Source organism: Roseobacter sp. YIN89 (assembly GCF_057219365.1).
In genome coordinates this window covers 173,015-230,685 of record NZ_JBXVVD010000003.1, presented here as the reverse complement: position 1 = coordinate 230,685, position 57,671 = coordinate 173,015, and the positions used below count along the sequence as shown (strand labels likewise).

Sequence of the window (57,671 nt, the reverse complement as noted above, 5' to 3'; positions counted from 1 at the left end):
CAAGCTCACGTCACCGATGGCACGTACGGTCATGGTCTCAGTCAATCCGGTATTGTGGATGTGGAAGAACGTGTCCGATCCCAGGTGCTCGGCCACACCGACCGTGCCCGTCCACATACCGCCGCTTTCGACCACGTCGATGTGCTCAGGCCGAATGCCGATTGTGGTTGCGTCATGCTTTGCCGCCTCTTCCCCTTCGATGAAGTTCATCTTGGGGGAACCGATAAAGCCAGCCACGAATTTGTTGCGTGGTGTCCGGTAGAGTTCAAGCGGAGAGCCTACCTGCTCAATGACGCCGGCCTGCAAGACAACGATCTTGTCCGCCATGGTCATCGCTTCGACCTGATCGTGGGTCACATAGATCATCGTGGTGTCGAGCTTCTTGTGCAGCTCCGAAATCTCCATCCGCATTCCAACGCGCAGAGCCGCATCAAGGTTCGACAGTGGTTCGTCGAACAAGAAGGCTGCCGGTTCGCGTACAATGGCACGGCCAATGGCAACCCGCTGGCGCTGACCACCCGAGAGCTGGCCCGGCCGGCGGTCGATGTAGTCGGCTAGGTTCAATACGCTTGCGGCTGCTTCAACACGTTTGTCGATCTCGGCCTGATCCATCTTGGCCATTCTCAACGGAAAGGCGATGTTCTTACGCACCGACATATGCGGATAAAGCGCGTAAGACTGGAATACCATTGCGAGACCGCGTTTTGCAGGCACCAGATCGGTGGCGTCTTTGCCGTCGATCTCGATGTGGCCGGTGGTGATGTCTTCCAGTCCAGCGATCAGGCGCAAGAGGGTGGACTTACCGCAGCCCGAAGGCCCAACAAAGACCGTAAATTCGCCGTCGTGAATAGTCAGGTCCAAAGGTGGAATGACCTGCGTTTCGCCAAAAGACTTCGTTACCTGTTTGAGTTCAATCTGTCCCATAGTTCAGGTTCCTTATTTCACCGCGCCGAAAGTGAGGCCGCGGACAAGTTGTTTCTGGCTGAACCAGCCAAGGATGAGGATCGGTGCAATTGCCATGGTGGAGGCCGCACTGAGTTTCGCGAAAAACAGACCTTCTGGACTGGAGTAACTTGCAATGAAGGCTGTCAGGGGTGCGGCGTTGACCGCAGTGAGGTTTAGCGTCCAGAAGGCTTCGTTCCATGCGAGGATGAAGTTCAGGAGCATGGTCGATGCGATGCCGGGAATGGCCATCGGTGTGAGGATATAGAGCACCTCTTCCTTCAGGGTTGCCCCGTCCATCCGTGCCGCCTCAAGTATTTCAACAGGAATTTCGCGGAAGTACGTGTAGAGCATCCAGACGATGATCGGCAGATTGATCAGCATCATGACGATGACCAGACCGGCGCGGCTGTCGAGAAGCCCCAGCTGAATGAACAGCAGGTAGATTGGGTAGAGCACACCGACAGCGGGCAGCATCTTGGTGGACAACATCCAAAGCAGGATGTCCTTGGTCCGCTTGGAGGGCACAAAGGCCATGGACCAGGCAGCCGGAACGGCGACGATCAGGCCGAGGATCGTTGAGCCCCCAGCGATCAGGATCGAGTTCCAAAGGAAGCGCGCGTAGTTGGAGCGCTCCATCACGACGCCGTAGTTCTCTAGTGTCCAGTCAAAATTTAGGAACAACGGCGGGGCGGCGATCGCCTGCGCCTCGGTCTTGAAGGAGGTCAGGATGGTCCAGAGGATCGGAAAGAAGATGAGCAAACCAATCGCCCAGGCGACGCCTGTATTGAACAGCTTGCGGCGGGGTGTAACAGAACGTGCCATAATCAGTTATCCAGGTTCTTGCCGACGATCCGCATCAGGAAGATCGCGACGATGTTTGCAAGGATGATGGCGTAGACACCACCGGCGGAGCCGAGGCCGATATTTTGACTTTCCAAGACCCGCTGGAAGATCAGGTACGACAAGGTTCTGGTGCCGAATGCGCCGCCTGTTGTTACGAAGATCTCGGCGAAGATGGCCAAAAGGAAAATCGTCTGGATCAGGATCACGATCGTGATCGCGCGGCTGAGGTGCGGCAGAATAATGAACCAGAACCGCTTAAGCGTTGGGGCGCCGTCCATTTCAGCTGCCTCTAACTGTTCACTATCAAGTGACTGGATAGCAGTCAGCAGGATCAGCGTGGCAAAGGGCAGCCATTGCCAGCTTACGATCATGATGATCGCGGGCATGGCAGCATCCGATAGCCAACTGATGGGTTCGGCTCCGAAAAAGCGCCACAGGTGTGCAAAAAGTCCGTTCACGGGATCCATGAACATGTTTTTCCATACCAGCGCGGAAACAGTCGGCATCACGAAGAAGGGCGCGATAACAAGGATACGCACAACCCCCTGCCCGAACATCGGCTTGTCGAGCAGAAGCGCCAGCAGAACACCAAGCACCACGGTTATCACCAGAACACTCAGAACGATGGTCAGCGTTGTCAGGACCGCCGGCCAGAATGCGCTTGAAGTAACAAAACGAACGTAGTTATCAAAACCGGTCCAGCCCTGATCACCGCCGCGCAGCGGCAGATAAGTCCTGAACGAGAACCAAAGGGTCATGATCAGGGGCACTAACATCCAGCCCAGAAGCAAGATCACTGCTGGGGCCATCATCAGTCGAGCGGCTGATCGGGAAGCTTTCGTCGCCATTGGATGCATCTCCTCCGTTGACAGACCGCCATAATTGAGCGCTGTCAGGTTGCGACACCTAGAATGAATTGAAACTTTTTGGGGGTCAAAGGGCGGCGAGCGGGCCGCCCTTTGAGATAATCAGGAGGCGCGGCTTATTTGTAGCCTGCTGCTTCCATGGTTTCGTTGGCAATTGCCTGTGCTTTCTCGAGCGCTTCATCGACGGACTGCTGTCCGGCGTAAGCGGCAGAGAATTCCTGGCTTACCTCGGTTGCCATACCCGCAAACTCGGGGATCGCGACAAACTGGATGCCAACGTAGGGAACCGGCTTGACCGTCGGGTTGGTCGGGTCGGCTGCGTTAATGGAGTCCAGCGTCATCTTGGCAAAGGGCACTTCCTGATACTCTGGTGTCGCGTAAAGAGATGTGCGAGCGCCCGGAGGAACGTTAGCCCAGCCTTCGTTGGCAGCAACGGTCTCGATGTAGGATTTGCCTGTTGCCCATTCGATGAATTGCTTGGCTTCGGCTTCCTGCTGAGTACCGGCAGGAATGGCCAGAGCCCATGCCCAGAGCCAGTTAGCACGCTTTTCAACGCCTTCGGCATTCGGCGCAAGAGCAAAGCCTACGCTGTCTGCAACGGTAGAGTCGTCACCCGTGACAAACGATGCCGCAACCGTGGCGTCAATCCACATACCGCACTTACCTTGGTTGAACAGCGACAGGTTTTCGTTGAACCCGTTTGTCGCGTAGCCCTCGGGGCCGTAGTCGTTCATCAGGCTGACATAGAAGTCGAGCGCAGCTTTCCATTCTGGCTGGTCAAACTGAGGGTTCCAGTTTTCATCGAACCAGCGTGCACCGAAGGAGTTGCCTGTAACGGTGATGAAAGCACCACCTTCACCCCAACCGGCCTTGCCGCGCAGGCAAATGCCGTTGATGTCATTTTCCGGATCGTCCATGGCGGCCGCTGCTTCACGGATGAATTGCCATGTCGGGGCATCGGGCATTTCCAGACCGGCTTTTTCCATCAGGTCCGTGCGATACATGACCATGGAGCTTTCACCGTAAAACGGTGCGGCATAGAGTGTGCCGTCGTGGGACAGACCACCGCGCATCGCGGGCAGGATGTCATCCACGTCATATTCGGCAGACAGATCGTCCAGCGGCACAAGCCAGCCGTTCGCACCCCAGATCGGCGTTTCGTACATGCCGATTGTCATGATGTCGAACTGACCGCCTTTTGTAGTGATGTCCGTTGTGACGCGCTGACGCAAAACGTTTTCTTCGAGTGTGACCCACTCAACGGCAATGCCGGTGTCTTCGGTGAACTGGTCTGTGTAACCCTGCATGCGGATCATGTCGCCGTTGTTCACAGTGGCAATGGTGATTGTCGCAGAATGGCCGTCGGCGAATACTGCGGTGCCCGCAGTGACAGCGATTGCGCTCACCGCACAAAGTGCAGCTTTCTTAAACATCCCGGTTCCTCCCTTAGATTTGGATGTGGTGACAGCAAGCTAGGAAATCAGTAACGCGCAGTCAACTAAAATTTTACGCGCGTAAAGAATTTTGATTTCAGGCGGAATCACGCAGGACAAGCTTGCCCTCAATTCGGGTGCTTTTCCAAGGCTCTACGTGCCCATCAAGCGCCGCGAACAACCGGTCCGCCGCAGTTTTCGATACTGCATCATAGTCATGAGAGATCGTCGTCAGCGGAGGACAGGTGTAACGCGATTGCGGATGACCATCCTGACCGGCCACGCGAATCGAGGCAGAATCGTTTCGTCCAACGCTGATGCCCCGTTCATAACATGCCGTCAAAAGCCCGATGGCCAGACGGTCGTTACTGCACAGGATCGTGTTGGTATTGAACAGCCCGCGCGAGAGCGCATCATGTCCACCAACGCGCCCGATCTCTTCAAAGTCCCACCCTTCGCCGTCTACAGACACAACCTGTGGCGTGTGTCCGAATTCGTTCATCGCATCAATGTAGCTTTGACGCCGCCGATGTGCGTTCGGGTTGGCCGGGGTTTTCATCTCGAAAAAGCATGGGGGCTCACCCGTGCGGCACAGGTAGTCGGTGATGTGCGTCGTAAACTGTCGATTGTCCGACCCAACGAAGGAAAGGCCAAATTCCTCAACGCTGCTGTCAAATATCAGCGTCGGGACATCGTCGCAAAACCCTTTGAGCACCTCCCGGCTAGACGCGCGCCCCAAAGGCGCAATCAAAACGCCGGCAGGCTTGATCAAGCGCAGGTTTTCCAGAACCTCTACCTCGTGCTCGGGACTGCCATGCGCACTAAAAAGGGTCGGACGGTACCCTGCGTCGATGCAACGTTGTTCAAGATTGCGGGCAATTTCGGCAAAGTACGGGTCCACCAGAAGTGGCACGACAATACCCACATTCTTTGTCAATTTTCGGTTTTGGTTCACCGCATAAATATTCGGGCGATAGTCATGTTCTTTCAGCGCCTCCTCGATGCGCGCGCGGGTCTTGGGACGGACGCTTTCGGGGTCGTTGAAGTATTTTGATACGGTTGGCCGTGAGATACCGCTCAGCGCGGCAAACTCTTCCATATTCCTGATGCGCGCACCTTTCACGCCACGCCTCCCGCGGTAGATTACATACTTATTTTAAAAGTTATCGCGCGGAAAGAATCAACTTTTATCTGTGCGAAGATGTAAAATTTCTGCGGAATAAACCTCGGCGTGCTTCGATCAGTATCGCTGCAGAAGCAGGCAGCACCAATAGGTTGTATACGGAGCACTACGCTTGCAGGGAGGGCAATCAGCGCATTAACCGCGCGCCTCGACCGCTATGATCTAGACACCCTCTGCACAGCTACTTACGCTACACGTCAAAGATCCAACAAGAGGTGTCACCCATGTCGAAGATTTTAACGTCAGCCGTTGCAGCACTTGCGCTGACAGCGTCTCTCGCCCAGGCGGGCGGGCACTGTGCCTCGGGCAAAACACTGACCGAAGGCAAGCTCACAATCGCCACAGGCAACCCTGCGTATTACCCGTGGGTGTTGAATGACGCTCCCGAGAGCGGTGAAGGATTTGAAGCCGCCGTCGCCTTTGCTGTGGCAGAAGAAATGGGGTTTGCCGCTGAAGACGTGGTTTGGGTCCGCTCGTCTTTTGACGAGGCTATCCAGCCGGGCGCAAAGAACTTCGATATGAACATGCAGCAATATTCAATCACCGCCGAGCGCGATCAGGTCGTAGACTTCTCCGCGCCCTACTATACGGCGCCGATGGCGGTGCTGGTCAGCCCGGGCGCAGTCGATACCGCGCCGACGCTTGAGGCTCTGAAAGGGCTTAAATGGGGAGCGGTCGGGTCAACGACAGCAGTGCCGAAGCTGACCAATACAATCCAGCCGGATGCAGACCCGCTGCTTTATGGCGACAACGCTGACGTCAATGCAGCGATGAGCGCCAACCAGATCGACGCCGCGCTTTTTGATTTGCCCACCGCGCTGTTTCTCAGCGCCGTTATGATCGAAGGTTCGAAAGTCATCGGCCAGTTCGCGCCGGATGCAAGCGACAATCCGGATCAGTTCGGCATGCTAATGGAAGAAGGAAACCCGCTGAAAGCCTGTGTTGACGAAGCGCTCGCCGCGCTGACCGAAAGCGGGGCGTTGGCCGATATCGAAGCGACGTGGCTGCAGGACACGACCGGCGTTCCACTGATCAAATAATATGTCCAAAAGCAAAGCGGCGGGTCTGACCCGCCGCGAAATCTATGAGGCACGGCAACGGCGTCGATCTGTAACCGTCGCAACGGTCAGCACCGTATTGGCGCTTGTCGCCGTTGTTACACTTGTTCCCCTGACACCGGGGTGGTCAAAGGTCAAAAAGAGCTTTTTCAATTGGGATACACTGGTAAAGACCTTTCCCGATCTGCTCGATGCCTTTCTCATTAATGTAATGATCTTTGCATGGTGCGCCCCCGCAATTGCGGTTCTGGGGTTGCTCATCGCGCTCGCAAGAGACGCAAAGTCGCCCGCGCTCTTTCCTCTCCGGATTTTCGGTGCCGCCTTTACCGACATCTTTCGCGGTGTGCCGGTTATTCTGACGGTATATCTGATCGGCTTTGGCATCCCCGGCCTTGGCCTGCCGAGACCGTGGAACTCGCCTTACATTTGGGGTTCACTCGCACTTGTTCTGACCTATTCCGCTTACGTGGCCGAAATATTCAGGTCCGGCATAGACAGCGTGCACCACAGCCAGCGCTCCGCTGCCTTGTCCTTAGGTTTGACCGAGCAGCAGGTCATGCGCGATGTAGTTTTGCCTCAGGCTGTCCGCAACGTCGTTCCGGCACAAATGAACATGTTGATCGCCCTGCAGAAAGACGTCTCTCTGCTCAGCTTTATCGGGCCGGTAGAAATTTTCCGACAGGCAGGCGTTTTTAAGTCGCTTCTGGCCAACTTCACCCCCTATGTGGGGGCCGCGATCATCTTTCTGGCCGTAACAATCCCGGCGACACGATACGCAGACTATCTGATGGCCCGGCAAATGCGGGAGAGGCGCTGATGGCCAAGCTGGAACTGCGAGGCGTCGTAAAACGCTTTGGCCAAAATACCGTCTGCGACGGTATAGATCTGGATGTGGAAGCCGGCCAGATGGTGTGTTTGATCGGGTCATCCGGAGCAGGAAAATCCACGCTTTTGCGCTGCGTCAACCTTCTGGAGCCCATTGAAGACGGAGAGATATTCCTCGACGGCGACGACATCGCGGTTCCTGGGCTGGACCCGCAATTGGTGCGCTCGCGCATTGGCATGGTGTTTCAAAGCTACAACCTGTTTCCCCATATGACGGCCTTGGAGAATGCGATGTTGGCGCCGCGGCGAGTGCGCGGCGCGTCGCGCGCGGAAATTCAGCCGGAGGTCGAGGCCCTGTTTGAGCGGTTCGCGCTCGCTGACCGCATGGGAAACTACCCCGACCAGCTATCTGGCGGGCAACAACAGCGCGTCGCGATCGTTCGTGCCTTGGCTATGAGGCCAGAGGTGATGCTTTTTGACGAAATTACCTCTGCGCTGGACCCTCAACTGGTCGGTGACGTTCTGAACGTTTTACTGATGCTCAAGAACGAAGGCATGACGATGGTGCTTGCAACGCACGAAATGGGCTTTGCCCGCGAAGCGGCGGACAAAGTCTGTTTTTTAAAGGACGGGCGCATCTTGGAGGAAGGTCCGCCCGCCAAACTGTTCGACACGCCCGAAAGGGAAGAAACCCGCGCCTTTCTGGCACGCGCTCTCAAGTAACCGCGCCTCGGACATCACTCGGCGCGCAAACCGTCAGCATCAAAAAAGCTCAGCTTATCGGGATTGAAAGAAAGGCCGACAGTGTCGTCGGGCTTGACCGTCGTATCACCGTCTGTGCGCAGCATAAGCTGTCCAAGTGGCCCGCAGTCTACCACGACAAAACAGTCAGCGCCGAGATACTCGACCACTTCGACACAGCCCGTGGCCTGCCCCTGCCCTGCTTGGGCAAGCGTGATATGCTCTGGTCGGATACCGAGCGAAACTGCAGGGGTCGACGCGTGATAGGCACCGCGACCGCCCCCTTCCAGATTGTATTCTCCACCGCTTGTTGAACACGGAATAATATTCATTTTCGGGCTGCCGATGAACTGCGCCACAAAAAGGTTTGCCGGCTTTTCGTACAGTTCCTTCGGCGTACCAACTTGAGCTATCTTACCGAACTCGAGCACCACAATGCGGTCAGCAAGCGTCATGGCCTCGACCTGATCGTGGGTCACATAAATCATGGTCGATTTGAGACGGTGGTGCAGCTTAGCAATTTCAAGCCGCATCTCCACGCGAAGGGCAGCGTCCAGATTTGACAGAGGCTCGTCAAACAGAAAAGCCGTGGGGTCGCGCACAATACAACGCCCGATGGCGACACGCTGCCTTTGCCCGCCAGAAAGATCTTTTGGCCGCCGATCAAGGTAGCTGTCCAGTTTGAGCACATCGGCAGCCGCATTTACTTTCTCGGTGATTTCGGCTTTCGAAGCCCCCGCCGTTTTCAACGAGAAACCCATATTGTCGCGCACCGACATGTGCGGATAAAGCGCATAGGACTGGAATACCATCGCCAGTCCGCGTTTCGAAGGAGGCTCTGCGGTCACATCCTGTCCGTTGATATCGAGCGTGCCCCGGCTGATGTCTTCGAGCCCCCCGATCATGCGCAGCAGAGTTGACTTGCCGCACCCGGAAGGCCCCACGAAGACAACGAACTCACCGTCATTAATCTCAAGGTCAATGCCTTTGATGACCTGAGCTTCACCGTACCATTTTTCAACTGCGTTGAGTTTGATCGCGCCCATTACGCCTCTCCCGCTGAAGGCGACGCCCAGGTAAGCCAGACGGCCGCCGTCCATGTAAATGTGCTTCCGCCCGCCGGCGCGCCGGAAAGCGGATCGTAATATTCCGCAAAGCCCTGCTCTGACATCAAAAGCCGCGTCCGCTCCTTGAGTATGCGGGCTTCCTCGAGATGCCCCATGTCAGCCAAGCCCATGCCAATCAGGGTGTTCAGCATTCCCCACGTTGGGCCCCGCCAGTAGCGGCGAGAATCAAACCACTCGCTGCCAACCTTCTGGCTTGGAACCGGATAGGGACAAGCGTCAAAGGCCGCGTGCAATTCGCGCATCATCACGTCGCTTTCGACCCCCGCGTACCAGCACAGGAAGGACGCACTGGATACAGAGCCGGTATGCGAACCCAAAGTGAGGTTCACCCCGTCAAAAACGCCGTCCTCGTTGCGCAGGCTTTGCGCACCCTTTTCGATCTCTGCAGCCCATGCGTCGATTTCGGCGCGATCCTCGCCAAGCGTCTTGGCAATCGCGGCGAGGTCGCGGTGCGCACGCAGCAGAACGAAGGTCATAAGCGGGTCCGCAACGCGGAACGGCGCATTCTCCGCCATTTTTGCATCATCCCATCCGAGCCTGCGGCCGCGTTGCACCAACCAAATATAGCGGTCGTAATCTTCCTTGGTTGGGCGCATTGAGCTGTCTACATGGGTCGTGTCGCGCCGGGTGTATTCCCCAACACCAACCGGATTGATGGATTGCATTGCGCTGTCCCAATCCGGCGCATTGTCCCGCCCCCCTTCCCACGGGTGGGTAATGAAAATCGCGCCACCTTCATTGCGCCACTTCATGAACCAACGGTGCCATTCTTTGAGCTTGGGGAAAATTGCCGCCAGACGTGCCTTGCCGGTGGCCGGATCTGCATCATAGACCGCACGCGCGAATGTTGCCGCAACCGGTGGCTGCGATATCCCGGAAGACGCAACAGGACCAATCCCGTCGGTCCCCCAGACATCCGGTCCCGGAAAATACCCCGGATCTGGTTCGTGAAACAGGATATGAGGCACCATGCCGTTCGGCCACTGGCCGGAAAACAGTGTTTCCAGTTCCTGCCATGCTCGCGGGATATCAAAGTTGGTGAACCCCCATGCAGCAAAGGCGCTGTCCCAGTTCCACTGGTATGGGTAAAGCCCCGCCGTCGGTAGCGTATAACCGCCCCGGTCATTGCCTCTCAGAATGTCGCGTGCCCGATCATCGAGTGCTGTAGTCGTCATTTCAGTCATCCTTTCACCGAGCCTGCAGTCAGGCCCTTGGTCATGAACCGCTCCAGTCCCAGAAACAGTGCGAGGATTGGCACCGTGGCCACCACGGCGCCTGCCATCAGGTGCTGGCGCGGTATTTCTGAAGAGTTCAACGAGGCAATGCCGCGTGTGAGCGTGAATTTGGAGGGATCGTCCAGCAACATGAACGCGAGCAGGAATTCATTCCACGCGATCATGAAGACATAAAGACTAACCGAGGCGATCGCTGGCAGCGCAAGGGGCAGCGTAATTTTCCAGATTACTGCAAGCCGGCTCAGCCCATCCATTAACCCGGCTTCTTCCACCTCGTGCGGCAGTCCACGGAAGTACCCTTGCAGCATGTACAACGCCACAGGAATCGTCGTGACAGGGTAGATAAGCAGGATACCTACGATCGTATTGCGCAGGCCGGTCATTGAAAAGGCAATGTAGATGGGCAGCGCCAAAACGATCACCGGCACCATATAGATCATCAGGATCGAACGGGAGAACACCGCCTGCCCCTTGAACCGAAGGCGAGCGACCGCATAAGCGCCCGGAATGGAGAAGGCGAGCGTAATGAAAACCGTGAGCACCGATATGAGCAGCGAGTTGAACATATAGGTGCCAAAGTTAAAGTCCTGAAACAGTTCAAGATAGGACCGGAACAGCCCCCACCCCTGACTCAGGTCGACTGAGAAATCCAAGGGGTTCGCCACCAGTTGCTGCTGGTTTTTCAGGCTGGTCATCACCATCACGTAGAATGGGATGGCGACAATCGCGGTGAAGAACACATAGCCAAAGCCCGTCAGAAACCGGATGACAGCTTCTTCGAATTCATGCCGGCTCAGCGGGCCTGCGTGAGTGTCTTTAAGCATCGCGTAGATGGGCCAAAGCGTGCCAACCCCGGCCAGTATCGCAGCAATGACAATTGCGCCAGTTCCAACTTCTCCGGTCAGGATCGGACCGAAACCGGCAAAAAGCATAACAAGAAAGGCGACACATCCCATCCCAAGCGCCGCAATAAGAGAGGGTAAATACAAACAGGCAAGTCCGAAGAGAATGCCAATACCGAGGCTCCACAGAAGTGAGGGGCGGAACGCTTCCCCAGTTGCAAGGCTCATAGCCACGGCCACCGTAACGCAGGCGACGAATGTCCACAGCGCGCCCAATAAAGGTGCCGTGATGTATCCAAACCGCAGAAAGCTCATAGCCCTTCCTCCTTGCTCATAAATTTGAAGAAGAAGATCGAAAACGACAGCAGGCATAGGAAGATCACAACAGCGACCGCTGCACCTGCACCGATATTCGACACGGCAAATGCCTGCTCGTAGACATTCACTGTCAGCGTACGTGTGCCTGCGTTACCGCCGGTGAGCAGGAAAATGTCGTCGAACTTGTTAAACGTCCAGATAAATCGCAGCAAGAACAACACGCTGAGAATACCCAGAAGCTGCGGCAGGCTGAGATACCAGAACTGCTGGAACGGCGATGCGCCGTCCATGTCTGCGGCCTCGTACATGTCAGTATCGATCGACTGCATCCGTGCAAGGATGAACAGGAATGACAAAGGGAAATACCGCCAGATCTCGAACACCGTCACCATGATCAGCGCGAGCGGGCGTTCCCCGAAAAAGTTAATGCTTTCGTTTGTGACCCCCATCTGCACTAACAGCGCGTTAGCCGACCCCGAAAACGGGTCAAACAGGATAAGCCACGAAAAGGCTACGGCAATGATCGGCGCGACGTAAGGAAAGAGGTAAAGACCCCGCAAGATCCCCTGCCCGCGAAACGACTTGTTGAGCAATAATGCGGCAAACAGGCCCACGAGAAGCGCCCCGACAGTGCCGAACACTGTGTAGAACATGGTAACACCAAATACGCCCCAGAATTCGTCGCCGTCAAAGACACGCGCGAAATTTTCCGTGGTGAAGGTCATGTTGGTCAGGACACTTTCACCTTTACCCCGCACTGCCGGCTCAGACCCTTCGACAGCATCTTCCGTCGCATCATCGTCAGGGGCCGAGACCGGAATGCGCAGCCGCTCGTTGAACCCGCCCTCTAGCGTGCCAAATTCGCAGGTGAGGTCCTGTCCTTCGAGGCGGCACGCCTCCGGCAGATCGCCTGTAACCGATACGTTGGGCGGCAAGGTGTCGGTAAATCCGACACCCGTCAGTTCCACATCCTGCGACGAGTTTCGCACGCGATACTCAACCCGCATTTCATCGCCGGATCCGCGCAGGCTTTCGCGCACCACAGCCACAGGCGGACGCAGTTCAGCCAAACCTATCGGTTTGAAGCTTATCCAGAAAATTGCAAGGAGCGGCAGCACCACGACCAATGCGACACTGATCAAAGTGGGTGCCAGCAAGCCCCAGGCAAGGCGCGCTTCGCGCCGCGCCAGCGGCGTAGTACCGATGGGGGGAAGACTTTGCATGATGATGTCCGTTGTCTGGTTGGCCGCCCCGAAAAACCGAGCGGGGCGGCCGGTAAAAGGGTCGGGCCTTTATTGCAGGCCGGACAGCTCTTTGTTCATTTCGGCGATTGCGCCGGCAGCATCGAGTTCACCATCGATGTACTGACGCACAACGCGGTTGATCACCTGACTGTTGATCATCTTGGACGCGAGGCCAAGTTGACCTTCGGCGACGCCCCAACGCTGAGCAACGTCAAGACCACCAACGATCTCGTCGATCATTGACGCTTCGTAAAGATCACCCAGCGGTGCCTTGCGGTCTACACCTACAGGAAGTGTGGCCCACAACTCTTTGAACTTGTTGGGTTCGTCCGATGTGCCCGCCCGTACCGGGAACTTGCCCTCAGGAGCGATCGACAGCGTCGCACCGTATCCGTCATCAACCGAGAACTTAACAAATTCCATGGCCGCGTCGGTATCCGCATCCGACGTGATACCAAAGTAGCGAATGTCACCCCAAGCTGCGCCATCTGGATTTGAAGGCCCTGCAAAGTTCGTCACAACACCCGTTTTGGACGCCAGTTCCGATGATGTTGGATCGTCGGTGATCGTTGGTGGCGCACTGTCGCGCAGTCCCGCCAGTTCATCGAGAATAAAGGGCGACCAGATGATCATTGCCGCATTACCAGAGAAATACAACGTGCGGGACTGGTCCCAGTACAGATCACCAGGAGGGGATGCTTCGGCGATGGCTTTGTAGAACTCAAGCACTTCGGTGGTTTTTGCAACGTCCAGTTCTTGGAAACCGTCCGCGCCAACAGGTGACACGCCATTGGCAAGGAACACATGCTCGAGAACTTGGCTCATAAAGTTCTCGTCCACTTTTGTAGCCGCAACAAACCCGTACATTTCCGGCGGGTTATGCAGTTTTTCTACAGCAGCAAGCACGTTGGCATAAGTTGTCGGGGCTTCGAGACCATTCGCATCGAACAAATCCTTGCGATAGACCAGCATCTGGGTCCAACCATCCACCGGAACTGACGCGGTGTCGCCGTCATAAGCGGCCATAGCCAGAGCGCCCGGCGCGAATGTACCAGCGCCCAGTTCATCGATGACTTCAGTCGCAGCTTCGGTATCGAGGATACCAGCCTCGGCCCAAGGCAGGGCGTACTGCAGCGTATGGTAGATGACGTCTGGCAGATCACCCGCCGCGAAAGCGGCTGTCGCACGAGTGCCCAAATCGCTCTCAGTAACAGGGATTACTTCCACCGCCGTTCCGGTCATTTTTTCGAATTCAGCCGCCATTGCTTCTTGCTTTGCAAGACGTTCCGGCTGCTCCTCCGTTGTCCAGAAACGGATCGTATCCGCCGATACCGCCAACGCGGATAGCGCAAGCGCGACGGCCGATCCTGTCATTAACTTGGTCATCTGTGACATAGTTTGTCTCTCCCTTTACAGACTTGGTTCTTGATAGTTCCCAGGCGCAGGTCCGTGAGACCCGCCGCTCCTGAAGGTGGCACGCACCAAAGCACGCAACTCCTCTGGCGCCGCACCGCGACACCGTTCGATTAGCATCTGAGCAAGCTTTTCGCCCGCTGCCCTGATGTCCACAGAAAACGTAGACAAGGGCGGGTCGAGCAAGTTGCCCTCTGGAATGCCGTCATATGAAATTACAGAAAGGTCTCGCCCGACCCGCAATGAACGGGCGCGCGCCGCATCGAATACACCAAGAGCAGCCCCATCTACAGCACAGACAATCGCGGTCGGCGGATGTGCCAAATCAAGCAACCCGCCTGCGACCTCAGCGCCGTCTGAACGGGCCACGGCTGGCGTTGAGATCAATTCGGGGTCATGTGGCAGGTTTGAAGCCGCCAAACCCTGATGGTATCCTTCAAGCCGCAACTTTGCGTATGTGTAGTCCGGAGCACCGGGAACAAAGGCAATTCTTTTGTGCCCCAGCGCCGCGCATTTTTGCACCGCTTCACACATGGCTGTCTCACCTTCGATATCAAACCACGCGCAACCCGCGTCGTCCAACGTCCGGCCATAAAGCACAAAGGGAATATCCCTACCGCGCAGATATTTCGCGCGCGGGTCGTCCAACTTTGTCCGTGGCAGAATAAATCCATCTGCCTTTTGCTCTTCTGTCAGTCTTTCCAACAAAGCGAGCGTATCTGCCTCGCTTGACGAGGTCGCGACGGTCAGCGTCCAGTGCTCGATCGATGCGGCAACAGACAGGCCTGCGAGAAACTCGGCCACAAAGGGGCGGTGCCCGTCATGCTCGTTCATTTCCAAAACAAGCCCGATTGAGCGGACCCTGCCTGTGCGGATGGCCTGCGCGTGGCTCAGCGGCCTGTAACCAAGCTGATCCGCCGCATAGCGCACGCGGTTCCGCGTGGATTCCGAGATGTCGGGATACCCGTTTAGTGCACGGCTAACGGTACCTTTTGCCAACCCCAAATGATCCGCCAGATCGACGATACGCACGCGCTTTGGCACACGATTCATTTCTGCTGAAAACTTGCGCTCTACGCCCATCGCGAATCGTCCTCCCACGGTCAAAATCGCCTCCGAAACCGGTTTCGGCAAGCGTTTCGTTGCCAAAATTACCGTTTCTGCTCAATTATGCGGTTGCTGGTGTGGTGAGTGTTTGCCCAAAAAATACCCTGAACTGCCAGTAAATCTGGGCTAACCGCAAACATGTTACTGCTTAGAAATCACCCAGTGCTCCCCTGTCAGTTTACTGGCTGACTCACGCTTTTATTGGACCGTAGCAATAATTTTTCCTACGCTTGGCGCAGACATCCAAGTCGGCACGCTTCGCGTCGTCGGTTTATTTTGAAACGGGGCGAACGATCCCGGTTAATGAGCAGGCAAGTCAGAAGAATGACTCAGATCGTGATCCATATCGGGACGCCAAAAACCGGGACAACCGCGATTCAGAACGCGTTGTTTGCTCATGAGGAAGCGCTGGTTGACCGTGGCATACTATTCCTGAAATCCGGCCGCCACCGCGCGGCGCATAACGATCTGAGCACCGCGATCGCGCGCCACGGCCAAGAACACGGTTTTGCCGCGGCATTATCCGAAGAAATTGAACGCGTCCAATCCGAGCATCCCGCCGCGCGATTGTTGTTAAGCAGCGAAATGTTCACTCTATTGCCACCAGAGCATTTCAGAGATGCCTTACCGCAGATCGCGCCAATGCAAAAACGTGTGGTGGTATACCTGCGCCGCCAAGATGCGTACGCCGAAGCCTTTTACAAACAACGGCTAAAGAATGGACGGATATCCTTACCCTTCCACGCGTTTCTCGACAGCGAGGAATGCCAGATCATCACGAATTATCCGGCCCTGCTCAGGGGTTGGCAAAAGTGTTTTCCCGACGCGGACATAGTGCCTAGGGTATATGACAGGTCACTGTTTCCCGGCGGCAACATTACCAGCGATTTTGCACAGGTTCTGGGTTTGGAGGCGGATGGTCTCGACCACAACAACCGTGACACAAACACTTCTCCGGGCGCAGAGGCCATAATGGTGATGCAGGCTTTGGCACCTCATTTCAAACCCGCCGAACGCCGCCGTATTTTCAAGTCCGTGAAATCCATGAATATCAAAGGCTTTCTAGGCAAGGCTGATCTTTTTTCGCAAGAAGAAAGACGCCTCTACCTTAGTCGTTTTGCGAAAGACAATGAAGAACTGCGTGCCGAATTCTTTCCCCACCGCGAAGCTGTTTTTCCTCAACTCACGGCTCCGACCTCCGGTGCTGCGGACACGCTGACCATGTCGGAACGGCAGGCCATTGTTTCGGCAATGATTGATGCGGCGCAAAAGCTGCGCTCTTAGCGAGACAAAACTAATCTGGACCCGCGGGGATCGCCTCGCCCAATTCAGGATCAAACCCGTAAGCCCGGGCTGTTTCGATCAATTTCTGATATGCGGTTGCATACTCCGGATGCGACGACCCCAGATTTTTTAACTGCCAAGGGTCATTGTTGATGTCGAAAAATTCCGTGCTGCCGTCGCAGTAGCGAATGATGCGAAATGCACCCACGCGCGCAGAGACGTCACCGTGGTGAAATGTGGGTATCACGCGGTCAGCGCCGCTATGACCATCGACCAAGCTGCGCAACGACTGCCCCATATGCTGCGCGTCTGGCGATACGCCTGCATAATCAAGAACGGTCTTGCCGACATCGAGCAATGCCACCGGGTCTTCTACATCACGCGCGCCCTTTTGAAGCGGATCAAAGATCATCAAGGGAACACTCGCCACTTGCTCCCACATGGTTGTTTTCTTGAACCGCTCACGATTGCCCAGATGAAACCCGTGATCGGACAGGACGATGACCACGGTGTTGGCTGCGTGTTTAGATTTGCACAGCGCCGATATGATGCGGCCAAAATGATAGTCGCCATGGCTCAGCGCGGAGTAGTAATTGCGTACGCTCATCTGCCACCACTTGTCCGGATAACCGGCGATATTTGCCGGATACCGTTTTGCCGCATAATCGGTCTCGTCATATCCCGACGCCCAAGCTGCAGGTTTTGTGAACGCGCGCCTGTTGTACATTTCCTTAAAGCGCGCCGGCGTGTAATGCGGTCCGTGCGGGCTGTAGAACCCGATCTCACGATAAAACGGCGCATCATCGTCGTAGTTTTCAATAAAAGAAATAGCTGAGTCCGCCGACTTGTGATCATAGTATTCAGCATCATAGTCAGTGTCCGTCGTGCCGTAGCCGCGCCGGTGTCCGCCGTACGCGCGCTTTTGCACAACGCCGGGTAAACGCATATCAGCACGCCAGCGCTTTTGTTCGTCTGAATAGAGAACTCGGTGATGTCTGCGCCGCAAAGGTCTGTAGTAATGGTGCACCTTCCCGCCGGATGAGCAGAAATAGCCGTTTTGCTTCAATAAGTATGGCCACATATCTCGGGCATTTATGCGATCAAAAACACTGTCATCATTTTGAAACACACCCAACTGATGCGGCGTGCGCGCCGACATGAGACTGGCGCGCGAGGGGCCGCAAATAGGCGATTGACAGTAGGCTTTATGAAAAACCGTCGATTGTTTACGAAAAGCATCGAGGTTGGGGATCTGCAGCGGTTCTTTGAACACGTTGGCGTAGTGGTAGAACGTGACCGCATCATCAAAGCTGAAAAGAATGATGTTTTTGCGTGCGCCGCTCATCAGCCTGTTGCCCCCAAAGTACCTGTCTGTTGCTGCCAGCGCACTTACGGCAGTTGGTCAGACTTTCTTTTGCTTGAGTAAACAGTTTGCGCCGCGGATCGCCAAGTGTGAATAGTTTATCACCCCGATCTGGCGGTTCTAGCCTTCTGTGACCCCAAAACAGCGATCCAGAATGGTAGAGGCAAAACTAATCGCGCCTTCGGCATTTAGGTGATCCACATCGCGGAAGAGAGACAAGTCTGATACGTCATTTCGCATGTCGACCATCCGCGCCCCTGTGCGACGCGCTTCACCGGCAAAAAAAGTCATCATTTCCGGATGACCGACAGAGGCAACCTCGTCTGTGTAATAACTTGACACGGGCAAACTGACCAAACAAACATCTGCGCCCCGCGCCTTCAGGTCGTCCAGCATCTGTGCATAACGCTTTTGTGCGGGTTTAACGCGGACGGGGTGGTCAATGCGATGCCAGTTACGCCTTGATCTCGCTTCCAGAACGCGTCGACGCGGAGCGACCTCTGCCAGATTACCGCCAGACAAAAGCGCACCGGCCTCTGTGATACGCACCTTTGATTTCAGCTGCCCTCCGTCGCGCAGGAAGGCCTCCCAATAAGCAAGCATTCGAGGTCTGTGGCGCGTTGAAGTCAGCAGCACATTGGGCGGCGGCGCATAAAGTTTTGGCGCGGCACGCAATCTGTAAGGGGCAAACATATGAGGGTCGGCCTGAAGTATAACGCGTCCTGGGTCACGCGCTTCGAAATAGAGCTCAATTTTGGCCGCTATGTCATCAATGCTTTCCGAAGGATACGCGAGATTGACAAACCCGTCGCGGGCATCAAACCCCCGTGCGACATGGCTGTCCCCAAAAGAAACATCTGTCCGCGCGTCTGTGCTCAACAAGAGCACGTGCGCCGCTTGGGTATCTTGTGGCTGCACTTGCGTCCGCAGCAACCATTCGCTGGCCACGGCCATCAAAACGCAGGCCGCAACAAACATCGCAGCAAACCCCGTAAGCGCCGCGCGCGCACCTGCCCGCTGGGGGGCGCTAGAACTGGAAGTAGATGAAAGCATTGCTACCACCTGAATAAGTTTTGAAAAGCGCCGCAGCGGCCAGCACGCCCACGACACGCAGCGCCATCACCGATTGCGCATCAGCGAACTGCATCCGTTGCAGCCGTGCGGTCAGTTCCAGTGCATTTGGAGAGAACCACGAAATCAGGGCCGCCAGCGCAACGATGGCCAAAGTCGCGTCAAGTTTTTCGAAGATATGCAGTTCCGTAGGCGCAGGTGATGCGAAAGCGGCCATGGACAACAGGATGTCAAAGGCCTGCGTGAAATCACTCGCCCGGAAGAACACCCACGCTACCACCACGCATAGGAAAGTTAGTGCCACACTGACAGGCGCCGGCATACGGAAAAGCCCCGATTTGGTCCACAGGTGACTGATCGTCAGATAAAACCCGTGCAGGCCACCCCACACCACAAACTGCCAGCCTGCACCGTGCCACAAGCCGCCCAGAAGCATCACAATCCAAAGGTTTGCATATCGGCGGACAGGGCCGCGCCGATTGCCGCCCAAAGGCAAATACAGGTAATCACGCAAAAACGTCGACAAGGTGATGTTCCAGCGCCGCCAGAAATCCACGATGTTCAACGCCTTGTAAGGTGAGCGGAAATTCACCGGCAACTGAAGCCCAAACACAAGCCCCAATCCCAAAGCCATGTCAGAGTAACCAGAAAAATCAAAATAAATCTGGAAGGAATAGCAAAGCATGCCGAGCCATGCTTCAGCCATGCTGATGTCTAGCCCTTGAGCCTGCGCGTAAAAGAGCGTGTCTGCCCCAACCGCCAGATTGTCTGCAATCAGCACCTTCTTGGCCAGACCGATCGAGAACAGGAACACGCCAGCGGCCACATCTTCGGCGCGGAAAGTAGCAAAGCGACCCTGCCGCAGCTGGGGAATGACCTCTTTGTGGTGTACGATTGGTCCTGCAATCAACTGCGGGAAAAAACTGATGAGGAACACGTAATCCAGCAAAGCGCCCTGTTTGGCTTTGCGCTGGTAGATATCGATCAGGTAGGCAATCTGCTGAAATGTGAAAAACGAAATGCCCAGAGGCAGCAAGATGGCAGGCAGGCCGGTTCGAACGCCGGTCACGGCAAACACCATCTCGGCCAGAAACCCTGCGTATTTGAACCAACCCAATAGGCCAAGGTTCAATGCTACGGCCATCGCCGTGATCGACTTGCTTGCGGTTGCCTCGATCCGGCCAGCGAGCCAGTAATTTACAGCAATGGTCAGCGCCAGCAGCACGACATAGGGCGGGTAATGCCAGCCGTAGAAAACGAACGAAGACGCTGCAAGGAAAGCGACGGCCCCGCGCGTACCCGCGATACGAGCAGCAAGCATGGCCCCGGCGACAACCAAGGGCAAAAAGCCCAGCAGGAAAGGTAAGGATGAAAATAGCATCAGCAAACATCCTCGCGACGGGGCGCCGATGGGCGACTGCAACCACGGCCAGCCGCTAGCCAAAACGGCCAGTGGGCGCGCGCGCGCGCCTCAACACGGCTTTGCCCGTCCAACGGCGTGGCCGCACAATCTGCTGTTCTGAATGGCGTTTGCTCGACCACCATATTTTTGCGCTTTCGAAAGTCACCTGTTCCACTACATAGATTGCAGGAATGTGGCACTGTTATGTCCACGAAGCGGATAATCGTAGGTCAATCAACCGATTGTTTCGCCAAATCGTATAACCGCAGCACCCGGCGCTTGGCTTTGGTTGTGTGCTATTTTGAAAAAATCTCGGAACCATTGCACGAGCGGATTGTTGTTTAGGTAGACAGGCGCTCAGGCGCTACTCTAGGCGCGCAAAGGTATCCGTTTTGACCCGAGCTACGGTCATTCCGAGCCGTATCTATCCATTGTCGGATCGCGCTTTTTGCGAAACGCGAAAGGCTAAAAAGGGACGGTTCATGCCACCTATAAAATATCTCGACACGATATGCGGATCATCCGACACTCCTTTTACCCTCTTTTCGCTGTATCCGGACTGCAAACATCAAAGGCTTGTCGCCGTTGATTTTGAAGCTGTCAGTTCATCCGCGCGTATCGGTGACGCCGCTTACTCGTTAAAGTCTATCGACGAAGCCCTCGGAATCTACGCCTGTAAATCACCTGCTCATGGCAGGTAAACATTGCAAAAAAACCAACAGAGGCCACAGCATGACAGACAAAGACCCAAATAACACTGGGACTGTACTGGGCGAAATGGACGAGTACCTGCTGGGCGAAGGCACGCACGAAAGGCTTTGGCAAGTTCTTGGCGCACATGTCACGGAACACCAAGGAACCAAGGGCACACATTTTGCAGTTTGGGCCCCCAACGCCAGCCGCGTCTCTGTAGTCGGCGACTTCAATGACTGGGACGGACGTCATCACGTCATGCGCCGCCGCGGCGCATCCGATGTATGGGAATTATTTTTGCCGGATATTGGTGATGGGGCAATCTACAAGTACGAATTGCTTGACCACAGTGGCGCGTCATTGCCGCTCAAGGCCGACCCGGTTGGCTTTGGCGCCCAACACCCGCCGGAAAATGCAAGCATTGTGCGCGACATTTCAGGATATGGCTGGAAAGATAGCGCGTGGATGACGTCGCGCGGCGCCCGCAACACCACCGCTGCACCGATCTCGATCTACGAGGTGCATCTTGGTTCTTGGAAGCGCGACCCTTCACAGAATGGCCGGCCGATTTCCTACAAAGAAGCGGCCGAAGAGCTGGTCAATTACGCAGCTGACATGGGGTTTACGCATATCGAGCTTTTGCCGCTTTCTGAGTACCCTTTCGACGGCTCTTGGGGATACCAGCCTGTCGGGCTTTTTGCACCAACCGTCCGGCACGGCCCACCGCATGAATTCCGTGATCTCATAGGCGCAGCACACCAAAAGGGCTTGGGCGTCATCCTTGATTGGGTACCTGCGCATTTCCCCTCTGACGCGCATGGGCTGGGCAACTTCGATGGAACGGCACTCTACGAGCATGCCGATCCAAAAGAAGGGTTTCATCAGGACTGGAATACGCTGATCTACAACTTCGGGCGCACCGAAGTCGCAAACTTTCTTGTTTCCAACGCGCGCTACTGGATCAGCGAGTATCACGTCGATGGCCTGCGGGTCGATGCCGTGGCCTCAATGCTTTATCGCGACTATTCCCGTAACGAAGGCGAATGGGTTCCAAATAAGGATGGTGGCCGCGAAAATTACGAGGCGATTGACTTGCTGCGCCGGATGAACACCGCAGTTTATGGAGAAGATGCAAGCATCATGACTATTGCCGAGGAAAGCACGGCTTTTCCCGGCGTATCCAAACCTGTTGACGCTGGCGGCCTCGGCTTTGGCTTCAAGTGGAACATGGGCTGGATGAATGACACGCTCAGCTACATAAGCGAGGACCCGATCAACCGAAAGTATCACCATCACAAGATGACCTTTGGGCTGGTGTACGCTTTCTCAGAGAACTTTGTTCTGCCAATCAGCCATGACGAAGTGGTCCACGGCAAAGGATCAATGCTAGACAAGATGCCCGGTGACCGTTGGCAGAAGTTTGCAAACTTGCGCGCCTACTACGGATTTATGTGGGGACACCCCGGTAAAAAGCTATTGTTCATGGGGCAGGAATTTGGACAAGCGGGAGAATGGAACCACAACGAAATGCTGCCGTGGCACAGCCTTGAGGACGCCGCTCACAAGGGCATGCAGTCGTTTGTGCGCGATCTGAATATTACGTATCAAAACACCCCGGCTCTGCACAAGCGAGATGCGGACCCAGAAGGTTTCGAATGGATATTGACGGACGAAGCAGCGACATCCGTTTACGCTTGGGGGCGGCACGGCGAGACCGGCGATGCTCCAGTCGTGGTCATCTGCAACTTTACACCCGTTGTGCGGCACGACTTTACCATTGGTCTGCCCAGCGCTGGCAAATGGCTCGAGATTTTGAACAGCGACAACGACGCATACGGCGGCTCAGGCATGGGCAATGTTCGCGAAATCAATGCCACAACAACGGGTGCCCACGGCAAACCTGCCTCAGCACAAATCACGATCCCGCCCCTTTCCACCATTATGCTGCAACTCGACACCTAAGGCTCCGTCCAACCAATAACGCACAGGACACCCCACTCTATGCTCAATCAACAGCAAGTCATCGAATTTGACGCCAGCGAAAGCCAACTTCTGGCCGCGTGGTGCGATGAGAAACTGACCATTTCGGAGGATCGATTCGATGCCGGGCGCGCAATCGCAAAGCGGCTTGGCGCACATGTCGATGGCGATAGCGTCAGTTTCGGTTTCTGGGCGCCCGAGTTGTTGGACAACAACGTTTCGGATGCTGATATCTTTGTAGAGCTTTTGCGCCCCACAAAGGCATTGGACATAACCCAAGCGCATGCTGAGATGCAGTTTGAAAGAAGACTGCTGCCTGTCACCCGCTGTGACGCTTTTGTTTTTTCCGTGGTTCGCGGTGTTTTGGCCGGGCACAGGGATCGTGTGGGCGACTTTTACGCGCTGGTTTGGCGTGACACAGAAGGCGCATTTCACCGCATTCTCGACCCGTTGGCCATGTCCCTGCCCTATGGCGCTTTTGCTCCGGCAGAAGTTTATGACGTGACAGCAATGCAAGAGGCTCGCGAGGACAAGGCATATTTCCACGCGCTGAAGGGCGAAAAACCTCACAAGTTTGCCCCTCCCGTCAGCATCTTGCAGTTGCACATCCCTTCCTCTACCGCCGCCGGCACCCTTGCCAGCCTCACGCGTCGTTTCCAGCGCCTCGCAGAGCGCGTCGAACGCGGATTGCCGCTTGAGCCGCAGGATGAGTTATTTATTGGCTACGATGCCGTTCAGCCCCTGCCTGTGGAACCGACCACGGTCTACGAAGCGGGCCCTGCCTTTTGGACAGAAGAGGGTGAGACAGATGACCAAGAAAAGCTGACTGTCAGCCTCATGCGCCCCAATACGACAAACTGGGGCTATGACGTTGTTATTGCAGGGATGGGCACCGTAAACCCGGTGTTGCTGGAAACCGGGCGACCGGATGAACTGGTGGATTTCGCCGCGGTTTTGCACAATTTTCCGGGCAAACCGAAAAAGTTGATTCTGGACGTCGTCTTTGGTCACTCGGACAATCAGGGCCTTAACGCCTTGAATACACACTACTTTGCCGGCCCAAATATGTATGGCCAGAACCTCGATTACAAAAACCCTTTTGTACGGGCCATTTTGCTGGAAATGCAACGCCGCAAAGTAAATTTTGGCGCTGATGGCGTTCGGGTCGATGGCGCACAGGATTTCAAATGGTGGGATCCACACAGCCAGACGCTGCAGCATGATGACGAGTTTCTGGACGAAATGGGCAGCCTCGTTCAGCACGTGGCCGGCACCGACTACCTTCCTTGGTTCGTCTTTGAAGATGGCCGCCCCTGGCCCGACGAAGACTGGGAACTCAGCTCGACCTACCGAGCGGTCACTGAAAATCAAAAAGAACGCGACGCAGATGTATTTCAGTGGGGCCCACTGACTTTTGCGCACAACACACCCTTTATCTATACTTTCTGGCTGTCCAAGTACTGGCGCATTCAAGAGGTCTTGCACCACGGCGAAAACTGGATTTCCGGAACTGCCAACCACGATACGCTCAGACGCGGCACACAAGTCAGCCCAAAGCTGAATATCAACACGCGACTTGGCGAAACACGCATGGAAATTCTCGACAAGGCTTACGACAATCCCGCTGTTTCCATGTTGAGTTATGCCGTCTTCCCTGGTGTCCCGATGGACTTTTTAAATGCGACAGCCCGCGCCAGTTGGGGCTTTATCCGCAATCAGGACGATAAATACGGTGTCAAAGTAGTAGCCGAAGAGGCGATTAGCCTGAAATGGCAGGTGGATGAATACAGTTATTCGCGACCCGGAAATTTCACGCGCCTCAAAGAGCTGGGGTACGAAACCCGCGAAGACCTCGCGCGCTTCTTCGAGTTTCTGCCAGCCTTGGTGGAGGTGACAGATTACAACCTTGATACCATTGCCGGCTTGCTCAACGCGGTTGAACCTCCACTTGCGGGACCAACCAGATACACCGTGCAAAAGCTCAAGGAAGTTGCGCGCGCTTGGATGGACGACATGCACGGGTACTGCAATGTCTATGATTCACTGTCGCATCTGGACCCGGTGCAAACCGGCTTCATGCGGCGGCTGCGCGAATTGCGGCAGGAGAACCCTTGGCTACGGCGCAACTTCACCGATCGAGATCGCTTCACATACCTTCAACCTATTGACGGGCGCACGGTGTTTGCCTCGGTGCGACATGCGCCCGACGGTCAAGCCATGTTCGCACTGTGCCATATGGAAGGTGGCGACACCGGACAGATCGATCCGCTTGACTACCTTCCAAGGGGCGTCGCACCGCGTGACAGTTGGCACCTTGCGCTGCGCAGCCCCGGTATCGGAGGAGATTACTCAGGCGGGCCGATCGTGCTCAAGGATTCCGACGCGTTGCTGTTTCTGTCCAAAGGCTGAGGGCACCAAGGGTATCGAAAAAACGCAGCGCTCTGAACGAGCCGCTGCGTCTTCTCTATCTTGCGGAAAATTGACGTGGCTTTACGCGGCTCGATCAGCTTTCGGCGACCGTATGTCTAACCGACCGGGGCGCCACTTGCGCACGTCGGTTTCCGCCACCGCCTTGCGCAACCGCTCCATGCGGTAGCGACGCTCCGCCTCTGACATATCAAGTGCCTCGCTGATCGCACGATCCATCGAACGATGCGAAAACGGATTGGCGATGACTGCATCCCCAAGTTCGACTGCGGCCCCGGCGAACTCAGAAAGGACAAGAACACCGTCACCATCAGTGCGTGCTGCGACAAACTCCTTGCAAACAAGGTTCATGCCATCCGCCAACGGCGTGATCCATGCAATGTCTGCTGCCTGATAGTAAGCAATCAATTCTTCAAACGGGATCGCGCGCGAAACGAGCGCTACCGGCTGCCAGTCCAGAGTACCGAAACGGCCATTGATCCGGCCAACTGTCTGCTCAATCTCATTTTGGATTTCGCCATATGCCGCCATGTTGCGATTGGCCGAGACAGAGACATGCATCAGACGCAGCTTGCCGCGTTGGTCCGGACTCGCCTCTAACACGCGTTCGAAGCTTTCGAGCTGTTGGACACCGCCTTTGGTGTAATCGGTCCGTCCGACAGATAAGATAAGCTGCGCATCCCCCATTTCTCCGCGGATTTCACGGGCGCGGTCTGCGGTCGCTTCGGATTTTGCCCGTTCATCGACAAAGTCGACGTCAACACCGACCGGCGTCACGCTAACGGACACTTGGCGCCCGTCAAAGGTGACATATTCTGAGATCACCCGCTCGGTCAGCGCGGTGCCTTCTGTGATCCACTTCTCGGGCACCTTGACCGGATGCGAAACGTCCACATCAAAAAGACTGCGGGCCACCGAAATGAAATTCGCGGCGTAACGCGGAACATGAAAACCGACATCATCACAGGCCAAGAGGCTTTTGACGATTTCTTTGCGCCACGGCAGCGCGTTAAAAATGTCGGCCGACGGAAACGGGGTGTGGTGGAAAAAGGCGATGCGCACATCTGGACGCATTTCCCGCAGATATCCGGGCACCAGCCAAAGGTTATAGTCATGCACCCAAACAAGCGCGCCCTGCGCTGCCTCTTCTGCAGCGGCTTCTGCAAAGCGTTTGTTCACATCGCGGAAATTATCCCAGTCCACAGGGTCATAATTGTACCGTTCTTTGAATGCATGGAGGATCGGCCAAAAGGCCTCCTTGGAGGTAATGTGATAGAACTCTCGCACCTGATCAGCAGACAAGGGCAAACGGGAGACCGAGTAGTCTCCGTAGGCGTCGTTGATCTCAACTTTCTGCTCAAAGTCTGGGTTCTCGACGTCTTCCGCCAGCTTCCAGGCGATCCATGCGCCATGATCGACACTGCCAAAGAAACTTTTGAGTGTCGGCACGATCCCGTTCGGGCTCTTGTTTTCCTTGAAAACAATTTTGCCGTTTTCCTCAACTTCCTCATAGGGTTGCCGGTGATAAACGATTACAAGTTCTGAGGCCATGTTACGCCGCCTTTCTGTTCTGGCCGAAAAGCCGGTGATGAATGATCGCCTCGGCGATGCCAGCAACGCCGATACCGTTCGCCTGATACACTGTATCGGTGGCATCCAGTTGATCGATCAGCGCTTGCTCCGACCCACCGACCGCCACTGCCGGCAGACCGGTCTGTAGCATCGACAGATCATTCAGCGTATCGCCGGCCACCAAGGTGCGGCCATGCGCGATATCAAGATGGTCCAGCAAGCGCAGTAGCGACGGCCCTTTGCTCACGCCTTTTGGCAAGACGTCAAAATACTGATTGTCAGACACCAGCACATCGAGACCAAGGCTCTCGATCGCGGTCACGGCTTCCGGGTCAAATGTTGCTGGATCCAGATCGTAGCTCATGCGGTACCGAAAGCCGCTGGACTGCAACCGCAGTCCGGGAAATCGATGCAAGGTTGCCTGAACCATGGCTGTGGCGTTGTCCCAACTATCGGCAATGAGCTGCTCTAAAGTGTCGATCGGAGACAGCAGGTGATCAGCGCCCATCTTGGCAATCGTCGTGCCGACATCACCCACCACATAATCCGGGCGCGGCACGCCCTCCTTGCGGGTTAAATGGCTGACATGACCAGGATCCCGACCGGTCACGAATATCAGCCCGATACGATCACGATTCGTCTCAATCCATTTGTAAAAGCGGGCGCGGTCTTCATCCGAGCCTCCAAGAAACGTACCGTCCAGGTCCGTCGCTAGGACAAATTCCTTCTCTGAGATTGTAGGGGTCGCAAATTTTTCGTGCCGGGTCATGATATCCTTTCTGCAAGTGTTGCTATCGCTTGGTCAGTTGCGGGGTGGCTGAATTCAAGATCCATTGTGCGCGGCTCAGCCTCGATCGGTCGCGCCCAGAGCGCAGCAAATGCTGTCCCCAGATCTTGGTCATCGTGCAAGATCGCCCGCACGGTTTCACAAATTGGAAGCGCTACGCCCACCGTGCGCGCAAGGTCGGTCACAGATTTGGCGTTTGCCTCGCCTTCGACGACCACTGGCGCACCATCGAAACAGTCTTTCCGTGCGGTGCCCTGCCCCAGTTGCAGGCCGAGCGACATATTGCGCGACGTGCTGCTGGAACAGGTCAAAGACAGATCACCTATTCCCGAAAGTCCGGTTACTGTTTCGCGGCGGCCACCAAGCGCTTCGGCGAGCGCCTTCATTTCGTCAACGCCACGGGTAATCAAAGCGGCGCGGGTATTCTCGGCAAATCCAGCGCCAGTCATCATACCGCACGCAATCGCAATGACGTTTTTCAGGGCGCCCCCGATCTCGACACCGACCAAATCGTCCGACACATATGCACGAAAGCTCTCGGTCGTGAGGGACACCGCTAGTTGGGCGGCAAAGCTTTCCGCCGGTTTCAGACGGTCCGCGTAGGCAAACGGGAAAGCGACTGTTGCAGCGGTCGGGTGGCCCAGTGCTGCTTCTCGGGCAAAGGTCGGACCGGAAACGCATCCGACTGGGTGTCCGGGCAATTCTTCTTCGGCGACTTGCGTCATCAGCAGGCCGCTGTTTTCCTCAATGCCCTTTGCGCAGACCGCCACAGGAATTGCATCCGGGATAGACGATGACATCCGGCGCGCTACCGCACGAATGCTGCGTGAGGGCACGACGATCAGGGCTGCCTGCACGTTTTCCAATGCAGCATCCAAATCTGCAAAAGCTCTCAAAGACACTGGCAGCGGCACGTCAGGCAGATAAGAATTGTTGCACTGAGACGTGTTGATCTCGTCTACTACATATGTGCGCCGCCCCCAAAGATTCACCTGAACCCCCGAGGATGCCAGAATAGCCGCAAGCGCCGTCCCCCAAGAACCCGCGCCAATCACGGCGACACGGTCGTATTTCTTGGCAAAAATGGGAACGAGCGCGCCGTTGACTGGTGTGTGTTTCATTCGGACCTCTGGAAACGTGAAAACAAACGTGGGAGCGGCTGAAAAGGAGCCGGCAGACGAAGAAGATTTCGCACTACGTGTTTATCGATGTGTTAAGAATGGCGGCCTCTCTCCTGTCGTCAATGCTGCACACGCGAAATGCGTCAATGTGATAACGCGCACCTCCGACGAACGGTTCCCGAACGCTGCATTTGCATAATTTTTAATCGCATCGACGCCCAATTAGGCGTCAAATAATCTTTTAGCGACACCAAAATGTCGTTTTTTGACTTCTCCCACCAAGCGACCTAGGTTCTGCAGTGCAGCAGGCAAACAGGAGTCCACGTAATGACATCATCGGTTCGTACAGCCATCTTCCCAGTCGCAGGTATGGGGACACGGTTTTTGCCAGCAACCAAAGCAATGCCGAAAGAGCTTTTGCCAGTAATCGACACGCCGCTGATCCAATATGCCATCGATGAAGTGCAGGCTGCAGGCATTGAACGGATGGTCTTTGTCAGCCACCCGAGCAAATCCGCGATCGAACGGCATGTCATGGACGACGTGCGTTTGCGCCGGCAACTTCGCGACAAGGGCAAAGAGCGGATTGCCGCAAAGCTGAAAGAAGCTGCACTGTGCGAAGAAGAGGACGACGCGGTTTTCACGATGCAACACGAACCGCTCGGTCTGGGCCACGCTGTTTTATGTGCCAAAGAATTCGCTCTACCCGGCGCGGTGGCTGTTATCCTGCCGGATGATCTAATTATCGGCGGCAGCTGCATTGCCGAAATGATCGAGGCCTACAGCGCACAAGACGCCGGACATATGGTAGCGACTATGACGGTCGCACCGGAAGATACTAAAAAGTATGGCATTTTGGATGTCACCGGGCAATCCGGCAACCTGTTGACTGCGCGCGGCATGGTCGAAAAGCCCAGCACCGAAAATGCCCCCTCGCGCGAGGCCGTAGTCGGAAGATACGTGCTTGACGGATCTATTTTCTCTGACCTGTCCGCTCAAACACCCGGCGCTGGTGGCGAAATCCAACTGACCGACGCGATTGCCGCAAGCACGCCGCGCATTGGACTGAGCGGATGGCGTTTTTCCGGCACCCGTTTCGATTGCGGCTCCAAATCAGGAATGCTACGCGCGACGCTGAGTCTTGCGGCGGATGATCCCGAATATGCTGAGGTCATAGCTGAATTCGCAGGCGTCGCCCCACCCTCACGTGCTGCATGAACCTTGCCGCATAACATGTTGTAAGAGATTATATTTAGCATCCGCTCTAATGGCCTGTGAAAGCCATATAGATGCCCAATGCCCCTACCAGGACGAGGCTGATTGCCCAAACCCGATCAAGATTGAACCAGGTTTTGGACAGAAACTTTAGCCCCAGCCAGTGATAGATCACGACGGCGATGATCCCCCCCGCCATCGTCATGGCAGCAGTATGGGCAAAAGCAACAGCCAGTGCGATCGGCACATTGCCGCTCATCAGTGTTTCAGCAGCGGCATGCCCCCCCTCGTTCTCGCCTATGGCGCAGATACCCAAGTAGATCGGCACCAGCATCAACCCCGCCCCATGCGCGACTGCCGCCAGAAAGGACCAGAGCGCCAACCTTGCGGGGTGCACGCGCGCAAGATAGCGTGGGTGTCTGGGATTGATCAGCAGATACATCCCCATCGCCATAACCAGCAGACCTGCACCGATGCGGATGTGCTTTTCCCAATCCACCAGGAAAATCATAATGGAGAACGGCAATAGAATTGCCAACATCGCCAATAGATGCCCTGCCGACAATAGCCCCAACGCACGCCAAAGATCGCGGCGTTTTTGCGTCATCAGAGCCGCCGACACTGCAAGAGGCCACCCCATGCCGGGGTTTACACCATGATAGAAGCCCGAAAAAATGACGGCCCACCAAAGGGCCGTCACTGACAATGCATCGTCCATTCAGGTGTCAGACTGAAGGATAACAGAAACTGTCGGTGGAACAGTCTCCTCCCTCAAGCCGGATCTGGTGGCTGCGATACCCTTTAGGGAAATCGATGTAGAAATCGGGATCCAGAGCAAAGCTCCCGTCATCTCCAACGCGGGCCATTACCATCTGACCACCCTCATCGTTGGGGTAGAACTGGTCATCCCACGTTGAATAGAGAGAGTTGGTCCAATAGACCCGTTTGCCGTCACGGCTGACTTCGACCATTTGCGGACCGAAAGCAAAATCGCCACCGCTTGGGTGTTTTGTGTCGGCGACAATTCCGCCAATCTCCACCTTGCCAGCGAGAACAGGATTCATCGGGTCAGATACGTCATACTGGTGCATTTCGCCCAACCCCCAGCACGCCACGTAGAGGTATTTGTCATCCAGACTGAGATCGATGTCTGTTACCAGTGGCGGAACTGCCGAGAAGCCTTTTAGCAAGTCAGGCAGATCATCCGGATCAGCAGGAACCGGATCAATCGTGATGGTCTTTTTCGCCTGCCACTTGCCGTCGTCATCGCGCCACCACGTAAAGATAGAACCTTGCAGGTTGGTTGTGTCGACAACGACACCACAGAAACCATAGGATTTGGTCGGATCGTGCGCGGGGCGAATTTCCAGCGCCATCTGGTGGTTCTCTCCCAGATCGATGGTCTGGATATTCTTGCGCGCGCGCAAATCCCAGAAATGGATTTTGTGCCCGTACTTGTTGCTCAGCAGGTCCTCGGCGACGATGCCGTTTTCAAACTGTGGCGGCAGGGCCCATTCAGAACTGACCATGTAATCCTGTGGAAGGTTCCACCAAAAGTCATAGTGTTTGTCCTGCTCTCCGCGGTCTATTTCGTAACGCCCGACGATATCGAAGGTTTCACAGTCCAGAATGAATATCCCGGGAGGGCCATCGGTGCCATCTTCGCCGCCGCCGCCAAGGGTGGAAACGTAGATGCCTTCGGGTCCGCAGTGGATTGTGTGCGGACGCGAATACCCGGTTTTTTCAAAAATTTCCTCAGGTTCAATGACCTTGTGGATTTTGGCTTCCAAGGGTTCTTTTACGTCGATGATATACACGCGCGAAGACCGGATGCCCGGCACGATCAGGTATCGACGTTCGAGAAAAGCGTGACCAGACAATGGTGACAATGAAGATGAGCACGCGTTCCAGCCAAAGTGATGGAACTCATCGCCTTTGTTCGGCATGATTACCTGATGCACAATCTGCCCGTATTTGTCAGATTTCGGATTCAGGTCAATGACCGCAATGCCATCAGGTTGCGACGCATCGGGGCTCAGCATCACGGTGAATGCGTAGTTCTCGACCGGTGCTTGCATCGCAAGCTTTGGTGACGCGTGAAACGTCGGATCTGGCCTAAGGTTCATTTCTTTCCTCCTTGTTGAAACGAACACCGTGCAACGCGGAAATTACGGCACGGCCATCGGACACCGCTTTTGGACACTTGTGTACTGGTGCCATTTGGATTGTCCTGCAGTCATGCGCGCTCGTAATTGCCAGCCTGCCTGCAAAGAAGCAGCCATTTTGAGCCGGAAATTGGTATGGTCGAAACGGCGCATGAGCGGACGGTAGCATAGGGAAAACAATTTCCCTAATCCGAAATTCACCCTGAACAATTGCACCTGTATCGCAAAGAAAAAGCGTTTGGTCGGGCCAATCGCCGCAGTTTGTATACCATGGTAGACCTTTGTTGTATGACGCGATAGTGACAGGGCAACTGGCAAGAAAGGCACAGACATGACCGATAGCAATTCTCCTGACATCATCTACACAAAAGTCGACGAAGCGCCGCAGTTGGCCTCCGCTTCCTTGCTTCCGATCATTCGGCGTTTTGCCGCAGCCGCAGGGGTGTCGGTTGGCGAGAAAGACATTTCGCTGGCCGGGCGGATCATTGCCGCCTTCCCCGAAAAGCTGACCGACGCTCAGCGGCAACCGGATGACCTTGCTGCCTTGGGAAAACTGGTAAAAACACCGGAAGCGAACGTGATCAAGCTGCCGAACATCTCGGCCTCGGTGCCGCAGCTTGTTGCAGCAGTCAAGGAGTTGCAGGGACAAGGGTACGATCTGCCCGACTACCCGGAAAGCCCCTCCACCGACGAAGAAAAAGACGTGCGCGCGCGCTACGACGCGATCAAGGGCTCGGCGGTCAACCCTGTCTTGCGGGAAGGCAATTCCGACCGTCGCGCCGCCGCCGCCGTGAAAAAATTTGCCCAATCCAATCCGCATTCGATGGGCACATGGTCCTCTGACAGCAAAACCGTTGTCAGCACGATGGGCGCCAACGACTTCAGGTCGAATGAAACTTCCGTGACCCTGAGCGAAGCACAGGCAGGACCCGCCCGCATCGAGCACGTTGCAGCCGATGGCTCTGTTACAGTGCTGAAAGACGGCGTCGACTTCCCTGACGGTACGGTCGTGGATGCTACCTTTATGTCCGCGTCTGCGCTAAGCGCATTTTTGCTGGACCAGATCGCGGCAACGAAAGAAGCCGGGACACTATTTTCGCTGCACATGAAAGCGACGATGATGAAAGTGTCCGATCCGATTATCTTCGGACACGCGGTCAAAGCGTATCTCAAACCTGTTTTCGACGTATGGGGCGACGAAATGTCGGCGCTCGGTGTTAACCCGAATTCAGGGCTTGGTGACCTGCTTGATCGCGTTTCAGGCAATGCTGAAATCATGGCAGACATTGAAAAGACCATGGCCGAACGTCCGCCCATGTATATGGTCAATTCCGACAAGGGCATCTCGAACCTGCACGTTCCCTCGGACGTGATTATCGACGCCTCAATGCCTGCTTTGATCCGGGCTGGCGGCAAGGGCTGGGGCCCGGATGGAAAAGAAGCAGACAGCAACTGCGTCATTCCCGACAGCTCTTATGCGCCGGTTTATGAGGAATCGATCAACTACTTCAAGCAGACCGGTGCGCTCGACCCGACCACATCCGGCACTGTACAAAACATCGGCCTGATGGCGCAAAAGGCCGAAGAGTACGGCTCCCACCCGACAACCTTCGAGATGGAGTCCGCCGGCACGGTGCGCATGATCGCGGCGAATGGCGATGTATTGCACACGCATGAGGTCGAGGCCGGCGATATCTGGCGCTCCGCGTCAACACGCAAAGCACCGATTGAAGACTGGGCGCAACTGGCCATTGACCGTCAGCGCGCTGAAGGTTGTCAGGCGATTTTCTGGCTTGATGAAACACGGGCACACGACGCCGAGCTGATTGCATACGTAAAGCCGATCCTCGAAGCCAAGGGCGTGGCTGACAAGTTTCAGATCATGTCGCCGCGCGAGGCTACTCGCGTCACGCTCGAAACGATCCGCACAGGGGCAACGTCAATTGCCGTTACCGGCAACGTGCTGCGTGACTACCTGACGGATTTGTTTCCGATCCTCGAACTCGGCACATCGGCCAAAATGCTGTCCATCGTAAAGCTGATGCAAGGCGGAGGTCTGTTTGAAACTGGTGCCGGCGGATCGGCCCCCAAGCACGTCCAGCAGCTGATGGAAGAGAACCATTTGCGCTGGGATAGCCTTGGCGAGTTCTGTGCGCTTGGCGAAAGCCTGAAATTCCTTGCGGATGCACGCGGCAACGAGAAAGCGCGCGTTCTGGGCAAGGCCGTTGATGCCGCGACCCAAGGGGTTCTGGATAATGACCGCTCCCCCAGCCGTCGTGTCGGACAGCCCGACAATCGCGACAGCCATTACTATTTTGCGCTCTATTGGGCTCAGGCACTGGCCGAGCAAACAGACGACGCCGAGTTGGCTGCGTATTTTGCCCCGATTGCCAAAGCGCTGGCCGAAAACGAGGATAAGGTTGTCGCCGACTTTGCCGCAGTACAGGGCAGCCCGGTGGACACAGGTGGCTATTACCACACCAATGACGACAAGACGGCTCAGGTCATGCGGCCCTCCCAGACGCTGAATGACATCATCGACTAAGCGGCTTCCCGGCGCGGCAACAGGCTGCGCCGGGTCTCTTTCCGGTATCAGGCAAAAAGCTTCGTGAACGGCCCCACGCATTGCCGGAAACCAGATTCAAAGTCACCGTTGCCGGGGTGATAAACACTTTCCAGTGAAATCGCCCCATCGTACCCGTCGGACTTTAGAGCCTGCGCAATATCCTCGTAGGATTTGGCCAGTTGCCCTTCGCCCAAAGGCGTAACGGTCAGCGTGGCACGCGGCGTATCAACAATGACGTCCTTGATATGGATATGTCCAAGGTAGCCACCGCGCAGCACATCGTACCCGTCCGGCCATGCGACTTCGTGGCACCAGCAGTTGTTGGCCGGATCCCACAAAACCTTCAGCACGTCCAGCGCATCCAGATCATCGATCAGTTTGCGCGCCGTGTAGCTTGAATTCACCATTGTCCCGTTACCGGTTTCGACAACAAGCGTTATGCCGGCATCACGTGCAACGTCCAACGCCGGCGCGATCAGCGTCAGCGCCTTGTCCCATGCGCCATGCGCCACGTTCCATTTTTCAGCACCGTTGTGCCCCCACAATATCTGCTCTTTTTTTGAGGTCATGATCCTCACCAAGGGTGCGCCTACGACATGGGCCATATCGATCACCCGGCGCAATGCCTCCATGTGTGTTCGGTGCTGCGCATCTCCGGGCTGGTTGCTTCCTGTGAGACCCGCAAAGATGTGGCGCGAGAGGCATGAGACCGGCTTACCTCGGGCCCGAAGCAAATGATCCATATCACGGATTTCCTGCGCCGTGTGATCCCCGACCTCTTTGTCACCAACAAATTGCAGCTCTGCATGCGTGAGCGAAAACGCGTCCATGACGTCAATCGCATGCGCGAGATCCCGGCTGATGCCGTCACAGATAACACCCAGCTTCATGACGGCTTGACCCGGTGAAGTTGCGCGCCAACGATTTCTTCGATCACGCGCGTGCACACCCAGTTATCGCCATCCGGATACTTGCTGCGCCCGGCATGAAAAATCTGCATGGCCGCAGCGGCGGTGTGCAGGGGCACGCCGAGCTGCTCGCCCAAGTTCATCGAAATCGTCAGATCTTTGTGCATCGTATTGATGTGACTGCCGGTTCCCTCGAACTGCCGGTCGATGATCTTTTCCAGCGCGTTGTTCACCACGCCGCACCCTGCAGAGGATGTCGAGAACACGTCCAGCAGCACCTGCCCCGGCACCCCAGCTTTGGCCGCGAGCGCAGCCGCTTCGAAAGTTGCGGAGAATTGCGCACCGATAAGCGATTGCAGGCAGGCCTTGACGGTCTGACCCGCGCCCGGCGTGCTGCCGACGCGATGAATATTCGCCGAAACGGCCTGCATTACCGGTGCATACTGATCAAGAATTGCATCAGGTGCTGCCGCCATCATGGTCAGCGTGCCGGATTGCGCGCCGGGGTACCCGCCAGAAACAGGCGTATCGATCAGCGCAATGCCGCTCTCAGCCATCTCAGCGCCAATCGCTTCTGCCTCATGCGGCTTGATTGTAGCGGTAAGAAGAATTGCCGCGCCGGGTTTCATATTTGCGACAAGACCGTCGGGGCCCAAAATGACGCTACGCGCTTCGGCCCCAGTCATGACCATGACAAAAACCGCATCGGCAAAGGTGCCAACTGCTGCGGTACTTTGTGCGGGTTGCCCTCCCATCGCCTCAAAGGCTGCCATCCTGTCAGATTTTATGTCCCGCCCTGTGACTTGGAAACCGGCGGCCAAAAGGTTCTTAGCCAAACCGCTTCCCATGTCGCCGATGCCGATCACGCCTGCTTTCATCATTTTCAATATATCCTCCCTTGTCGCACCAGTGCGTCCTCACATTGCGCGTCTTGCGCAGTTGCCATGGTGGGGTTTCACGCGTCGCGGTGCATGCGACGTCGGGCGCGTCCAAAAGACACCCTCTGCCCGGTTACGTATACCCAGCCTAGCGCCCACGAAGCGCAGGCGGCAATCTCTAAATTGCGATATCAGCTTTCGTAGCGGGTGGATCCGCGCCGGTTCGCATCTAGCGGCAAGTTCACGTGCAACGGTTCATGCGCCCGTTCCGAGCAGGCTTGCCGCGGGCAAATATGACAGTTGATCCCAATTTTCGCGATGGCAGTACTGTCATCGAGGTTAAACGGGTTGGCGTATCCGATATCGCGCACATGCGAGCGTTCACAACCAAGGGTCACGACAAGCTTGCGATCCGGCGAATGGCGGCTGAATACAGGGCGATCAGTGGTCCGGCTGATGGTAAAAAACTGTCCTGCATCCGGCAGCTCGACGAACTGAGGCACGATCCTGCCTGGGACCGAAAACGCCCCGTGAATATTCCATACCGGGCATGCGCCCCCCTGCTCTGCCAAGGTAAAAGAGGTCGCATTAAAACGCTTGGTCACATTGCCCGACTTGTCGATGCGCAAAAAGAAGAACGGCACCCCTTGAGCGCCCTTGCGCTGCAAAGTGGTCAGACGCTGGGCCGCCTGTTCAAATGAGACGCCGAAACTGAGCGCAATGCGGTCGATGTCATATGCGCTCGCGCGGGCGCTGGCGAGAATCCGGTCATAGGGCATCAAGAATGCAGCGGCGAAATAATTCGCCAGTTCTACACGACAGCGCGCCATGCCCGCTTCAGAGGAAATTTCGGCGTCCGCCACAAGCGCTTCGAGCAGGCTACCGCAGCTCACCAGGCCCAGAACGTGCGCGAGCTGAAAGTTTCGGTTGATCTGGTCAAGCGCTTCAGACAATCGCACCCGGCATGCGTCTGCATCGAAAATGCGCAGTGTTTCAGGCATCTCTTCCAAGGCGACAACCTCTGCGTCGATGCCGTAGGCATTTTTCAGATGACGTTTGAGACTACCATAAATGTCGTCTTGGGTACCACCAACAGCGGCGCGCCCGGCTTCGGCAGCCTGTTCCAGCGCGTCAAAATAGTTCGAGTGGTTGCGAAAATAATCGTAGATTGCCGTTTCCGGTGACTTGGCGAGCATATCTACCGACGCACCCGCATGCGTTATATTGCGCAAATTTTCACGCAATTTGCCGTGGTGCTGGTATAGCTGGAGAAACAAATCAACGAGCTTTGGTGCATGATCGGCGGCCCCGCGAAGTTCATGCAGGTCAGGTATATCGCTGGAAAAGATCGGATCGCGCACAGCGCTTCGCAGATCGGCAAGCTGGGTTATCTCGCTGTCCTTAACCAAGCTACGCCAGTCAACTCCGTAACTTTCCGTCAATGCCATCAAGACTTTAACCGACAAGCTGCGCTGATTGTTTTCCAGCAGGTTCACATAAGCGGGCGATACTCCCAGCTGACGCGCCATTTCCACCTGCGTGTGGTTAAACGAGTTGCGCAGTTGCCTTAGCTGAGGACCGATAAGTGTTTTCTCCATGTTTACAAATTTACAAATATTTTTTCTGTAAAAGCAACAATTAACACGCATACCCTAATTTTCGTGAAATTTTATTACTCCTGCCCTAGCTGTTCGGTCAGGTTGTGAGGGTGTGTGCGCCATCCGGCAACAATTATACGGGTTTTTCTGCCCGATGTTCCTAGGGAGGATGCTACATGACTAACAACTTTACACGCCGGGTCGCTTTGGGCCTCGCAGCAACCGCAGCCATGATGACAGCGTTGCCCGCAGTCGCGGGTGACTGGAAACCGACTAAACCGGTGGAAATGGTCATTATGGCCGGCCAAGGCGGCGGCGCAGATCGTTTGGCCCGTCTTTTCCAGTCGATCATTCAAAAGGAAAAGCTGGCGAATATGCCTGTCATGCCAATCAACAAAGGCGGTGGTTCTGGTGCCGAGGCACTGCGTTACCTGAAGGACAAAGAGGGCGAGAACCATGTGATCATGGCAACGCTGAACAGCTATTATACCACACCATTGCGCACTGACATTGGCGTCGACATCGAGGAATTTACCCCTGTGGCCCGGATGGCATTGGACACATTTGTACTTTGGGTGAACGCAGACAGTGACATCAAGACACTGGACGATTACGTCGAAGCGGTAAAAGCGTCAGGCGGCACGTGGAAAATGGGCGGAACAGGCACCGGTCAGGAAGACAGCCTCGTCACATCCATGCTTGAGAACGAGTTCGGCATTCAGGTGACATATGTGCCCTTCAAAGGGGGCGGAGACGTGGCCAAGAATCTCGTCGGCGGTCACATCGACAGTTCGGTGAACAACCCGTCCGAAGCACTCGGGTTTTACAATGCTGGAAAAGTTCGCCCCATTGCGGCCTTCACACCCGAGCGGATCGAAGTTTTCCCTGATACACCCACAATGGGCGAACTGGGTCACGATCTGGTCTACTGGATGCAGCGTTCGTTTGTGGCACCAAAGGGCATGGCTCCGGAAGCGGTGGCTTATTACACCGAGATGTTCGAAAAGCTGAACGCATCGGAAGAGTGGCAGACGTACACGCAGGAAAAGGCGCTCATGGCCGACTTCCTCACAGGGGACGAACTGCAGACATATTTCCTTGACGAACGCGCCAAGCACGCGGACCTGCTGGGATCGTCCAACGAAGGGTCCTGATCTTACAGATCGGTCATGAAACAGCGTGGGGCGTGCCAATCGCCCTGCGTGCATGAATTTCCTTTAAGTGAGAGACGGGCAATGCTGACTGCAGATCGTGTGATCGCGGCATCCATCATGCTGATGTCGTTGTATTTTATGTGGCACGCCATGGCGCTGCCAATCGGATGGAACGGTATGACCGGCGGACCTGGCGGGGGTGCTTTCCCATTCTGGCTCTCGGCGATCATGTTCTGTGCCGCTGGTGCCATCTTGTGGCGCAGCTGTCGCGGGCCGCACACGGAGCAAGGGCCGTTTTTTGACCCCGAAACCATACGTTCTGTCCTGAGCGTGTCGATCGCGGTTGTGGCCACCATCGCGATGATCCCTTTGCTTGGCGCGTATATCGCGCTGCCGTTGTTTTTGGTGTGGTACTTGCGCATATTCGGTGGGCACAGCTGGACGCTGACCGCCTCGTTGGTCATCGCGACACCTGTATTTGTCTTTTTCTTTTTCGAAGTCACGCTGAAGATCCTGCTGCCAAAAGGCGTGACCGAGGCGCTCTTCATCCCGCTTTACGCGGCATTTTTCTAAGGGACGTCGTCGATGGATCTGATTGCACATCTCTCGGACGGCTTTGCGACCTCGCTGTCCCCTCTCAACCTTATGATCGTCATTCTGGGTGTGACTGCCGGCCTGTTTATCGGCGCGATGCCGGGACTTGGTTCTGTCAACGGTGTTGCCATCGTCCTGCCGATGACATTTATCGTACCTCCTTCCTCCGCCATTATCCTGCTGGCAGCAATCTACTACGGGGCGATGTATGGCGGTGCGATCAGTTCGATCCTTCTTGGCATACCCGGCGCTTCGACAGCCGTCGCAACCACGTTTGACGGCAGACCGATGGCGCAACAGGGCAAGGCCGGCCTTGCATTGATTGCTGCAGCGACCGCCTCCTTTGTGGGGGGGACTGTCTCCGTCATTCTGTTCACCCTGTTTGCAGTACCTCTTGCGGATATCGCTCTGGCTTTCGGGCCGGCGGAAGAGTTTGCGCTGGTCTTGCTTGCCTTCACGACTTTTGTAGGTCTCGGCGGGGACGACGTTCTCAAAACGATCATCATGATTTGTCTTGGTCTGGCCCTGTCGACGGTTGGGCTCGACCTGATCTCGGGTCAACCGCGCCTGATCTTCTTCGATCAACCTGGTTTTTACTCTGGCATAAGCTTTTTGGTACTCGCGATCGGAATCTACGGTATCGGGGAGATACTGCACACCATTGAAACGTCCAAAAGCGCGCCCTCAATCACCCCTGCCAAACTGACCATCAAGGAACTGTGGCTGGGCCTGAAAGAGGTTAGCAAACTTTGGAAAACGCTGTCCTTCGGGTCGTTTATCGGGTTTTTCGTTGGGATGCTGCCGGCTGCTGGCGCAACACCCGCCGCGCTGATGTCGTATGGCCTGTCAAAACTGATGTCGAAAAATCCCGAAACCTTTGGCAAGGGCAATATTGAAGGGGTGGCATCGCCCGAAACTGCAAACAATGCAGCATCAACCGGATCTTTGCTGCCAATGCTGACCTTGGGTATTCCGGGCTCCCCGACGACGGCCCTTTTGCTTGGTGGGATGGTAATGTGGGGATTGGTCCCCGGCCCGATGCTGTTTATCGAACAGCCGGATTTCGTCTGGGGATTGATCTCTTCGCTCTACACGGCAAATGTCGCGGCGGTACTTATCAATCTGGCACTGATCCCGATCTTTGTTTGGGCTTTGCGCATGCCGTTTACCGTCTTATGCGCCCTTGTTATCGTCCTTTGCATCGTTGGCGGCTATGCGCCGAGCCAGAAGATGCACGATGTGTGGCTAATCGCAGGCTTTGGCGTCGTCGGATATCTTTTGCGGAAAGCCGACTACCCGATGGCACCGCTGGTTCTGGCGCTCGTTCTGGGCCCGTTGATGGAAAAAAGCTTCCGTCAGACGCTTATCGCGGAGCAAGGAGACGTTATGGCATTTGTCGAACGGCCATTGTCCGCTACCTTTATCGGCATAAGCGTGGTGTTTTTCTTGATGCCACTGATGAAATACCTCAAGAAACCGGCGCGCGGCCCCGAGCTTCGCGAACCGGCCGAATAAATAACCAAGGACACGATCCATGCATACGAAGGTTTCCGACCTGCTTGCCGCGCACGACGCCGAGGCAATCGCCTTTGGCGCGCCGGGCGCTGAATTTCTTACATATGGCGGCCTGCGCAGCCTGACAGAAGAAGTGCGCAGCGCGCTGAACAGTTTCGGGGTCGGACGCGGGGATCGGGTGGCGATCGTCCTCCCAAACGGGCCTCAGATGGCCGCAGCATTTGTGACCATTGCACAAGTTGCGACCACGGCACCGCTCAACCCGGCGTACCGCGAGGAAGAATATGACTTTTACCTCGGAGACTTGAAGGCAAAAGCGCTTGTTGTGAAAGAAGGCGATGACGGGCCTGCTGTCGCTGCAGCGCAAAAGGCAGGTATCGCGCTGATCCGTCTGTCTGTTCCGGAAGGGTCAGCAGCGGGATATTTTACGCTGAGCAGCGATACACAGGGGACAGCAGACACAACTGCACCGACTGCCGATGACGTCGCCCTCATCCTGCATACATCGGGTACGACTTCTCGCCCCAAGATCGTGCCTTTGTTGCAATCAAACGTCGCGGCATCTGCTGAGCATATTCGTGTGTCGTTGGACCTGACACCGGCGGACCGCTGTATGAACGTTATGCCGCTCTTTCACATTCACGGGCTGGTGGCCGCGGTTTCTGCGTCTTTGGCCGCGGGCGCATCAGTTTGGTGCGCACCGGGATTTGACGCGATGAAGTTCTTCGGCTGGATGAAAGAGGCGCGACCCACTTGGTACACCGCTGTGCCAACCATGCATCAGGCGATCCTGACCCGCGCCAGTCGTAACGCCGACACGATCAAGGAGGTACCGCTGCGGTTCCTGCGGTCTTCATCGGCATCGCTGCCTGCCGTCGTCATGGAAGCATTGAGCGAGACCTTTAGTGCGCCGGTGGTCGAAGGCTACGGGATGACCGAGGCTGCGCACCAGATGGCATCGAACCCGCTACCGCCGCGTGCTCAGAAACCTGGTGCAGTTGGCGTTGAAGCGGGGCCAAAAGTGCGCATCGCACATGAAATCGAAGACCGCCTGGTTGAAGGTACGGGCGAAGTGGTGATTTCCGGGCCAAATGTAACCCCCGGTTACGAAGGCAACCCGGAGGCCAACGCCAAGAGTTTCTTTGAGGCGGATGGAGCCCGCTGGTTCAGGACCGGCGATCAGGGTGCCTTTGATGACGAAGGGTACTTGCGGCTGACAGGGCGGTTGAAGGAAATCATCAACCGTGGTGGCGAAAAGATTAGCCCGCTCGAAGTGGATGACGTTTTGCTGGATCATCCGGCGGTCGCGCAGGTGGTTACGTTTGCACTGCCACACCCGAAACTGGGCGAGGAAGTGGCCGCGGCTGTTGTGTTGAAATCCGAAGCTACCGAGCGTGAAATCCGCGAATTCGCCGCAACGCGCGTCGCCGATTTCAAAGTGCCGCGCAAAATAATCATTCTTGACGAAATTCCCAAAGGAGCCACCGGCAAGATGCAGCGGATTGGCATGGCGGAAAAGCTGGGCCTTGTAGAAACGGCCTGACCGCTGGGCCCAGCCCCCTCCCTGACTGCCCCTTGCGTACAAAAGCAACGGGCGATGCAATATACATGACCCGTCGGAACGACAGGTATTGAAGGACGACCAGCATGAAGATCTGTATTTTTGGCGCAGGCGCTATTGGCGGCTACATGGGCGTGAAACTGGCGCAGGCAGGCGCAGACGTCAGCCTTGTGGCCCGCGGCCCACATCTGGCTGCCATGAAAGCAAACGGGCTCACACTGATTGAGGAAGGCGAGAGGCACACAGTAGCTGTCACAGCCTCTGACGATCCCTCCGATCTTGGCGTGCAGGACTACGTCATCGTCACGCTGAAAGCGCATTCTGTGCCGCCCGTGGTGTCAAAGATGCAGCCACTTATCGGGCCAGACACTACGATCGTCAGCGGCGTAAACGGTGTGCCGTGGTGGTACTTCCACAAGCTTAATGGTCCCCTCGAAGGAACACGACTGGAAACGGTCGATCCGGGCCATGCGCAATGGAATGGTTTTGGCCCGGACCGTGTTCTTGGCTGCGTCGTCTACCCTGCCGCCGAAGTTTCAGAACCCGGCGTCATCAAGCATATCGAGGGCAACCGGTTTTCACTGGGAGAGCCAGACGGTTCAAAATCAGAACGGGCCATGGCACTTTCAAAGGCGTTGGGGGCAGCCGGACTAAAAGCGCCGGTGCGCCCAAGGTTACGCGATGAAATTTGGGTCAAACTCTGGGGGAACCTATCGTTCAACCCGATCTCGTCCCTCACCACTGCCACGTTGGACGTGCTGTGCACGGATCCCGGCACACGGGCGGTTGCCCGCAATATGATGGTCGAAGCACAGACAGTTGCCGAAAGACTCGGTGTGAAGTTTCCGATTGATGTCGACCGGCGCATTGATGGTGGCGCGGCAGTGGGCGCGCACCGTACTTCGATGCTGCAAGACCTCGAAGCAGGCCGCCCAATGGAGATCGACGCGCTTTTGGGGTCGGTTCAGGAACTGGGGGTTTTGACGGAAACCGCAACACCAACAATCGATACCGTCTTGGCCCTGACCAAGTTGCGCGCGCGGGTTGCAGGTCTTTACGACGGCTGACACCGATCCGGCACGAAAAAAGCGCAGCACTTCTCAGCGCTGCGCTTTGTCTTTTCATTAATGCTCGTTACGCCATATCGAACCGGTCAAGATCCATCACTTTCGACCATGCGGCGACAAAATCCGTGACAAATTTCGACGATGCGTCGGACGCGCCATAGACTTCGGAAATTGCCCGCAACTGAGAGTTCGAGCCAAAGAGCAGATCGACAGCCGTCGCGGTGCCTTTGATCGCGCCACTGCTCAGATCACGCCCTTCATACACGCCGTTACCAGTCGCTTTCCATTCAGTCTGCTGATCCAGCAGATTGACGAAAAACTCGTTGGTCAGCGTGCCCGGTGCGTCCGTAAATACGCCGTGTGCACTTCCATCTGCATTCGCGCCGAGCGCGCGCATGCCACCGACAAGAACCGTCAATTCAGGCGCGGTCAGTGTCATCAAGCAGGCTTTCTCGATCAACATTTCAGGTGCCGAGCGTGCCTGCCCTTCCGCGTGATAATTGCGGAAACCGTCCGAACGCGGCTCGAGCACGTCAAAGCTGTCTGCATCGGTTTGTTCTTCCGTCGCATCCGTGCGACCCGGCGTGAAAGGCACCGTTAGGTCGTGGCCTGCCGCTTTCGCCGCTGCTTCAACCGCCGCGGTGCCGCCCAACACGATGACATCGGCCAGAGAGACTTTCTTGCCCCCCGACTGCGCATCGTTGAACGCTGTTTGCACCGCTTCGAGTTTCGACAAGGCATCTGCAAGCTGGGATGGCTGATTGACTTCCCAGTCCTTCTGAGGTGCCAAACGGATGCGTGCACCGTTTGCGCCGCCGCGCATATCCGTACCGCGATAGGTCGCCGCCGAAGCCCAAGCCGTTGTGACCAGTTGCGCAACTGACAACCCGCACCCAAGCAGTTTGCTTTTCAGCTCGGCAATGTCAGCATCATCAACAAGAGCGTGATCGACCGCTGGCACAGGATCTTGCCAGATAAACGCCTCTGCCGGAACTTCCGCGCCAAGACCGCGCACGTGCGGGCCCATGTCGCGGTGTGTCAGCTTGTACCACGCTTTGGCAAAAGCGTCGGCAAACTCTGCCGGGTTTTCGTAAAACCGCTTTGAGATGTCGTGATAGATCGGGTCCATCTTGAGCGCGAGGTCAGACGTGAACATCACCGGTGCGTGGCGTTTGTTTGGATCATGGGCATCCGGTACTGTGCCATCCGCTTCAGCGTTGACAGGTTTCCACTGCGTTGCACCTGCCGGGCTTTTGGTCTTTTCCCAATCGTAATTGAACAGGTTTTCGAAGTAGTTGTTGTCCCAGGCGATCGGGTTGGTCGTCCACGCGCCTTCCAGACCGGATGTAATGGTGTGGACACCCTTGCCGCTCTCATATGTGCTGAGCCACCCGCGGCCCATGGCTTCCAGTCCTTCACCTTCGGGCTCCGGACCTACGTATTTCTCCGGATCAGCAGCACCGTGGCCCTTGCCGAAAGTATGCCCACCCGCGATGAGTGCGACGGTTTCTTCGTCGTTCATTGCCATACGGCCAAAGGTTTCGCGAATATCACGCGCAGACGCCAGAGGGTCGGGTGTGCCGTTGGGACCTTCTGGGTTTACATAAATGAGACCCATCTGGACGGCGCCCAAGTGACCTTCCAACTCACGATCGCCGCTATAACGTTCATCTGCCAGCCATTCACCCTCAGGGCCCCAGTAGATGTCTTCTTCGGGTTCCCAGATGTCGGCGCGACCTCCGGCAAAACCAGCTGTTTCGAAACCCATGGATTCCAGCGCGACGTTACCGGTCAACACCAAGAGGTCCGCCCATGAAATCTTGCGACCGTATTTCTGTTTGATCGGCCACAGCAACTGACGCGCTTTATCAAGGTTCGCGTTGTCCGGCCAGCTGTTCAGCGGCGCAAAGCGTTGCGAACCGGAACCCGCGCCGCCACGCCCGTCACCGATCCGGTAGGTGCCGGCAGCATGCCACGCCATCCGAATGAAGAAAGGGCCATAGTGACCATAATCGGCTGGCCACCAATCCTGGCTGTCTGTCATCAGCGCATGCAGGTCCTGCTTGAGCGCTTTCAGATCCAGCGTTTTGAATTCTTCACGGTAATCGAAATCTTCGCCCATGGGGTCGGCCATTGGCGAGTTCTGCGCGAGGACTTTCAGGTTAAGCTGATTGGGCCACCAGCGCTGGTTGGCGCTTGTCCCAACCGAACCATGAGGTTGTGCGCCATGCATCACTGGGCATTTGCTTTGGTTTTCAACGTCGTTTCCGTCCATGGGTTTCTCCGATAAGCGTGAGGTGAATAACTGTGAGGATTTGCAGCGATGGCGGGCTTGCGCACGGACCCTTTCCAACTGAAGCATTTGGTATCGACTGCGGCGTGAGACGGCCATCAGACGCTCGAATGTGCAGTTCCTCCCGAGCAAGGTTGGCCAATAACGGACACTGGCCCTCTCCTGTTTCTAGAATTGTTCTAACTGATTCGAGCAATTAGTTTTAGTTGTATTTTCTGATTGAAACGATAGTTTTTTCTTATGACCAATATCACCTTGAAACAGCTTCGTTATGTCGATGCGCTGGCGCGGCATGGTCACTTTGGACAAGCTGCTGAGGCCAGTGCAATATCTCAACCCGCACTATCTATGCAGATCAAAGAATTGGAGGCTTCCTTGGGCCTGCGCCTGTTTGAGCGCAGCGCGCGTCAGGTCAGGCCGACAGCGTTCGGCGAAGCTTTTGTGGTGCGGACAAGGGAGATTTTGCGATCAGTTGACGAGTTGCAGGAATTGGCAACAACGGCACGCGACGGCGTGATGGGCCGGTTGCGCCTTGGCGTGATCCCGACCATCGCCCCATATCTGCTGCCGGCGCTGATCGGCGGCTTGGCCCAAAAGTACCCCGGGCTTGATTTGCACGTGCGAGAAACGCTGACAGAGAAGCTGATCGCGGAGTTAAAGGATGGACGGCTCGACGCGGCGATCGTCGCTTTGCCCGTATCGGAAAGCAGCCTCAAAGAGGTGGCGCTTTTTGATGAGACCTTTGTACTGGTTCGCCCACGGGCGGACGCAGACAAGCCGGTACCTGACCCCGATGCCTTGCGCGAAATGCGGTTACTTTTGCTTGAAGAGGGGCATTGTTTTCGCGATCAAGCGCTCAGTTTTTGTGACATCCGTGCATCCCTGCCAGCCGAAGGTCTCGAAGGCAGTTCTCTATCTACACTGGTGCAAATGGTAAGTGCCGGCATCGGCGTGACACTGATCCCCCAAATGGCAGTTCCGGTTGAAACACGCTCCGCCGACGTTGACGTCGCAAAATTTAGTGGCGTCCAGCCGCGCCGCACAATTGGCATGATCTGGCGCAATTCCAGCGTCATGGGCGCACAGCTGACCGAGGTGTCTGATCTGGTGCGACAAACCGCGACAGCCCCCGCAAACTGAACGTCAGGACATGCCCAGCGCTTCTTTGTACATTTCCAGAACGGCTTCTTCTTCAGCGATCTCGTCTGCGTCCCGTTTGCGCAACGCAATTACCTTGCGCAGCACCTTGGTGTCGTATCCGCGCGCCTTGGCTTCTGCCATGACTTCTTTTTGTTGCTCGGCGATGTCTTTTTTCTCTGCATCCAAACGCTCAATACGTTCAACGAACTGACGCAACTCGCCCGAGGTGGCGCGATAGGTGGCATCGCCTTCTGCTTGGACGGTTTCGGTCATGTCTGTATCGGTCATGCGGGCATCCCTTTGCGCGAGTATGGTGGTACACGCCGCCTGCCTACCTTTCCCAACTTGCCGCTGCAAGCGGCTTTGCATGCGCGGTTCTACTTCTGCCGGAGCAAATGCTGCACGTGCTTGAGCTTGCAAAAGATCCCTGCATTCAGTAGCCCACAGTCACTGTAACGGAGCATACCATGAGCATTTTTGATCTGTTGATCTGGAGCGGTGTATTCTTGTCGCTTGCAGGCCTTGCGGGGCTGATCTGGTGCATTGTCTTCGTCGCGCGTGCGCGCAAACAGGCGCAATCAGACGATGAACTGAAGGCCACGCTGCAAAAGGCCTTGCCGCTCAACCTGGGCGCCTTGTTTTTGTCGGTAATCGGCTTGATGCTCGTGGTTCTGGGGATTTTCTTTGGCTGACCGGTGCACCATCCCGGGCCACATTTGACGAGGGGTAGATCATGCACGACTGGTTGCTTGGTTTGGCAGGAGGATTGATGATCGGAACGGCAGGCGCGATTTTCCTGTTGGGAAACGGGCGCATCATGGGCGCAAGTGGCTTGCTCGGCGGCTTGTTGGAAAGGCACGCTTCATTTCGCGGTGAAAGACTGGCGTTTCTGGCGGGTCTTATTGGCACCCCGGCGTTGATTTTGGCGCTCTTTGATCTGGAGCTTTCAACGCGGGCCACTCAGAACCTGCCGTTGCTTATTGCAGCCGGCCTTCTGGTCGGGTTTGGTACGCGTCTGGGTAACGGCTGCACCTCCGGGCATGGGGTTTGCGGCATTTCACGTCTCAGCGTTCGTGGCATCGTCGCAACCTGCACTTTCATCGCGGTCGGTGTTGGAACTGTTGCCGTGCTGCGTGCCACCGGAGGGATGGGATAATGCGGTTTGTGATTGCCCTTATCACAGGGGCGTTTTTTGGTGTGGGACTGATCGTGTCCGGCATGACCGACACGCAAAAGGTGCAAGGTTTTCTGGACATATTTGGCGCATGGGATCCGACGCTTGCCTTTGTCATGGGCGGTGCACTGGTCCCGATGGCAATAGCGTGGCGAATGACCGCCCGTCGCACGCCACTGTGTGGCGGCGAGTTTCCAGCAGCACCAGAAGCGCGCATTGACCCTTCTTTGGTCGGCGGCGCTGCTATATTCGGTGCAGGATGGGGTTTGGCCGGCCTGTGCCCCGGCCCTGCCCTCGCATCCCTGAGCTTCGGAGGCGTTTCGGGCATCGTGTTCTTGGTCGCGATGCTGGCTGGCATGTGGTGTGCCGCACCGGTTCGTCGGCGACTAGACAGGCCAGCGGTGGTATCGTAACTCTGCGCTATGGATATCCGCCAGATCACACCCCGCTTTTTTGCCGCCCCGCAGATCTCGCCGCAGGACATGCCTGTGCTTGCCGAAGAGGGGTTCGTTCGCGTTTTGTGTAACCGACCGGATATGGAGGTACCACCAAGCCACCAAGCCGCCGCGATGGAAGTGGCCGCACAAGAAGCTGGTATTGAATTTTTCGTAATGCCGCTCACCCATCAGAGCATGACACCCGAGATCATCGCGCAAAACAAAGCCATAATAGACGGGTGCGACGGCAAGGTTCTGGCCTATTGTGCCTCAGGCACCCGCACGACGATCGCTTGGGCACTAGGGTCTGCAACCGAGATGGATGCCGACGAAATTATTGCGGCCGCGCGCGCAGGTGGTTACGAGCTTGAAGGTCTGCGTCCAACCCTCCAAGCGAACGCAAAACGCTAACTAATAAAGACCGTCAGGCGATATTTAGCTTTGGCAGGTCATCCAGCGCTGGGAATTCTTCATCAAGGTCCGGAAGATCCGGTATGTCGGACAAATCTGGCAAGTCAGGCAGGTCTTCCAAGGCCGTAACTGCGGCATCGGAATCATCAAAACCCGGCAGGTCTGGCAAATCCGGTACGTCCTCGACGGACGGTTCGTCAAGAGACAGTGGAGTGGTGGTTTCAAGCGCGATCTCTGGGCTGGAGGGTACAGGCAGGTCGGACGCATCAGCGCCGGTGTCGTTTAGCGATACAGCGTGCGCGCCCACGACCCCCTGCAGCATTAGAGCACGGACGCCATCTATCTGCCCCATGGCCCCCTTCGCGATCTTGCGATGCTCGTTTGTCAACAATTCCACTTCATCAAAGGCTTCTGCGTGGACGGGAATTGTGACACCAACCGCAAGTGACGTGATCTGAGAAATCGGCATTGTGAAGCGGCACAGCACGGCGGTCAGTTCAGTTTCGAGGGCAAGGACGGTTTTTGCCAAATTGCGCGGATGCGGTGCTTCCTCATCATTTTTGGGGTCATCTGAGACTTCAGGCCGTGCCTCAGGCTCTGGTAAAATGAGGGTCATTGTTGATTGTGAAATGCCCGCAGCGATATCAACCGTCAACCGGAGTACGTGGTATTCGGGCGCGTCTAGTGCCAACGCGAAAAGACGCGCGTTTTCGCAGTGTGCGCCAAAGGCAAAAGGCGCAAGCAAACGACGGTCATCTTCCTCTTCAAGCAAGCTGTTTGCAGTTTTGAACAGTTGATCGAGAAGCGGGGCACAAAGTGCCGCATCGGTGGCCGTCAGGCGGCGCTCACTCTCTTGGGCGGCAAACACCTTGCCCATCGTTTGTTGCTGCACCAATGCCTGTACCAACGCCGCATCGATAATTGCGCCGCCAATTGACCCATGCGGGCCATCTAGCAAAACCAGCAAAGGCCCATCTTCTACCTGCTGTGAAACACCATCGCCTGACCATGTTTCCCTCGAAACACCGATGACTGCCAAAGCCAGATCAAACAAGTCATCCGCGACCTTTGCCAGACCAATGCGCAGCGATTTTGGAACGGTCATGGACCGGGCCTGACGCTCCTCATTTCCTGCCCGCGCTTTGCGCTGCAACACTGACATCGATTAATCCCATACAGACGCCTTGCGTCAAAATACGCCAAGCCCGTGCGTGATCAGAAATAATCAGGAATGGTTACCATAGCCTTTAAGCGATCAAGGTTGTTCCAAGGGCTCGCTTACTGGGCAGCCAACGCCGCAACCTGCGGCACCACAACACGAAAGCCGGTTCCCTCGACATCAGCAAGATAGCTGATGTCTCCGCCCAAACGGTGCATGATCTCGCGACAAATCGCTAGTCCGAGACCAGCCCCGTTGCTGTCCTGGCTTCCGATGCGGCTGAATTTCTCAAACATCAAGTCCCGTTTGTCCGCAGGGATCCCAGCCCCATTGTCTATGAAGTCAATCGCGACCACACCATCCATTTGCGTTACTTTGATCTGTAATTTGGGCGATTCAGCCGCGCAGTATTTCTGCGCGTTGGTGATCAGGTTGATAAATACCTGCGCCAGTCGGTCGAGGTCTGTATTGAGCGTGATCGTCTCTGAAAGATGCCGCCTTACAATCTTGATCGGCTTCGAAGAACTCGCCTGCGCCGTGGCAGTCGATTGATCCAGCAACTCATTCAGGCTCCCTGTCTGGATGTTCAAGGTGACCTGACCGTTTTCAAGCACGCTGAGATCCAAAAGATCATTCAACAGCCGGGTCAAGCGGATGGCTTCAGAGTGGATGATGTTTGCGTATTTGGTCTTTTCAATCGTCCCGATACCTTCACCATCTCGCAGAATTTCCGAGAACGCCCGGATCGATGTCATGGGCGTGCGTAATTCATGGCTAATCTGACTGAGAAAGGCGTCTTTTTGCGCACTAAGCTGCATTAACTTGGTATTGGCCTCGCGTAGCTGTGCCGCGGTCTGGCTGAGCTCTCGCGATTTTTCCTCCAATTGGTTGGAATACTCCAGCATCTGCGCCGACTCGTCCGCCACCGCCAGCAAATCCTGCACCGAAACCGCCGTACCTCCGACAATCTGGCTGATCATTGCATGGGCAGTGGCAGCACCGACAGCTGCCGCCAGTTCGCGTTCGAGTAATTGCAAAAAGTCCGGAGTGGGTTCGGGCAAATGCCCAGACATCCCTTGCGCACGCGCTTGCCCGGCAAACAATGCGCGCGCTTCGGACGAACCCAAGATCCGTTGCGCCATGATCATCAGGTCTTCGCTTTCGGCAACCGACGCGTTCCAGCCGCGGCGTTGTGCGGAATGATCAAAAACGTTGACGAATTGTGCCCCCTGCAAACGTTCCAGCGGGTTTGGAAAAGAAAACAAGGACACGACAATAAAGGCCGTTGTGTTCAACAAAAGGCTCCAAAACACAGCGTGCACCATAGGGTCGAGGCCATCGATGCCAAACAACGCCTGCGGCCTGAGCCAGCCAAGCCCCCAAAGACCGCTGTCAAACGTCGACTGACTGAGCACCGCATCAGGCCCGAAACTGGGCAGAAGCATTGTGAACACCCACAACAGAAAGCCGACCGCAAGTCCGGACAACGCGCCAAGCCGCGTCGCACCACGCCAGAAAATGCCGCCAAGCATCGCGGGCAGGAACTGCGCAACACCCGCAAAGGATATCAACCCGATTGCGGCAAGGGCGCTGGAACCACCGGAAACCTGATAATAAACGTAGCCCAACCCGATGATACCGAGGATCGACAACCGCCGCGACAGGATAACAACGTCGCGCACGTCGCCCGACTGGCTGGCCCCGCCCTGCCGCAGATAGAGAAATACTGGCATTACCATGTGGTTCGACACCATTGTCGACAATGCCAGCGTCGCGACGATCACCATGGATGTTGCCGAAGAAAAGCCGCCAAGAAAACTGAGCATGGCCAAGCCATCCCGCCCCTGACTAAGCGGCAAGCTGAGCACGAACAAATCCGGGTTGGAACCTTCGGGCAGAACTTCCAAGCCGATGACCGCAATCGGGACGACGAAAAGGCTCATCAACATCAGGTAAAGCGGAAAAGCCCATGAAGCGACGCGCAGGTGGTTTTCGTCATCGTTTTCTACCACCATCACCTGAAACATTCGCGGCAGGCATAAGAAGGCGGCAGCCGACAAGAAGGTCAGCGTCGCCCAGCGACTGCCATCGGTATTCCACTCCCCAAGGTCGGAGGCGTCAATGCGCGCCATGGTCTCGGGCAGACCACCCGCTATGCCCCAGACGACGAAGATGCCGACAGCCAAAAGCGCTACGAGTTTGACCACGGCTTCTGCCGCGACCGCGATGACAACACCGTGGTGGCGTTCGTTAACGTTAAGATTTCGCGTGCCGAAAAGCACAGTAAAGATCGCCAAACCCATGGCGATCCACAGACCACTCAGGCCGGTGTCGGCGTCAGGCACCGAAGTGCCCTGCTCTGCCGCGGCAAAGATAGCCAAGGACAGACTGACAGATTGCAGTTGCAGCGCGATGTAAGGTGTGACGCCGATCACAGCCATTAGTGTCACCACGATCGCAAGAGTGTTTGACTTGCCGAAACGAGACGAGATCAGATCCGCAATCGATGTTACCTTATGGCTGCGCCCGATCCTGACCAGACGCCGCAAAATCCACCACCATCCAAGAATGACGAGACTGGGGCCCAGGTAGATGGTCACATACTCCAACCCCGAACGGGCCGCATTGCCCACCGCTCCATAAAAAGTCCATGCCGTGCAATAGATCGACAGAGAAAGCGTGTAGACCAAAGGTGAACGCAACAACCATTGAGCCCGCCCCTGCACGCCCGCCCGTTCAGCCGCAAAAGCAATGGCGAACAGCAAAACCACGTAGCACAGACAAACGGCAATCAGTGCGTTGAGTGCGGTCACGGCTGGCGGTCCGTATCGGCGCTGTCAGAGGTCTGAGGTGTCTGATCTGCAGGTGTTGCCAGCGACCGCACCAGCCAGGCTGACAAAATAATCAGCAGCACCCATATACCGAAGATAAAAAACACCGCTCGGGACATCGGGACTGATGCGCTCTGCCCCGCATCACCATGCGGCCACAGAACAGGCACCATCCAAAGCCCTGCCCCCAGAAAAGCAATGAGCTTGACCGCATCCATCATACGTCGGCGCCGGTACGTGCCTCTTTCGAGAAACAGGGGGCCCTGCGCGTCTGCCATCAGTTTCAGGTCTTTTGTGCGTGCACGTAAACCAGATCGCGCACAGCGGTGAGCACTTCCGCATTGGAAAACGGCTTGGTCATAAAGCGACTGACACCGGCCTTCTCTGCCATTTCACGGTCTTTGCTCTGACCCCGTGCTGTGAGCATCAATACCGGTAAATCCGCTGTTTCGCTGTGACCGCGCAACTCTTCGAGAATATCAAAGCCATTCTTTCCGGGCAGCATAACATCCAGTACGACAAGGTCCGGCGACAACTCACGCACCACTTCCGCGGCGTCTTCGCCGTTACTGTGCGTGTCAACTTTCCAGCCCTCGCGGCTGAGCAGAAACCTGATCGCCTCGATGATATTAAGCTCGTCTTCGACCAAAAGTACATGCTTGCCCATGCACCCTCCTCCCAAAGGGTTATGACGCTGCCCAATGCGCACAGCCATGGCGCAGTAGCGGTACCGTTATCAACAGTTTTTCGCCTGCTGTCAAAACCTTGCTCTGACAAAGCATGCGTGTGCGGGCCATGCATCTCATTTGCTTAGAACTCGTCTGCCAGCAACGACGGCTCGCGGCGGCCCGGACATTGGGTGCGCGGACACACCCCACAGGTCGATCCAATCTCGAGAGCATCAGCAGGTGCCGAGGCCGCGTCTGGCAACAAAAGCATGCTGGCTTGAATCAACGGCGGCGTATTGTAATCGGCCTCTGCCACGACCTCGGCCACCGCATAGCAGTCGAAATGCGCACGTGCCCGCCCCAACTGCACAACCGGAGTTCGAATTACCTGACCGGGTTGCGACAAGGCCGAAAACAACGGCCAGAGCGCACAAGCAGCCCCGAAACGCGGAATGACAAACTGGCCGATGGACTTGCGGAACAGGATGCTCCCGGCACGATCGGCAACCACAAGCCCCGCCTCCACACCGGGCTGCGACGCCAATCGGCGCAGGATACACGCAACAGATACTGAAAAATGGCGCGACAGTTTTATCGGGTCAGCCCCTTTGGACTGGATCACTTCGGTCAAAGCCTCGACCGGAACTGCAGAAATATCTTCATGCGCGCGCCGAACAACTTGACGGGCCAAACCTTTGGCGGACTTGCTTCGCAGGACTTCGGCTTTTTCTATTGCGCGATCCAGCGCGCCCGCCTCGTCTGCCAGCGTGTCAAATCGGTAGTCGATCTGAGACAGAAATGCCTCGACCTCTTCTTGCGGGCTCGACGCACTGTCATTTTCTGTTTGCCCTGCCTCGAAATATGTCACCAGCGCGCGTGAGCTTTCGGCCAAACGAGCACTGTCCTGATTCAGGTTCGCGTGGAACCGGTCGCGCCACTCCGCCTCCAGATCCTTTTCATCCGCAAGGATCGACGCGGTGGAACGGATCGCCGCCGCTGTAGACAGCAATTCGTGCACGGACGCGGCGAGCTGCGGGTCATGCGTCAACCGGTCGCTCAATGTCTCTACCGTACGTTCCAAGGTGGCGATGCGTCTGTGACTGTTGGCGATCGCTTCGGCCCATCCGGGAAATCGGCCGGCCAATTCATCTGCACGCTCTGCCTCGCTGGCGACAAGGTTGGCCGAGGTCGCGGCTTCTCGCAGGGTCGAGATCAGCGCGGCTTCGGCCCCTTCGGTTAGCATGGACGGCTCGACCTTCAGCACTTCCGCGATGTCCAGAAGCAGTTTGCCTCCGATTCTGCGGCGGTTGTGCTCAATCAAATTGAGGTATGACGCAGAAATTCCGAGTGATCTGGCCAAGTCGGCCTGACGCAAGCCCATCACCGAGCGGCGTTCTCTGATCCGGCTTCCGGTTAATCCTTCTCTGGGCATTTCACCCCCTCCTGCAAAGCTGCACGTTTTCAACGACTTTCTGCACCGCAACATCACTTAATTTACAAAATGCCGCAAAGCAATGTGGATTTATTTACAAAATAATCGTGCATTTCAAGGCACTTGTTGCGAAATTTTCCGTCGACCTGCACAACGGAATTTGCACCTTCGTGCTTCATGCCAGCGTCGGGGAGAGGTTCAGACGTCGGCTTGAGTAAACCAAATGGGAGGATTTTCATGTCCAATTCTAACTTTACCCGTCGCGGCCTGATCAAAACAGGTGCCGTGGCTGGTGCAGCCGGATTGTCGCTGCCCACGTACCTGCGTGCGGACGGTCACACTGGCTTTACCAACGCACCGACTGGCAGCACGGTTACGTTGGGTTTCAACGTACCTCAATCCGGCCCCTACGCCGATGAGGGCGCGGATGAACTGCGCGCCTACGAGCTCGCGGTCGAGCACCTGAATGGTGGCGGCGACGGCGGCCTGATGAACACGTTCTCGTCCAAAGCTCTGCAAGGTAACGGTATTCTCGGCAAAAAAGTCGAATACGTCACCGGCGACACGCAGACCAAGTCTGACGCCGCACGCGCGTCGGCCCGCTCCATGATCGAGAAAGACGGCGCTGTGATGATCACCGGTGGCTCGTCTTCTGGTGTGGCTGTGGCCGTACAAGCGCTTTGCCAAGAAGCAGGCGTCATCTTTATGGCGGGTCTGACCCACTCCAACGACACCACAGGTAAGGACAAGAAGGCCAACGGCTTCCGTCACTTCTTCAACTCCTACATGTCCGGTGCCGCCCTCGCGCCGATCCTGGCCAACAACTACGGCAAGGACCGCAAGGCCTATCACCTGACGGCTGATTACAACTGGGGTTACACCACAGAAGAAGCTGTTCGGACATCGACCGAAGCCATGGGTTGGGAAACTGTTGCAGCTGTGAAAACGCCGCTGACACAAACAGACTTCTCGTCCTACATCGCACCCGTTCTGCAATCCGGTGCTGACGTGCTGGTTCTGAACCACTACGGCGGTAACATGGTCAACTCGCTGACAAACGCAGTTCAGTTCGGCCTGCGTGACAAGCAAGTGAACGGCAAGAACTTCGAAATCGTCGTTCCGCTCTACTCCCGCCTGATGGCGAAGGGTGCTGGTGCCAACGTTAAGGGCATCTTCGGGTCGACAAACTGGCACTGGTCGCTGCAGGACGAAGGCTCCAAGGCATTCGTCAAATCCTTCGGCACCAAGTACGGCTTCCCGCCATCGCAGGCGGCGCATACGTGCTACGTACAGGCGCTGCTTTATGCGGATGCTGTCGAGCGCGCTGGTTCGTTCAACCCATGTGCGGTTGGCGAAGCTCTGAAGGACTTCGAATTCGACGGTATGGGCAATGGCCCAACGCTGTATCGCGGCGAAGACCACCAGTGCTTCAAAGACGTTCTGGTCGTGAAAGGGAAAGAGAACCCGACATCCGAGTTCGACCTTCTCGAAATCGTCGAGATCACGCCTGTCGGCCAGGTGACCTATGACGCCTCCATCTTCGGTGGCAATCTGGGTACCTGCAACCCAGGCGCATAAGCGACACGTAAAACGGGGCGGCGCGATGCCGCCGCCCCTGCTTTCTCAACCAGAGTTTCCAATGCAGAACGCCGCTGCGCGCGCTGCTCCCCGGACTAGGGGCCACAATCGTTTCATGAAGGTGGGACCATGGACGCAATCATCCTGCAAGTACTTAACGGCCTCGATAAGGGCTCAGCCTACGCGCTGATCGCTCTCGGCCTGACCCTGATCTTCGGCACCTTGGGCGTTGTCAACTTCGCGCACGGCGCTCTGTTTATGATCGGGGCTTTCTGCGCGGTCACACTCAGCCGCATTCTGACGATCAGCCATACGGTCATCGACGAAACCCAAAAAGACTTTCTCGGAAATCCGCTGAAAGTCGAAGTCCCCTACATCTACGACATTTTCGGTCAGGCCACGGGGGACGCCATCATCGACTGGGCGGTACCGCTGTCGATCCTGTTT

At 56.2% G+C, this 57,671-nt stretch carries 50 protein-coding genes (2 of these 50 running past the window's edge); 21 read left to right on the top strand and 29 right to left on the bottom strand.

The features are described 5' to 3' along the window. From AC2D8V_RS13490 to AC2D8V_RS13470, 5 genes are all read right to left on the bottom strand, one after another. Positions 1-924 carry the 5' portion of an ABC transporter ATP-binding protein gene (locus AC2D8V_RS13490; RefSeq protein WP_484734097.1) on the bottom strand. The gene continues 81 nt to the left of window position 1, outside the view, so 924 of the gene's 1,005 nt are visible here — the first part of the coding sequence; it begins with the start codon at positions 922-924; its stop codon lies off the left edge, out of view. 12 nt (positions 925-936) lie between these two features. Continuing rightward, positions 937-1,767 (bottom strand): carbohydrate ABC transporter permease, encoded by an 831-nt coding sequence (locus AC2D8V_RS13485; protein WP_484734096.1) that lies wholly within the window; start codon positions 1,765-1,767, stop codon positions 937-939. 2 nt (positions 1,768-1,769) lie between these two features. Continuing rightward, positions 1,770-2,636 carry a carbohydrate ABC transporter permease gene (locus AC2D8V_RS13480; protein ID WP_484734095.1) on the bottom strand — a complete coding sequence of 289 codons (867 nt, stop codon included), beginning with the start codon at positions 2,634-2,636 and terminating at the stop codon, positions 1,770-1,772. A gap of 134 nt (positions 2,637-2,770) precedes the next feature. Beyond that, positions 2,771-4,087, bottom strand: a complete 1,317-nt coding sequence (locus tag AC2D8V_RS13475; RefSeq protein ID WP_484734094.1) for an ABC transporter substrate-binding protein — start codon at positions 4,085-4,087, stop codon at positions 2,771-2,773. A 97-nt stretch (positions 4,088-4,184) separates the two neighbouring features. Beyond that, on the bottom strand, positions 4,185-5,210 hold the full coding sequence (locus AC2D8V_RS13470) for a LacI family DNA-binding transcriptional regulator (protein WP_484734093.1): 1,026 nt from the start codon (positions 5,208-5,210) through the stop codon (positions 4,185-4,187). A 284-nt stretch (positions 5,211-5,494) separates the two neighbouring features. On the opposite strand from AC2D8V_RS13470, the gene AC2D8V_RS13465 reads away from it, so the two are divergent. The 3 genes from AC2D8V_RS13465 to AC2D8V_RS13455 are packed head-to-tail and all read left to right on the top strand — an operon-like array spanning position 5,495 to position 7,876. After that, the gene (locus AC2D8V_RS13465; protein WP_484734092.1) at positions 5,495-6,310 is read left to right on the top strand and encodes an ABC transporter substrate-binding protein; all 816 of its coding nucleotides are present in this window, start codon (positions 5,495-5,497) and stop codon (positions 6,308-6,310) included. Position 6,311: 1 nt separating this feature from the next. Continuing rightward, the gene (locus AC2D8V_RS13460) at positions 6,312-7,145 is read left to right on the top strand and encodes an amino acid ABC transporter permease (RefSeq protein WP_484734091.1); all 834 of its coding nucleotides are present in this window, start codon (positions 6,312-6,314) and stop codon (positions 7,143-7,145) included. Continuing rightward, complete coding sequence (locus AC2D8V_RS13455) at positions 7,145-7,876, top strand: amino acid ABC transporter ATP-binding protein (RefSeq protein WP_484734090.1); 732 nt, start codon at positions 7,145-7,147, stop codon at positions 7,874-7,876. Before AC2D8V_RS13460 ends, AC2D8V_RS13455 begins: the two co-directional genes overlap by 1 nt. Positions 7,877-7,890: 14 nt before the next feature. On the opposite strand, the gene AC2D8V_RS13450 is transcribed toward AC2D8V_RS13455, so the two are convergent. The 6 genes from AC2D8V_RS13450 to AC2D8V_RS13425 form a co-directional block, all read right to left on the bottom strand. Further along, complete coding sequence (locus AC2D8V_RS13450; RefSeq protein ID WP_484734089.1) at positions 7,891-8,940, bottom strand: ABC transporter ATP-binding protein; 1,050 nt, start codon at positions 8,938-8,940, stop codon at positions 7,891-7,893. Beyond that, the gene (locus AC2D8V_RS13445) at positions 8,940-10,196 is read right to left on the bottom strand and encodes an MGH1-like glycoside hydrolase domain-containing protein (protein WP_484734088.1); all 1,257 of its coding nucleotides are present in this window, start codon (positions 10,194-10,196) and stop codon (positions 8,940-8,942) included. The genes AC2D8V_RS13450 and AC2D8V_RS13445 overlap by 1 nt, the downstream gene beginning before the upstream one ends. A 5-nt stretch (positions 10,197-10,201) precedes the next feature. After that, positions 10,202-11,413, bottom strand: coding sequence for a carbohydrate ABC transporter permease (locus AC2D8V_RS13440; RefSeq protein ID WP_484734087.1), 1,212 nt, complete (start codon positions 11,411-11,413; stop codon positions 10,202-10,204). Further along, positions 11,410-12,639 (bottom strand): carbohydrate ABC transporter permease, encoded by a 1,230-nt coding sequence (locus AC2D8V_RS13435; protein WP_484734086.1) that lies wholly within the window; start codon positions 12,637-12,639, stop codon positions 11,410-11,412. The genes AC2D8V_RS13440 and AC2D8V_RS13435 overlap by 4 nt, the downstream gene beginning before the upstream one ends. 69 nt (positions 12,640-12,708) lie before the next feature. Beyond that, positions 12,709-14,055, bottom strand: coding sequence for an ABC transporter substrate-binding protein (locus tag AC2D8V_RS13430; RefSeq protein WP_484734085.1), 1,347 nt, complete (start codon positions 14,053-14,055; stop codon positions 12,709-12,711). Between the two features lie 15 nt (positions 14,056-14,070). Continuing rightward, positions 14,071-15,174, bottom strand: coding sequence for a LacI family DNA-binding transcriptional regulator (locus tag AC2D8V_RS13425; RefSeq protein WP_484734084.1), 1,104 nt, complete (start codon positions 15,172-15,174; stop codon positions 14,071-14,073). A gap of 330 nt (positions 15,175-15,504) precedes the next feature. Here AC2D8V_RS13425 and AC2D8V_RS13420 point away from each other — a divergent pair, with 330 nt between their 5' ends. Beyond that, positions 15,505-16,464 carry a hypothetical protein gene (locus AC2D8V_RS13420; protein ID WP_484734083.1) on the top strand — a complete coding sequence of 320 codons (960 nt, stop codon included), beginning with the start codon at positions 15,505-15,507 and terminating at the stop codon, positions 16,462-16,464. 10 nt (positions 16,465-16,474) lie between these two features. Here the strand turns inward: AC2D8V_RS13420 and AC2D8V_RS13415 are convergent, their stop codons facing one another. From AC2D8V_RS13415 to AC2D8V_RS13405, 3 genes are all read right to left on the bottom strand, one after another. Beyond that, positions 16,475-17,809 carry a sulfatase-like hydrolase/transferase gene (locus AC2D8V_RS13415; protein WP_484734082.1) on the bottom strand — a complete coding sequence of 445 codons (1,335 nt, stop codon included), beginning with the start codon at positions 17,807-17,809 and terminating at the stop codon, positions 16,475-16,477. A 138-nt stretch (positions 17,810-17,947) separates the two neighbouring features. After that, the gene (locus AC2D8V_RS13410; protein WP_484734081.1) at positions 17,948-18,880 is read right to left on the bottom strand and encodes a hypothetical protein; all 933 of its coding nucleotides are present in this window, start codon (positions 18,878-18,880) and stop codon (positions 17,948-17,950) included. Continuing rightward, positions 18,855-20,279, bottom strand: a complete 1,425-nt coding sequence (locus tag AC2D8V_RS13405) for an MBOAT family O-acyltransferase (protein ID WP_484734080.1) — start codon at positions 20,277-20,279, stop codon at positions 18,855-18,857. Before AC2D8V_RS13405 ends, AC2D8V_RS13410 begins: the two co-directional genes overlap by 26 nt. 503 nt (positions 20,280-20,782) lie before the next feature. Between AC2D8V_RS13405 and AC2D8V_RS13400 the strand changes: the two genes are divergently transcribed. From AC2D8V_RS13400 to gghA, 3 genes are read left to right on the top strand one after another with little or no spacing between them, the layout of a single operon-like run. Then, the gene (locus tag AC2D8V_RS13400) at positions 20,783-21,001 is read left to right on the top strand and encodes a hypothetical protein (protein ID WP_484734079.1); all 219 of its coding nucleotides are present in this window, start codon (positions 20,783-20,785) and stop codon (positions 20,999-21,001) included. Positions 21,002-21,032: 31 nt separating this feature from the next. Further along, a complete protein-coding gene (gene glgB, locus AC2D8V_RS13395; protein WP_484734078.1) occupies positions 21,033-22,955 on the top strand; it encodes a 1,4-alpha-glucan branching protein GlgB in 1,923 nt (640 codons plus the stop codon). A gap of 39 nt (positions 22,956-22,994) precedes the next feature. After that, positions 22,995-25,382 carry a glucosylglycerol hydrolase gene (gene gghA / locus AC2D8V_RS13390; protein ID WP_484734077.1) on the top strand — a complete coding sequence of 796 codons (2,388 nt, stop codon included), beginning with the start codon at positions 22,995-22,997 and terminating at the stop codon, positions 25,380-25,382. A gap of 81 nt (positions 25,383-25,463) precedes the next feature. Here the strand turns inward: gghA and ggpS are convergent, their stop codons facing one another. The 3 genes from ggpS to AC2D8V_RS13375 are packed head-to-tail and all read right to left on the bottom strand — an operon-like array spanning position 25,464 to position 28,880. After that, positions 25,464-26,951: a glucosylglycerol-phosphate synthase gene (gene ggpS, locus AC2D8V_RS13385; RefSeq protein WP_484734076.1), complete on the bottom strand. Its 1,488-nt coding sequence runs from the start codon at positions 26,949-26,951 to the stop codon at positions 25,464-25,466. A 1-nt stretch (position 26,952) separates the two neighbouring features. After that, positions 26,953-27,741: an HAD-IIB family hydrolase gene (locus tag AC2D8V_RS13380; protein ID WP_484734075.1), complete on the bottom strand. Its 789-nt coding sequence runs from the start codon at positions 27,739-27,741 to the stop codon at positions 26,953-26,955. Next, positions 27,738-28,880, bottom strand: coding sequence for an NAD(P)H-dependent glycerol-3-phosphate dehydrogenase (locus tag AC2D8V_RS13375; RefSeq protein WP_484734074.1), 1,143 nt, complete (start codon positions 28,878-28,880; stop codon positions 27,738-27,740). Before AC2D8V_RS13375 ends, AC2D8V_RS13380 begins: the two co-directional genes overlap by 4 nt. Before the next feature lie 327 nt (positions 28,881-29,207). Here AC2D8V_RS13375 and AC2D8V_RS13370 point away from each other — a divergent pair, with 327 nt between their 5' ends. Further along, the gene (locus AC2D8V_RS13370) at positions 29,208-30,098 is read left to right on the top strand and encodes a UTP--glucose-1-phosphate uridylyltransferase (protein WP_484734073.1); all 891 of its coding nucleotides are present in this window, start codon (positions 29,208-29,210) and stop codon (positions 30,096-30,098) included. 46 nt (positions 30,099-30,144) lie between these two features. On the opposite strand, the gene AC2D8V_RS13365 is transcribed toward AC2D8V_RS13370, so the two are convergent. Together AC2D8V_RS13365 and AC2D8V_RS13360 are read right to left on the bottom strand one after the other, a co-directional pair. Next, positions 30,145-30,813: a hypothetical protein gene (locus AC2D8V_RS13365; RefSeq protein ID WP_484734072.1), complete on the bottom strand. Its 669-nt coding sequence runs from the start codon at positions 30,811-30,813 to the stop codon at positions 30,145-30,147. 7 nt (positions 30,814-30,820) lie between these two features. Continuing rightward, the gene (locus tag AC2D8V_RS13360; RefSeq protein WP_484734071.1) at positions 30,821-32,221 is read right to left on the bottom strand and encodes a selenium-binding protein SBP56-related protein; all 1,401 of its coding nucleotides are present in this window, start codon (positions 32,219-32,221) and stop codon (positions 30,821-30,823) included. A gap of 370 nt (positions 32,222-32,591) precedes the next feature. Between AC2D8V_RS13360 and AC2D8V_RS13355 the strand changes: the two genes are divergently transcribed. Further along, the gene (locus AC2D8V_RS13355) at positions 32,592-34,805 is read left to right on the top strand and encodes an NADP-dependent isocitrate dehydrogenase (RefSeq protein WP_484734070.1); all 2,214 of its coding nucleotides are present in this window, start codon (positions 32,592-32,594) and stop codon (positions 34,803-34,805) included. Positions 34,806-34,852: 47 nt separating this feature from the next. Here AC2D8V_RS13355 and AC2D8V_RS13350 read toward each other — a convergent pair whose 3' ends face one another. The 3 genes from AC2D8V_RS13350 to AC2D8V_RS13340 all read right to left on the bottom strand — a co-directional run bounded on the left by AC2D8V_RS13350 (position 34,853) and on the right by AC2D8V_RS13340 (position 38,210). After that, complete coding sequence (locus AC2D8V_RS13350) at positions 34,853-35,716, bottom strand: sugar phosphate isomerase/epimerase family protein (protein ID WP_484734069.1); 864 nt, start codon at positions 35,714-35,716, stop codon at positions 34,853-34,855. Beyond that, entirely contained in the window at positions 35,713-36,615 is a 903-nt protein-coding gene (locus AC2D8V_RS13345) for an NAD(P)-dependent oxidoreductase (protein ID WP_484734558.1), read from the bottom strand. The genes AC2D8V_RS13350 and AC2D8V_RS13345 overlap by 4 nt, the downstream gene beginning before the upstream one ends. Positions 36,616-36,803: 188 nt before the next feature. Next, a complete protein-coding gene (locus AC2D8V_RS13340) occupies positions 36,804-38,210 on the bottom strand; it encodes a helix-turn-helix domain-containing protein (RefSeq protein WP_484734068.1) in 1,407 nt (468 codons plus the stop codon). A 176-nt stretch (positions 38,211-38,386) separates the two neighbouring features. On the opposite strand from AC2D8V_RS13340, the gene AC2D8V_RS13335 reads away from it, so the two are divergent. From AC2D8V_RS13335 to AC2D8V_RS13315, 5 genes are all read left to right on the top strand, one after another. Then, positions 38,387-39,364: a tripartite tricarboxylate transporter substrate binding protein gene (locus AC2D8V_RS13335; protein ID WP_484734067.1), complete on the top strand. Its 978-nt coding sequence runs from the start codon at positions 38,387-38,389 to the stop codon at positions 39,362-39,364. 81 nt (positions 39,365-39,445) lie between these two features. Further along, entirely contained in the window at positions 39,446-39,937 is a 492-nt protein-coding gene (locus tag AC2D8V_RS13330; RefSeq protein ID WP_484734066.1) for a tripartite tricarboxylate transporter TctB family protein, read from the top strand. A gap of 12 nt (positions 39,938-39,949) precedes the next feature. Beyond that, positions 39,950-41,473 carry a tripartite tricarboxylate transporter permease gene (locus AC2D8V_RS13325; RefSeq protein WP_484734065.1) on the top strand — a complete coding sequence of 508 codons (1,524 nt, stop codon included), beginning with the start codon at positions 39,950-39,952 and terminating at the stop codon, positions 41,471-41,473. Between the two features lie 19 nt (positions 41,474-41,492). Further along, the gene (locus AC2D8V_RS13320; protein ID WP_484734064.1) at positions 41,493-43,016 is read left to right on the top strand and encodes an acyl--CoA ligase; all 1,524 of its coding nucleotides are present in this window, start codon (positions 41,493-41,495) and stop codon (positions 43,014-43,016) included. A 104-nt stretch (positions 43,017-43,120) separates the two neighbouring features. Next, entirely contained in the window at positions 43,121-44,101 is a 981-nt protein-coding gene (locus AC2D8V_RS13315) for a 2-dehydropantoate 2-reductase (protein WP_484734063.1), read from the top strand. Positions 44,102-44,168: 67 nt separating this feature from the next. Here the strand turns inward: AC2D8V_RS13315 and katG are convergent, their stop codons facing one another. Then, on the bottom strand, positions 44,169-46,376 hold the full coding sequence (gene katG / locus AC2D8V_RS13310; protein WP_484734062.1) for a catalase/peroxidase HPI: 2,208 nt from the start codon (positions 46,374-46,376) through the stop codon (positions 44,169-44,171). Between the two features lie 258 nt (positions 46,377-46,634). Here katG and AC2D8V_RS13305 point away from each other — a divergent pair, with 258 nt between their 5' ends. Next, a complete protein-coding gene (locus tag AC2D8V_RS13305; protein WP_484734061.1) occupies positions 46,635-47,534 on the top strand; it encodes a hydrogen peroxide-inducible genes activator in 900 nt (299 codons plus the stop codon). 3 nt (positions 47,535-47,537) lie between these two features. On the opposite strand, the gene AC2D8V_RS13300 is transcribed toward AC2D8V_RS13305, so the two are convergent. After that, positions 47,538-47,822 (bottom strand): DUF2312 domain-containing protein, encoded by a 285-nt coding sequence (locus tag AC2D8V_RS13300; RefSeq protein ID WP_484734060.1) that lies wholly within the window; start codon positions 47,820-47,822, stop codon positions 47,538-47,540. Between the two features lie 179 nt (positions 47,823-48,001). Here AC2D8V_RS13300 and AC2D8V_RS13295 point away from each other — a divergent pair, with 179 nt between their 5' ends. The 4 genes from AC2D8V_RS13295 to AC2D8V_RS13280 are packed head-to-tail and all read left to right on the top strand — an operon-like array spanning position 48,002 to position 49,556. After that, positions 48,002-48,226 carry a hypothetical protein gene (locus AC2D8V_RS13295; protein ID WP_484734059.1) on the top strand — a complete coding sequence of 75 codons (225 nt, stop codon included), beginning with the start codon at positions 48,002-48,004 and terminating at the stop codon, positions 48,224-48,226. A 41-nt stretch (positions 48,227-48,267) separates the two neighbouring features. Next, complete coding sequence (locus AC2D8V_RS13290; protein ID WP_484734058.1) at positions 48,268-48,690, top strand: YeeE/YedE family protein; 423 nt, start codon at positions 48,268-48,270, stop codon at positions 48,688-48,690. Then, positions 48,690-49,121 carry a DUF6691 family protein gene (locus AC2D8V_RS13285; protein ID WP_484734057.1) on the top strand — a complete coding sequence of 144 codons (432 nt, stop codon included), beginning with the start codon at positions 48,690-48,692 and terminating at the stop codon, positions 49,119-49,121. Before AC2D8V_RS13290 ends, AC2D8V_RS13285 begins: the two co-directional genes overlap by 1 nt. 9 nt (positions 49,122-49,130) lie before the next feature. Further along, positions 49,131-49,556, top strand: a complete 426-nt coding sequence (locus AC2D8V_RS13280; RefSeq protein ID WP_484734056.1) for a protein tyrosine phosphatase family protein — start codon at positions 49,131-49,133, stop codon at positions 49,554-49,556. Between the two features lie 13 nt (positions 49,557-49,569). On the opposite strand, the gene AC2D8V_RS13275 is transcribed toward AC2D8V_RS13280, so the two are convergent. The 5 genes from AC2D8V_RS13275 to AC2D8V_RS13255 all read right to left on the bottom strand — a co-directional run bounded on the left by AC2D8V_RS13275 (position 49,570) and on the right by AC2D8V_RS13255 (position 55,646). Next, positions 49,570-50,718: a FliM/FliN family flagellar motor switch protein gene (locus AC2D8V_RS13275; RefSeq protein ID WP_484734055.1), complete on the bottom strand. Its 1,149-nt coding sequence runs from the start codon at positions 50,716-50,718 to the stop codon at positions 49,570-49,572. A 116-nt stretch (positions 50,719-50,834) separates the two neighbouring features. Continuing rightward, positions 50,835-53,528: an ATP-binding protein gene (locus AC2D8V_RS13270; RefSeq protein WP_484734054.1), complete on the bottom strand. Its 2,694-nt coding sequence runs from the start codon at positions 53,526-53,528 to the stop codon at positions 50,835-50,837. Further along, positions 53,525-53,824, bottom strand: coding sequence for a hypothetical protein (locus AC2D8V_RS13265; protein ID WP_484734053.1), 300 nt, complete (start codon positions 53,822-53,824; stop codon positions 53,525-53,527). Before AC2D8V_RS13265 ends, AC2D8V_RS13270 begins: the two co-directional genes overlap by 4 nt. Positions 53,825-53,829: 5 nt before the next feature. Continuing rightward, entirely contained in the window at positions 53,830-54,213 is a 384-nt protein-coding gene (locus tag AC2D8V_RS13260; protein ID WP_484734052.1) for a response regulator transcription factor, read from the bottom strand. Between the two features lie 143 nt (positions 54,214-54,356). Continuing rightward, complete coding sequence (locus AC2D8V_RS13255) at positions 54,357-55,646, bottom strand: short-chain fatty acyl-CoA regulator family protein (RefSeq protein ID WP_484734051.1); 1,290 nt, start codon at positions 55,644-55,646, stop codon at positions 54,357-54,359. Between the two features lie 237 nt (positions 55,647-55,883). Between AC2D8V_RS13255 and AC2D8V_RS13250 the strand changes: the two genes are divergently transcribed. Next, entirely contained in the window at positions 55,884-57,224 is a 1,341-nt protein-coding gene (locus AC2D8V_RS13250) for a substrate-binding protein (protein WP_484734050.1), read from the top strand. A 129-nt stretch (positions 57,225-57,353) separates the two neighbouring features. Further along, positions 57,354-57,671: the start of a branched-chain amino acid ABC transporter permease gene (locus AC2D8V_RS13245; protein WP_484734049.1), read on the top strand. 714 nt of this gene lie beyond the right edge of the window; the window shows 318 of its 1,032 coding nt (coding positions 1-318); the start codon lies at positions 57,354-57,356; its stop codon lies off the right edge, out of view.

Coding starts and splice junctions, on each gene's coding strand:
- AC2D8V_RS13485 (WP_484734096.1), bottom strand. CDS start 1,767: ATGGCACGTTCTGTTACACCCCGCCGCAAGCTGTTCAATACAGGCGTC.
- AC2D8V_RS13480 (WP_484734095.1), bottom strand. CDS start 2,636: ATGGCGACGAAAGCTTCCCGATCAGCCGCTCGACTGATGATGGCCCCA.
- AC2D8V_RS13475 (WP_484734094.1), bottom strand. CDS start 4,087: ATGTTTAAGAAAGCTGCACTTTGTGCGGTGAGCGCAATCGCTGTCACT.
- AC2D8V_RS13465 (WP_484734092.1), top strand. CDS start 5,495: ATGTCGAAGATTTTAACGTCAGCCGTTGCAGCACTTGCGCTGACAGCG.
- AC2D8V_RS13460 (WP_484734091.1), top strand. CDS start 6,312: ATGTCCAAAAGCAAAGCGGCGGGTCTGACCCGCCGCGAAATCTATGAG.
- AC2D8V_RS13455 (WP_484734090.1), top strand. CDS start 7,145: ATGGCCAAGCTGGAACTGCGAGGCGTCGTAAAACGCTTTGGCCAAAAT.
- AC2D8V_RS13450 (WP_484734089.1), bottom strand. CDS start 8,940: ATGGGCGCGATCAAACTCAACGCAGTTGAAAAATGGTACGGTGAAGCT.
- AC2D8V_RS13445 (WP_484734088.1), bottom strand. CDS start 10,196: ATGACGACTACAGCACTCGATGATCGGGCACGCGACATTCTGAGAGGC.
- AC2D8V_RS13440 (WP_484734087.1), bottom strand. CDS start 11,413: ATGAGCTTTCTGCGGTTTGGATACATCACGGCACCTTTATTGGGCGCG.
- AC2D8V_RS13435 (WP_484734086.1), bottom strand. CDS start 12,639: ATGCAAAGTCTTCCCCCCATCGGTACTACGCCGCTGGCGCGGCGCGAA.
- AC2D8V_RS13430 (WP_484734085.1), bottom strand. CDS start 14,055: ATGTCACAGATGACCAAGTTAATGACAGGATCGGCCGTCGCGCTTGCG.
- AC2D8V_RS13420 (WP_484734083.1), top strand. CDS start 15,505: ATGACTCAGATCGTGATCCATATCGGGACGCCAAAAACCGGGACAACC.
- AC2D8V_RS13415 (WP_484734082.1), bottom strand. CDS start 17,809: ATGAGCGGCGCACGCAAAAACATCATTCTTTTCAGCTTTGATGATGCG.
- AC2D8V_RS13410 (WP_484734081.1), bottom strand. CDS start 18,880: ATGCTTTCATCTACTTCCAGTTCTAGCGCCCCCCAGCGGGCAGGTGCG.
- AC2D8V_RS13405 (WP_484734080.1), bottom strand. CDS start 20,279: ATGCTATTTTCATCCTTACCTTTCCTGCTGGGCTTTTTGCCCTTGGTT.
- AC2D8V_RS13400 (WP_484734079.1), top strand. CDS start 20,783: ATGCCACCTATAAAATATCTCGACACGATATGCGGATCATCCGACACT.
- glgB (WP_484734078.1), top strand. CDS start 21,033: ATGACAGACAAAGACCCAAATAACACTGGGACTGTACTGGGCGAAATG.
- gghA (WP_484734077.1), top strand. CDS start 22,995: ATGCTCAATCAACAGCAAGTCATCGAATTTGACGCCAGCGAAAGCCAA.
- ggpS (WP_484734076.1), bottom strand. CDS start 26,951: ATGGCCTCAGAACTTGTAATCGTTTATCACCGGCAACCCTATGAGGAA.
- AC2D8V_RS13380 (WP_484734075.1), bottom strand. CDS start 27,741: ATGACCCGGCACGAAAAATTTGCGACCCCTACAATCTCAGAGAAGGAA.
- AC2D8V_RS13375 (WP_484734074.1), bottom strand. CDS start 28,880: ATGAAACACACACCAGTCAACGGCGCGCTCGTTCCCATTTTTGCCAAG.
- AC2D8V_RS13370 (WP_484734073.1), top strand. CDS start 29,208: ATGACATCATCGGTTCGTACAGCCATCTTCCCAGTCGCAGGTATGGGG.
- AC2D8V_RS13365 (WP_484734072.1), bottom strand. CDS start 30,813: ATGGACGATGCATTGTCAGTGACGGCCCTTTGGTGGGCCGTCATTTTT.
- AC2D8V_RS13360 (WP_484734071.1), bottom strand. CDS start 32,221: ATGAACCTTAGGCCAGATCCGACGTTTCACGCGTCACCAAAGCTTGCG.
- AC2D8V_RS13355 (WP_484734070.1), top strand. CDS start 32,592: ATGACCGATAGCAATTCTCCTGACATCATCTACACAAAAGTCGACGAA.
- AC2D8V_RS13350 (WP_484734069.1), bottom strand. CDS start 35,716: ATGAAGCTGGGTGTTATCTGTGACGGCATCAGCCGGGATCTCGCGCAT.
- AC2D8V_RS13345 (WP_484734558.1), bottom strand. CDS start 36,615: ATGATGAAAGCAGGCGTGATCGGCATCGGCGACATGGGAAGCGGTTTG.
- AC2D8V_RS13340 (WP_484734068.1), bottom strand. CDS start 38,210: ATGGAGAAAACACTTATCGGTCCTCAGCTAAGGCAACTGCGCAACTCG.
- AC2D8V_RS13335 (WP_484734067.1), top strand. CDS start 38,387: ATGACTAACAACTTTACACGCCGGGTCGCTTTGGGCCTCGCAGCAACC.
- AC2D8V_RS13330 (WP_484734066.1), top strand. CDS start 39,446: ATGCTGACTGCAGATCGTGTGATCGCGGCATCCATCATGCTGATGTCG.
- AC2D8V_RS13325 (WP_484734065.1), top strand. CDS start 39,950: ATGGATCTGATTGCACATCTCTCGGACGGCTTTGCGACCTCGCTGTCC.
- AC2D8V_RS13320 (WP_484734064.1), top strand. CDS start 41,493: ATGCATACGAAGGTTTCCGACCTGCTTGCCGCGCACGACGCCGAGGCA.
- AC2D8V_RS13315 (WP_484734063.1), top strand. CDS start 43,121: ATGAAGATCTGTATTTTTGGCGCAGGCGCTATTGGCGGCTACATGGGC.
- katG (WP_484734062.1), bottom strand. CDS start 46,376: ATGGACGGAAACGACGTTGAAAACCAAAGCAAATGCCCAGTGATGCAT.
- AC2D8V_RS13305 (WP_484734061.1), top strand. CDS start 46,635: ATGACCAATATCACCTTGAAACAGCTTCGTTATGTCGATGCGCTGGCG.
- AC2D8V_RS13300 (WP_484734060.1), bottom strand. CDS start 47,822: ATGACCGATACAGACATGACCGAAACCGTCCAAGCAGAAGGCGATGCC.
- AC2D8V_RS13295 (WP_484734059.1), top strand. CDS start 48,002: ATGAGCATTTTTGATCTGTTGATCTGGAGCGGTGTATTCTTGTCGCTT.
- AC2D8V_RS13290 (WP_484734058.1), top strand. CDS start 48,268: ATGCACGACTGGTTGCTTGGTTTGGCAGGAGGATTGATGATCGGAACG.
- AC2D8V_RS13285 (WP_484734057.1), top strand. CDS start 48,690: ATGCGGTTTGTGATTGCCCTTATCACAGGGGCGTTTTTTGGTGTGGGA.
- AC2D8V_RS13280 (WP_484734056.1), top strand. CDS start 49,131: ATGGATATCCGCCAGATCACACCCCGCTTTTTTGCCGCCCCGCAGATC.
- AC2D8V_RS13275 (WP_484734055.1), bottom strand. CDS start 50,718: ATGTCAGTGTTGCAGCGCAAAGCGCGGGCAGGAAATGAGGAGCGTCAG.
- AC2D8V_RS13265 (WP_484734053.1), bottom strand. CDS start 53,824: ATGGCAGACGCGCAGGGCCCCCTGTTTCTCGAAAGAGGCACGTACCGG.
- AC2D8V_RS13260 (WP_484734052.1), bottom strand. CDS start 54,213: ATGGGCAAGCATGTACTTTTGGTCGAAGACGAGCTTAATATCATCGAG.
- AC2D8V_RS13255 (WP_484734051.1), bottom strand. CDS start 55,646: ATGCCCAGAGAAGGATTAACCGGAAGCCGGATCAGAGAACGCCGCTCG.
- AC2D8V_RS13250 (WP_484734050.1), top strand. CDS start 55,884: ATGTCCAATTCTAACTTTACCCGTCGCGGCCTGATCAAAACAGGTGCC.